The 56,480-nt window shown below is 71.8% G+C and carries 50 protein-coding genes (2 of these 50 only partly in view); 11 read left to right on the top strand and 39 right to left on the bottom strand.

All coding sequences use genetic code 11. The annotated features are described in order from the left end of the window. Window positions 1-837 carry the 5' portion of a pyridoxal-phosphate dependent enzyme gene (locus OG520_RS03345; RefSeq protein ID WP_406012108.1) on the bottom strand. Its footprint begins 231 nt before the window's first position, so the window shows 837 of its 1,068 coding nt (coding positions 1-837); its start codon is at window positions 835-837; its stop codon lies beyond the left edge, outside the window. Window positions 838-1,309: 472 nt separating this feature from the next. Between OG520_RS03345 and OG520_RS03350 the strand changes: the two genes are divergently transcribed. Together OG520_RS03350 and OG520_RS03355 are read left to right on the top strand one after the other, a co-directional pair. Next, complete coding sequence (locus OG520_RS03350) at window positions 1,310-3,343, top strand: transglycosylase domain-containing protein (protein WP_406012109.1); 2,034 nt, start codon at window positions 1,310-1,312, stop codon at window positions 3,341-3,343. Then, entirely contained in the window at window positions 3,340-4,638 is a 1,299-nt protein-coding gene (locus tag OG520_RS03355; RefSeq protein ID WP_399329988.1) for a hypothetical protein, read from the top strand. Before OG520_RS03350 ends, OG520_RS03355 begins: the two co-directional genes overlap by 4 nt. Before the next feature lie 115 nt (window positions 4,639-4,753). Here the strand turns inward: OG520_RS03355 and OG520_RS03360 are convergent, their stop codons facing one another. The 3 genes from OG520_RS03360 to OG520_RS03370 all read right to left on the bottom strand — a co-directional run bounded on the left by OG520_RS03360 (window position 4,754) and on the right by OG520_RS03370 (window position 7,527). Further along, entirely contained in the window at window positions 4,754-5,794 is a 1,041-nt protein-coding gene (locus tag OG520_RS03360) for an ABC transporter substrate-binding protein (protein WP_406012110.1), read from the bottom strand. Between the two features lie 64 nt (window positions 5,795-5,858). Beyond that, complete coding sequence (locus OG520_RS03365; protein ID WP_385337841.1) at window positions 5,859-6,722, bottom strand: ABC transporter permease; 864 nt, start codon at window positions 6,720-6,722, stop codon at window positions 5,859-5,861. Continuing rightward, window positions 6,712-7,527, bottom strand: a complete 816-nt coding sequence (locus tag OG520_RS03370) for an ABC transporter ATP-binding protein (RefSeq protein WP_406012111.1) — start codon at window positions 7,525-7,527, stop codon at window positions 6,712-6,714. The genes OG520_RS03365 and OG520_RS03370 overlap by 11 nt, the downstream gene beginning before the upstream one ends. A gap of 218 nt (window positions 7,528-7,745) precedes the next feature. Between OG520_RS03370 and OG520_RS03375 the strand changes: the two genes are divergently transcribed. From OG520_RS03375 to OG520_RS03385, 3 genes are read left to right on the top strand one after another with little or no spacing between them, the layout of a single operon-like run. Then, window positions 7,746-9,344, top strand: a complete 1,599-nt coding sequence (locus OG520_RS03375; RefSeq protein ID WP_406012112.1) for an ATP-binding protein — start codon at window positions 7,746-7,748, stop codon at window positions 9,342-9,344. Next, window positions 9,341-10,054: a response regulator gene (locus tag OG520_RS03380; protein WP_399329984.1), complete on the top strand. Its 714-nt coding sequence runs from the start codon at window positions 9,341-9,343 to the stop codon at window positions 10,052-10,054. Before OG520_RS03375 ends, OG520_RS03380 begins: the two co-directional genes overlap by 4 nt. After that, window positions 10,051-10,422: a DUF779 domain-containing protein gene (locus OG520_RS03385; protein ID WP_406012113.1), complete on the top strand. Its 372-nt coding sequence runs from the start codon at window positions 10,051-10,053 to the stop codon at window positions 10,420-10,422. Before OG520_RS03380 ends, OG520_RS03385 begins: the two co-directional genes overlap by 4 nt. Before the next feature lie 36 nt (window positions 10,423-10,458). Here the strand turns inward: OG520_RS03385 and OG520_RS03390 are convergent, their stop codons facing one another. From OG520_RS03390 to OG520_RS03450, 13 genes are all read right to left on the bottom strand, one after another. Beyond that, on the bottom strand, window positions 10,459-10,653 hold the full coding sequence (locus OG520_RS03390; RefSeq protein WP_266430626.1) for a hypothetical protein: 195 nt from the start codon (window positions 10,651-10,653) through the stop codon (window positions 10,459-10,461). 133 nt (window positions 10,654-10,786) lie between these two features. Beyond that, window positions 10,787-11,695, bottom strand: coding sequence for a phosphatidylinositol-specific phospholipase C/glycerophosphodiester phosphodiesterase family protein (locus tag OG520_RS03395; protein ID WP_399329982.1), 909 nt, complete (start codon window positions 11,693-11,695; stop codon window positions 10,787-10,789). A 135-nt stretch (window positions 11,696-11,830) separates the two neighbouring features. Then, entirely contained in the window at window positions 11,831-12,946 is a 1,116-nt protein-coding gene (locus tag OG520_RS03400; protein ID WP_406012114.1) for a ricin-type beta-trefoil lectin domain protein, read from the bottom strand. Between the two features lie 94 nt (window positions 12,947-13,040). Further along, a complete protein-coding gene (locus OG520_RS03405; RefSeq protein ID WP_399329980.1) occupies window positions 13,041-13,733 on the bottom strand; it encodes an ABC transporter ATP-binding protein in 693 nt (230 codons plus the stop codon). Then, complete coding sequence (locus OG520_RS03410; protein WP_406016413.1) at window positions 13,726-14,643, bottom strand: ABC transporter ATP-binding protein; 918 nt, start codon at window positions 14,641-14,643, stop codon at window positions 13,726-13,728. Before OG520_RS03410 ends, OG520_RS03405 begins: the two co-directional genes overlap by 8 nt. Before the next feature lie 62 nt (window positions 14,644-14,705). Then, entirely contained in the window at window positions 14,706-15,563 is an 858-nt protein-coding gene (locus OG520_RS03415; protein ID WP_406012115.1) for an ABC transporter permease, read from the bottom strand. Continuing rightward, complete coding sequence (locus OG520_RS03420) at window positions 15,556-16,521, bottom strand: ABC transporter permease (RefSeq protein ID WP_406016414.1); 966 nt, start codon at window positions 16,519-16,521, stop codon at window positions 15,556-15,558. The genes OG520_RS03415 and OG520_RS03420 overlap by 8 nt, the downstream gene beginning before the upstream one ends. 23 nt (window positions 16,522-16,544) lie before the next feature. After that, on the bottom strand, window positions 16,545-18,149 hold the full coding sequence (locus tag OG520_RS03425; protein WP_406012116.1) for an ABC transporter substrate-binding protein: 1,605 nt from the start codon (window positions 18,147-18,149) through the stop codon (window positions 16,545-16,547). A 175-nt stretch (window positions 18,150-18,324) separates the two neighbouring features. Next, window positions 18,325-19,455, bottom strand: a complete 1,131-nt coding sequence (locus OG520_RS03430; RefSeq protein ID WP_406012117.1) for an acyl-CoA dehydrogenase family protein — start codon at window positions 19,453-19,455, stop codon at window positions 18,325-18,327. Then, complete coding sequence (locus OG520_RS03435) at window positions 19,452-20,639, bottom strand: acyl-CoA dehydrogenase family protein (RefSeq protein WP_406012118.1); 1,188 nt, start codon at window positions 20,637-20,639, stop codon at window positions 19,452-19,454. The genes OG520_RS03430 and OG520_RS03435 overlap by 4 nt, the downstream gene beginning before the upstream one ends. Continuing rightward, on the bottom strand, window positions 20,636-21,604 hold the full coding sequence (locus tag OG520_RS03440) for an NADPH:quinone oxidoreductase family protein (protein WP_406012119.1): 969 nt from the start codon (window positions 21,602-21,604) through the stop codon (window positions 20,636-20,638). Before OG520_RS03440 ends, OG520_RS03435 begins: the two co-directional genes overlap by 4 nt. 181 nt (window positions 21,605-21,785) lie before the next feature. After that, on the bottom strand, window positions 21,786-24,470 hold the full coding sequence (locus OG520_RS03445) for a beta-N-acetylglucosaminidase domain-containing protein (RefSeq protein ID WP_406012120.1): 2,685 nt from the start codon (window positions 24,468-24,470) through the stop codon (window positions 21,786-21,788). 223 nt (window positions 24,471-24,693) lie between these two features. Further along, window positions 24,694-25,425, bottom strand: coding sequence for a PIG-L deacetylase family protein (locus OG520_RS03450; RefSeq protein WP_406012121.1), 732 nt, complete (start codon window positions 25,423-25,425; stop codon window positions 24,694-24,696). 164 nt (window positions 25,426-25,589) lie between these two features. On the opposite strand from OG520_RS03450, the gene OG520_RS03455 reads away from it, so the two are divergent. Both OG520_RS03455 and OG520_RS03460 read left to right on the top strand, forming a co-directional pair. Then, the gene (locus tag OG520_RS03455; protein WP_406012122.1) at window positions 25,590-26,966 is read left to right on the top strand and encodes a rhodanese-like domain-containing protein; all 1,377 of its coding nucleotides are present in this window, start codon (window positions 25,590-25,592) and stop codon (window positions 26,964-26,966) included. Next, window positions 26,963-27,724 (top strand): sulfite exporter TauE/SafE family protein, encoded by a 762-nt coding sequence (locus OG520_RS03460; protein ID WP_406012123.1) that lies wholly within the window; start codon window positions 26,963-26,965, stop codon window positions 27,722-27,724. Before OG520_RS03455 ends, OG520_RS03460 begins: the two co-directional genes overlap by 4 nt. Before the next feature lie 34 nt (window positions 27,725-27,758). Here OG520_RS03460 and OG520_RS03465 read toward each other — a convergent pair whose 3' ends face one another. Beyond that, window positions 27,759-28,037: a metal-sensitive transcriptional regulator gene (locus OG520_RS03465; RefSeq protein WP_093546175.1), complete on the bottom strand. Its 279-nt coding sequence runs from the start codon at window positions 28,035-28,037 to the stop codon at window positions 27,759-27,761. A 100-nt stretch (window positions 28,038-28,137) separates the two neighbouring features. Here OG520_RS03465 and OG520_RS03470 point away from each other — a divergent pair, with 100 nt between their 5' ends. Further along, entirely contained in the window at window positions 28,138-28,710 is a 573-nt protein-coding gene (locus tag OG520_RS03470) for a rhodanese-like domain-containing protein (RefSeq protein ID WP_406012124.1), read from the top strand. 90 nt (window positions 28,711-28,800) lie between these two features. On the opposite strand, the gene OG520_RS03475 is transcribed toward OG520_RS03470, so the two are convergent. Continuing rightward, the gene (locus OG520_RS03475; RefSeq protein WP_406012125.1) at window positions 28,801-30,096 is read right to left on the bottom strand and encodes an alpha/beta fold hydrolase; all 1,296 of its coding nucleotides are present in this window, start codon (window positions 30,094-30,096) and stop codon (window positions 28,801-28,803) included. 104 nt (window positions 30,097-30,200) lie between these two features. Between OG520_RS03475 and OG520_RS03480 the strand changes: the two genes are divergently transcribed. Next, a complete protein-coding gene (locus OG520_RS03480; protein ID WP_406012126.1) occupies window positions 30,201-31,364 on the top strand; it encodes an ABC transporter ATP-binding protein in 1,164 nt (387 codons plus the stop codon). Between the two features lie 116 nt (window positions 31,365-31,480). On the opposite strand, the gene OG520_RS03485 is transcribed toward OG520_RS03480, so the two are convergent. The 5 genes from OG520_RS03485 to OG520_RS03505 form a co-directional block, all read right to left on the bottom strand. Beyond that, a complete protein-coding gene (locus OG520_RS03485) occupies window positions 31,481-32,764 on the bottom strand; it encodes a transporter (protein ID WP_406012127.1) in 1,284 nt (427 codons plus the stop codon). Between the two features lie 4 nt (window positions 32,765-32,768). Next, complete coding sequence (locus OG520_RS03490) at window positions 32,769-33,356, bottom strand: hypothetical protein (protein ID WP_406012128.1); 588 nt, start codon at window positions 33,354-33,356, stop codon at window positions 32,769-32,771. Then, window positions 33,353-35,482, bottom strand: coding sequence for a hydantoinase/oxoprolinase family protein (locus OG520_RS03495; RefSeq protein ID WP_406012129.1), 2,130 nt, complete (start codon window positions 35,480-35,482; stop codon window positions 33,353-33,355). Before OG520_RS03495 ends, OG520_RS03490 begins: the two co-directional genes overlap by 4 nt. Before the next feature lie 100 nt (window positions 35,483-35,582). After that, window positions 35,583-37,193, bottom strand: coding sequence for an FAD-dependent oxidoreductase (locus OG520_RS03500; RefSeq protein WP_406012130.1), 1,611 nt, complete (start codon window positions 37,191-37,193; stop codon window positions 35,583-35,585). Then, on the bottom strand, window positions 37,190-38,341 hold the full coding sequence (locus OG520_RS03505; protein ID WP_406012131.1) for a LacI family DNA-binding transcriptional regulator: 1,152 nt from the start codon (window positions 38,339-38,341) through the stop codon (window positions 37,190-37,192). The genes OG520_RS03500 and OG520_RS03505 overlap by 4 nt, the downstream gene beginning before the upstream one ends. Window positions 38,342-38,490: 149 nt before the next feature. On the opposite strand from OG520_RS03505, the gene OG520_RS03510 reads away from it, so the two are divergent. Next, entirely contained in the window at window positions 38,491-39,465 is a 975-nt protein-coding gene (locus OG520_RS03510; RefSeq protein WP_399329963.1) for an acetylxylan esterase, read from the top strand. 81 nt (window positions 39,466-39,546) lie between these two features. On the opposite strand, the gene OG520_RS03515 is transcribed toward OG520_RS03510, so the two are convergent. The 4 genes from OG520_RS03515 to OG520_RS03530 all read right to left on the bottom strand — a co-directional run bounded on the left by OG520_RS03515 (window position 39,547) and on the right by OG520_RS03530 (window position 42,456). Then, the gene (locus OG520_RS03515; RefSeq protein ID WP_406012132.1) at window positions 39,547-40,497 is read right to left on the bottom strand and encodes an ABC transporter substrate-binding protein; all 951 of its coding nucleotides are present in this window, start codon (window positions 40,495-40,497) and stop codon (window positions 39,547-39,549) included. Beyond that, a complete protein-coding gene (locus tag OG520_RS03520) occupies window positions 40,494-41,171 on the bottom strand; it encodes an ABC transporter permease (RefSeq protein WP_399329961.1) in 678 nt (225 codons plus the stop codon). Before OG520_RS03520 ends, OG520_RS03515 begins: the two co-directional genes overlap by 4 nt. Next, entirely contained in the window at window positions 41,168-41,845 is a 678-nt protein-coding gene (locus OG520_RS03525) for an ABC transporter permease (protein WP_406012133.1), read from the bottom strand. Before OG520_RS03525 ends, OG520_RS03520 begins: the two co-directional genes overlap by 4 nt. 140 nt (window positions 41,846-41,985) lie before the next feature. Then, a complete protein-coding gene (locus OG520_RS03530) occupies window positions 41,986-42,456 on the bottom strand; it encodes a winged helix-turn-helix transcriptional regulator (RefSeq protein WP_406012134.1) in 471 nt (156 codons plus the stop codon). Window positions 42,457-42,573: 117 nt separating this feature from the next. On the opposite strand from OG520_RS03530, the gene OG520_RS03535 reads away from it, so the two are divergent. Then, a complete protein-coding gene (locus OG520_RS03535; RefSeq protein WP_406016415.1) occupies window positions 42,574-43,827 on the top strand; it encodes an MFS transporter in 1,254 nt (417 codons plus the stop codon). Here OG520_RS03535 and OG520_RS03540 read toward each other — a convergent pair. The 11 genes from OG520_RS03540 to OG520_RS03590 form a co-directional block, all read right to left on the bottom strand. Further along, window positions 43,761-44,207: a nitroreductase family deazaflavin-dependent oxidoreductase gene (locus OG520_RS03540; RefSeq protein ID WP_399329959.1), complete on the bottom strand. Its 447-nt coding sequence runs from the start codon at window positions 44,205-44,207 to the stop codon at window positions 43,761-43,763. The genes OG520_RS03535 and OG520_RS03540 overlap by 67 nt on opposite strands. A gap of 122 nt (window positions 44,208-44,329) precedes the next feature. Then, window positions 44,330-45,940 (bottom strand): PucR family transcriptional regulator, encoded by a 1,611-nt coding sequence (locus tag OG520_RS03545; protein WP_399329958.1) that lies wholly within the window; start codon window positions 45,938-45,940, stop codon window positions 44,330-44,332. A gap of 2 nt (window positions 45,941-45,942) precedes the next feature. Continuing rightward, window positions 45,943-46,857: a serine hydrolase gene (locus tag OG520_RS03550; RefSeq protein ID WP_406012135.1), complete on the bottom strand. Its 915-nt coding sequence runs from the start codon at window positions 46,855-46,857 to the stop codon at window positions 45,943-45,945. Then, on the bottom strand, window positions 46,854-47,960 hold the full coding sequence (menC, locus tag OG520_RS03555; protein WP_406012136.1) for an o-succinylbenzoate synthase: 1,107 nt from the start codon (window positions 47,958-47,960) through the stop codon (window positions 46,854-46,856). The genes OG520_RS03550 and menC overlap by 4 nt, the downstream gene beginning before the upstream one ends. Next, window positions 47,957-48,751, bottom strand: a complete 795-nt coding sequence (locus tag OG520_RS03560; RefSeq protein ID WP_406012137.1) for a GNAT family N-acetyltransferase — start codon at window positions 48,749-48,751, stop codon at window positions 47,957-47,959. The genes menC and OG520_RS03560 overlap by 4 nt, the downstream gene beginning before the upstream one ends. A gap of 59 nt (window positions 48,752-48,810) precedes the next feature. Continuing rightward, window positions 48,811-49,956, bottom strand: coding sequence for a M20 family metallopeptidase (locus OG520_RS03565; protein ID WP_399329954.1), 1,146 nt, complete (start codon window positions 49,954-49,956; stop codon window positions 48,811-48,813). Between the two features lies 1 nt (window position 49,957). After that, window positions 49,958-51,328, bottom strand: coding sequence for a serine hydrolase domain-containing protein (locus tag OG520_RS03570; RefSeq protein WP_406012138.1), 1,371 nt, complete (start codon window positions 51,326-51,328; stop codon window positions 49,958-49,960). 32 nt (window positions 51,329-51,360) lie between these two features. After that, the gene (locus OG520_RS03575) at window positions 51,361-53,310 is read right to left on the bottom strand and encodes a prolyl oligopeptidase family serine peptidase (RefSeq protein WP_406012139.1); all 1,950 of its coding nucleotides are present in this window, start codon (window positions 53,308-53,310) and stop codon (window positions 51,361-51,363) included. A gap of 8 nt (window positions 53,311-53,318) precedes the next feature. Beyond that, complete coding sequence (locus OG520_RS03580) at window positions 53,319-54,095, bottom strand: ABC transporter ATP-binding protein (RefSeq protein ID WP_406012140.1); 777 nt, start codon at window positions 54,093-54,095, stop codon at window positions 53,319-53,321. Continuing rightward, window positions 54,092-56,008, bottom strand: a complete 1,917-nt coding sequence (locus OG520_RS03585; RefSeq protein ID WP_406012141.1) for a dipeptide/oligopeptide/nickel ABC transporter permease/ATP-binding protein — start codon at window positions 56,006-56,008, stop codon at window positions 54,092-54,094. The genes OG520_RS03580 and OG520_RS03585 overlap by 4 nt, the downstream gene beginning before the upstream one ends. 2 nt (window positions 56,009-56,010) lie before the next feature. Beyond that, window positions 56,011-56,480: the end of an ABC transporter permease gene (locus OG520_RS03590; protein ID WP_406012142.1), read on the bottom strand. It continues 517 nt past the right edge of the window; only the last 470 of its 987 coding nucleotides appear in the window; its start codon lies beyond the right edge, outside the window; it ends in the stop codon at window positions 56,011-56,013.

Raw genomic sequence — 56,480 nt, forward strand, 5'->3', positions numbered from 1 at the left:
GAGTGCGAGCCCGACGTCCTCGGCGATGATCCGGCAGACGGCTATCGCCTCGATGTCGTCGACGTGCACCGCGCGGTCGTAGCTGTGCGGTGCCCTCAGGAAGACGGACGGCCGGCTTGCTCCGATGCCCGGGACCAGGCGTCGTCCGGCGCTGCCCGAGACGGCCAGTGAGCCGCGTACGTCCACGGCGACCGCGGCGACGTCGGGCCGGTGCTCGCGCAGGTGGGCGCCGATGCCCGCGAGGGTGCCGCCGGTGGAGACCGGTACGTACACCGCGGCGAGATCCGGTCCCGCCTGCTCGGTGAGTTCGGGACCGGTGATGCGCCGGTGGATGTCGGGCGCGGCCCAGTTCTCGTACTGGTCGGGCCAGCGGTATCCGGGGTTGTCCGCGCACAGCTCGCGCACCCGGCGCAGCCGGCTCAGCAGGTAGCCGCCCAGACCGTCGGGTTCGTCGACGACGATCACCCGGGCTCCGCTGTCGGCGAGCTTGCGGCGGGTGGCGTGCGGGGTCTTGAGGTCGACCACGGCGAGGAAGTCGCAGCCGACCGTCGGCAGCAGCCGGGCCAGGGCGAGGCCCAGGTTGCCCGAGGTGGATTCCACCACCACCGTTCCCGGGGTGAGCGGCCGTTCGTCGTGCAGCGCCCGCAGCAGTCCGACGGCGCTGCGGTCCTTCACCGATCCGGTGGGGCCGTGTTCTTCGAGCTTCAGTCCCAGACGCCGCACCCGACCACGGTGGGCGACGTCCAGGCGGAGTAAGGGAGTTGTACGGAGGGCCCGTGCCAGGACGGGTTTGACACGCGACACTGCTTCCCCCTGTGCGATGCGTCGTTTGACCATGTGTCGATGGATCGACCGGCCGGCCCAGCTGCGCGCTCTCAGACCTTAGGCAAATGGGCCCCGGTGCCACCATGTCCCTCTCGCACGGCACGGGTCGGTGTTGGCCGGAACAGCGCTTGACGCTTCCTCCTGCCTGTCCGTCGGCCGCTGCCGGACGCGGTGAAGGTGCGGAAACAGTCCGGCGCTCCGGTGGGCTCGGGCGGGCAGGGAGAAACGAATTGGCCGGTTCGATGCCGGTCCGCCCGTACTGCCCGGCGGTCGCCGGGCGGGCTCGATGACGAGGAGAGCCGACCGGCACGACCTCTCCCGACGGCCTGTTATCTTTACGTGACTTCGCAACAGAACTCTCGGTCATGCTTTGGCCTTTGCTGCGGAGAGTCGATGTGCCGGCGTGTGGCGGCGGACGCTCAATGACCACTGCACGGGCACGGTCGCGATCTGCGGCCGGCCCGGCCTGTCATGGCTGGACGGAATGACACAGCACAACATTTTCAGCAGGACGGCACGGGCCGCACGGACGGTGCTGGTCCCGGGAACGGGGCGCCGGAAACAGACGAAGCGCACCTTCGCCCGCCTGCCACGCAGACCGGACTATCCACGCGCGGGCCGGCGCGGCTGGCGAAGATGGGTGCCCTCCTGGCGGCTGGTCCTCGGCTCGGTCCTGATGTTCACCGCGACACTGGCGACCGTGGTGGGGGTCGCCTACGCCCGCACGGACATACCCGAGGACCTCAACGCCTTCGCCACCCAGCAGGACACCGTCTACTACTGGGCCGATGGCACACCGATGGCCCGGACCGGCTGGGTGAGCCGCCAGGAGATGCCCCTGTCCAAGATCCCCGACCACGTCCGATGGGCGGTACTGGCGGCGGAGAACGCCAACTTCTACTCCGACCACGGCATATCGACGCAAGGGATCACCCGCGCGCTGTGGCGCACGGTCGGCGACGGGGACACCCAGGGCGGGTCCACCATCACCCAGCAGTACGTCAAGAACGTCTACCTGACGCAGGACCAGTCCTTCTCGCGGAAGTTCACCGAGATGCTGCTGGCGGTCAAGCTGGACAGCCGCCTGAGCAAGGACAAGATCCTCCAGGAGTATCTGAACACCAGCTGGTTCGGCCGTGGCACCTACGGTCTCCAGCGTGCCTCTCAGGCCTACTACGGCAAGGAGGTCACCCAGCTCAACGCCAGCGAGGGCGCGTTCCTCGCCTCCCTGCTCAAGGGGGCCTCGCTGTACGACCCGGCTGTCAACCCCAACAACCGGAAGCGAGCCGTCGCGCGGTGGCGGTGGACGCTGGACCGCATGGTGGAGATCGGCAAACTGAGCCCGGCCGAACGGGCCACGTACACCACCTTTCCCGACCCGAAGCCCCCGCACCGGCCGAACAGCGCGGGCGGGCAGGACGGCTATCTCGTCCAGCTCGCCGAGTCGTACGCCAAGCGGGTCGGGCACATCTCCGACGCGCGATTCGACCTCGGCGGCTACCAGATCTACACGACGTTCGAGAAGCCGCGGATGACCGCCCTCACCCGGGCCGTCCGTGACGCGCGCGGCGCGCTCGACCCCGAGCAGCGCAAGGCCGACCGGTTCGTCCGCTTCGGTGCCGCATCCGTCGCCCCGGACGGCCGGATCCTCGCGGTGTACGGCGGACCGGACTACGAGCGGCAGGCGTTCAACGAATCCAACGCGGGTACCGTCCCGGCCGGTTCGGCGTTCACCCCCTTCGTCTACGCCGCCGGCCTGCAGCACGGTGTGTCGCACCAGCGCAACGGTCCGCGTTCCACTGTCGTGCCCTCGACCATGTACGACGGCGATGACGACATCCCGGTGATGACACCCGAAGGCCCCTACTGGGACCGCAGCGGGAAGATGGTCAAGGGCAACAACGACGGCGACATCTCCCACGGCCGCATCAGCCTGCACGACGCCATGGCGAAGTCCGTGAATTCGCCCTTCCTCCAACTCGGCATGGACGCGGGCCTGCAGCAGGTCCGCAGTACGGCCGAGGCGTCGGGACTGCTCCCTTCCAGCTTCGGCCCGCCCGTTCCGGCGTTCGCGATGGGCAACTCCACGCCCAGCGCCATCCGGATGGCCGACGCGTACGGAACGTTCGCGGCCCACGGCGTGCACATGGATCCGTACTCGGTCCGCAAGGTCACCCGCAACGGCGAGCCGGTCCGGCTCGACCTGCCGCGGCCGAGGCGCGCCGTACGGACCGATGTCGCCGACGAGGTCACCGCGTCGCTCAGCCGGCCGGGCGGCAGGAACGGTGTCGCGACCCCCACTCCGGTCGCCGTCAAGACCGGAACCACCGAGGACGACACCGCGCGCTGGTTCGTCGGATACGGCCCGGCAGCGTCCACCGCCGTCGTCGTCTACCGCATGGACCTGACGAAGAGCCTCGCGCCACTGCCGCTCAAGGGGCTGGCCGGTGGCCCGGCCGACGACGGAAAGCTCCCGGCCCAGATCTGGAACACATACACGGAAGCCATGACGAAGTGACAGATACCAGAGCCAAGTCCACCGTCCGCCGAATACGGGCCCGCCTCACGCCCCGCATCGTCCTGGGGCTCGCGGTATGTCTTGCGGTGTCGGGTTCCGCGGCGCTCGTCCCGCTGCTGTCCGACAACGCCTCGGACGACCGGACCCCGCAGCAGGGCACACGCACCGTCGCCGCGCCGAAGCCGACCGCCCGGGAGCACCCCAAGGGCGGAGGGAGCGCGGAGGAGGACTGGGACGGAAAGGTCAAGATCCTCGGGGACGGCTCCACGTCCTACACCGGGCCGCAGCCGGAGCAGTTGAAGGCCGAGCGGCTCAAGCCCGGTGAGCGGCCGCCCCAGTTCGTGGTGTTCTCCTGGGACGGCGCGCTGGAGGGCGACGACCACATGTTCTCGCGCTTCCGCCGTGCGGCGAAGGAGAGCAATGCCCACATGACGTTCTTCCTCACCGGCATCTACCTCCTCCCGAAGGAGAAGCGGGACCTCTACCAGCCGCCCCAGCACAAGGCCGGAGCCGCCGCGATCTCCTACCCGACGCGCGAGCACATCCGGATGACGCTGGAGCAGCTCGGCGAGGCCTGGCGGGAGGGCAACGAGATCGGGTCCCATTTCAACGGCCACTTCTGCGACAAGAAGGGCGGCGGGGACTGGAGCAAGGACGAGTGGATCAGCGAGATCGGCCAGTTCTACTCCTTCGTGCAGAACTGGAAGACGAACACCGGTTTCAAGGACCTCGATCCGCTCCCCTTCGACCCCACCCGTGAGGTCGTCGGCGGGCGTGCGCCCTGTCTGGAGGGCCAGAAGACCCTGCTGCCGGCCACCAAGCCGTTCGGCTGGCGCTACGACGCGAGCTCCCCGGGCGACTTCCAGATCTGGCCGTCCAAGAAGAACGGCGTCTGGGACCTCCCGTTGCAGATGCTGCCGTTCCCGGGCAAGGACTTCCAGGTGCTGTCCATGGACTTCAACTTCCTCTACAACCAGTCCGAGGGCGACATCGAGGGCGACCCCACGAAGTACGAAACGTGGCGCAAGGAGGCCCGGAACGCGTACGTCGCGGGCTTCGAGCGGGTCTTCCACGGCAGCCGCGCGCCGCTGTTCATCGGGAACCACTTCGAGGACTGGAACGGCGGGATCTACATGGACGCCGCCGAGGACACGATGCGCGAGGTCTGCCCCCGCAAGGAGGTCCGCTGCGTGTCCTTCCGCGAGCTGACCGACTGGCTCGACGCGCAGGACCCGAAGGTCCTCGCGCAGTGGCGGACGCTCGACCCCGCCCAGCCACCGAGCTGGAAGCAGTAGGCGGCGGAACCGGGCGGTGCGGCTCCGGCAGAACCGTTCGTCCGTGTCGACGAGCCGTTCGGTTGCCGGGAGCCGCGCCGCCCGTGTTCCGTGCGGGTGCCGTCGGCGCCCGCGGTCAGTTCGCCTTCTCGACGAACTCCGTGGTGTACGTCTTGGCGAGGTCCACCTTCGCGTCCTTCAGGTTGGGGTTGAAGGCCTTCAGGACCCGTTCGACGGTGGCGGGGCCGTCCGCGGGCATGACGCCGTCCTTGGTGAACATGGGCAGCGTGCTCTTGATGGCCTGCGCGTAGAGGGCCTTGCCGCCGCCCTGGGCGTAGTCGGCGGGCATCTTCGCGGCGATCTCGTCCGCGCTGTGCGTGGACATCCACTTCAGCGTCTTGACGAAGGCGTTGGCCAGCTTCTGGACGGTCTCCTTGTGGCTGTCGACCCACTCGGTCTGCATGTAGAGACTGGATGACGGGTAGAGCCCGCCGAGCGCCTGCTTGGAGCCCTCCGGCGTCCGCATGTCGATGAGGATCCTGCCGAGCTTCTTGTCCAGGATGGTGGCGACCGTCGGGTCGGTGGTCATACCGCCCTGGATGGCGCCCTGCTGGAGGGCGGAGATGAAGGTCTGCCCGGCTCCCACCGCGACGGGCGTGAACTCGCTGGTCTGCACGTCGCTGTTGACGGCGAGGTACTTCGTGAGGAAGTCGGTGGAGGAACCGATGCCCGTCACACCGAGCTTCTTGCCCTTGAAGTCCTTCGCCGACCTGATGTCGCCCGCCGCCTGGTCGGACACGATCTCGACCTCGCCGGGGGCGTGGGAGAACTGGACGACGGACTCGACCTGCTTGCCCTTCACCTGGAGGTCGAGGGTGTGGTCGTAGAAGCCCACGGTGCCCTGGACATCGCCGGAGACGAGTGCCGTCTCCGCCTGGACTCCGGCGGGCTCGGTCAGGAGCTGGACCGACACGCCCTCCTCCTCGAAGTAGCCGAGCCGCTCGGTCAGCATCGCGGGCAGGTAGATGACCTTGTCGAGGCCCCCGACCATGATCTTGACCTTGTCGTTCTTGCCACCGGAGGCCGAGGTGGAGTCGCCGCCGCCACAGGCGGTGAGGCTGGTCAGGGCGAGTACGCCGGCGACGGCGACGGCCGGGATCCGGGTGGATGTACGCATCTGATTCACGTCCTTGTGAAGAAACAGGTGGAGAGAGGGTCGAGGTACGGAAGGCGTCGGGGCGTCAGCGGCCGGTGTCGGCGTCGGCCGGCTTCCAGCGGAAGAGCCGCTTCTCCAGGAAGGTCAACAGCCCTTCGGCCAGCAGCGCGACGATCGCGAGGATGACCATCGCGGCGTAGACACCGGCGGCGTTGAACGTGCCCTGGGAGGCGGCGACCAGCAGTCCGAGTCCCTTGGTGGCCCCGATGTACTCACCGACGATCGCGCCGATGAGTGCGAAGCCGAAGCTCACATGCAGGCTGGTGAAGATCCACGACGTGGCGGAGGGGATGACCACCTGAAGGGTGACCTGACGGTTGCTGGCGCCCAGGATGCGGGAGTTGGCGACGAGATTGCGGTCGACCTCCCGTGCGCCCTGGAAGGCGTTGAAGAAGACGGGGAAGAACACCAGGACGACCGCGGAGGCGACCTTCGAAGCCGGGCCGAGGCCGAACCAGATGAGGAAGATCGGCGCGAGCACGATGCGGGGCAGGGCGTTGAGCACCTTGATGTACGGCCCGAGGACATCGGCGGCGAACCGGACCCGGCCCAGCGCGATCCCCAGCAGCACACCGGCGATCACACCGATGACCCAGCCGAGCAGCGCTTCGTAGAGCGTGTACCAGATCTGCTCCCAGAGGGAACCCTGGGCGGTTCCGTCGACGACCCAGGTACGGATCTGGTCCCAGATCTTCGACGGCATCGAGAAGTTGAACGGGTCGATGACGGCCGTACGGGCCAGCCATTCCCACAGCCCGATGACCGCGAGAAGCACCGCGATCCGGCTTCCCGTCACCAGGTACTTGCGGTTCCTGGCGGCCCGCGCCCTGGCCCGGGTCCGCTCGGTCCTGCCGACGGCGGCGCTCGCGGTGATGGTGTCAGGCGACATCGAGGGCACCCCTCTCGCGGGTGATGCGGACCTCTTCGCCGAGCGAGGACCAGATCTCCCGGTAGATCTCGACGAACCGGGGCTCCAGCCGCACCTGTTCGACCTTGCGGGGGCGGGGCAGGTCGATCTCGAAGACCTCCTTGACCGTGGCCGGTCCGGCGGTCATGACCACGACCTTGTCGGCGAGCGCGATGGACTCCTCCAGGTCATGGGTGACGAAGACGACGGAGGCGCCGGTGCCGGCCCACAGCTCCAGCAGCTCGTCCGACATGAGGGCCCTGGTCTGCACATCGAGCGCGGAGAAGGGCTCGTCCATGAGCAGGATCTCGGGGTCGTTGACGAACGTGGCCGCGAGGGCGACGCGCTTGCGCTGACCGCCGGACAGCTGGTGGGGGTAGCGGTCCTCGAAGGAGGAGAGGCCGACCCTGGCGAGCCACTCCTGGGCCCGCTCCTTCGCCTCGGGCTTGGGCACGCCGCGGAAGCGGGGACCCGCCATCACATTGGACAGTACGGTCCGCCACGGGAAGACCGCGTCCTGCTGGAAGACGAAGCCGACCTTGTCGCCGATCCCGCGCACCGGCTCCCCGGCCACCAGCACCTCCCCCTCGGTGGGCTCCTCCAGTCCGCTGACCAGGGTCAGCGTGGTCGACTTGCCGCATCCAGTGGGGCCCACCACGGCGACGAACTCGCCGCGCCCGATCGTGAGGTCCAGATCCCGTACGGCGGTGTGGAGCGCCCCCGACGGAGTCCGGAACGCTTTGCTCGCCCCCCGCAGCTCGATGGCGGGGCTCGTTTCGCTGTTCATGGAGCGGGACGTTAAAGGCGCCCCGATGACGCGGGCACCCTTGCGCTCACAACTCGGGGTTCTGCTCATAACGCGTGGTTCTGCTCGTTCTGCTCGCGCTCCGGCAACGAATGCGCCACGAGGACTGGTCATCGGCGACCGCGACGTTTACGTTGCGTTCACACAAGGACGAAACGGAGCATCATGTTCCTGGCCGGAGGAAGGCAGAGGGCGAGCACATGCGCATTCACTGGCCCCGCCGTGTCTTCGCCCAGGTGCTCCTCACCCAGGTGGCCATCACCACCGGAGTGATCATGCTCATCACGGGGCTCTTCCTCGCCCCGCTCAGCCACCAGCTCGACAACCAGGCGATGCACCAGGCCCTGTCCATCGCCCAGACCACCGCAGCCGAACCCGGCCTGGTGCGCGATCTGAGGAGCACCGACCCCAGCCCCGGCGGACCGGTGCAGGCCGAGGCGGAACGGATCCGGCGGGCCACCGGAGCCCTGTACATCGTCGTCATGGACACCCGCGGGGTGCGCTGGTCGCACACCGACATCACGCAGATCGGCAGACATGTCTCGACCGACCCCAGCACGGCTCTGGGCGGCCGGGAGATCATGCAGATCGACGACGGAACCCTGGGCCGGTCGGCACGTGCGAAGGTCCCGCTCCGCGACCGGCACCAGGACATCGTGGGCGCCGTGTCGGTAGGCATCGCCTACGACAGCGTCCATGACCGGCTGCTCGGGACCATTCCCGGTCTGCTGCTCTACTCCGGAGCGGCGCTCGCCGTGGGCGTACTGGCCGCCCTGGCCGTCTCACGGCGGCTCCAGCGCGGCACGCACGGACTCGCCTTCGCCGACATCTCCGCGTTGCTGGACGAGCGCGAGGCCATGCTGCACAGCATCCGCGAGGCCGTGCTCGCCCTCGACGCACGGGGCCGGATCCGATTGCTCAACGACGAGGCCCGGCGTCTGCTGGAACTGGACCAGGACGCCGTCGGACGTCCGCTGGGCGAGGTACTGCCGCCGGGCCGTACGGCCGAGGTGCTGGCGGGGCGGGTCGACGGCGCCAACCTGATCACCGTCTGCCGGGGCCGGGTGCTGATCGCCAACCGCATGCCCACCGGTGACGGCGGGGCCGTGGTCACCCTGCGCGACCGCACCGAGCTGGAACTGCTGGGCCGTGAACTGGACTCCACCCATGGCCTGCTGGACGCGCTGCGCGCCCAGGACCACGAGCACGCCAACCGGCTGCACACCCTGCTCGGGCTGCTGGAGCTGGGCAGGCACGATGCCGCGGTGGAGTTCGTCGAGGAGGTGACCAACGGGCACCGGGCTTCGGCGGAACAGGTCGCGGAGCGCGTCAACGATCCTTTGCTGTCGGCGTTGTTGGTGGGCAAGTCGGCCATCGCGGCGGAGCGGGGCGCGTCCCTGCGCATCTCGCCGGGCACCCGGCTGCCGGACGTGGTGGTGGACCCGCGTGATCTGGTGACCGTCCTCGGCAACCTCATCGACAACGCGCTGGACGTCGCCACCCTCATCGAGGTGGAGCTGCTCGCGGAGGGCGGCACGGCGGTCCTGCGGGTCAGCGACAACGGTCCCGGCGTGCCTCCCGCGATGCGCGAACAGATCTTCACCGAGGGCTGGTCCACCAAGGAGTCCCCCGCGCACCGCGGACGCGGTCTGGGCCTGGCGCTGGTGCGCCGGCTGGCCGAGCGCTACGGTGGCGCGGCCCGCGTCACGGCACGGGCCGGCGGCGGCGCGGTCTTCACCGTCGTCCTGCCCGAGGCACTCACCGTACGGCAGCTGACAGAAGTGGGAGAGTCGCGATGATCGATGTCCTGGTGGTGGACGACGACTTCCGGGTCGCCGAGATCAATGCCGCGTACGTGGCCAAGGTCCCCGGCTTCCGGGTCATCTCCCGTGCGCACACCGCCGCTCAGGCACTGTCCTTCCTGGAGCGCGACCATGTAGACCTCGTCCTCCTCGATCACTACCTGCCGGACGAGACGGGCCTGACGCTGGTGCGGCGGCTGCGCCAGCTCGGCCACCCGGCCGATGTGATCATGGTGACCGCGGCCCGCGACGTGTCGACCGTTCGGACCGCCATGCGGTACGGGGCGCTGCAGTACCTCGTCAAGCCGTTCAGCTTCAGCGGTCTGCGGTCCAAGCTGGAGAGCTACGCGGCCCTGCGCCGGACCCTCGAAGGTGTGGGCGGCGGCCGGGGCGAGGCCGGGCAGGAGCAGGTCGACCAGATCTTCGGTGCACTTCGCACCACGGAGTCCGGCCCCGCGGCCGGGCTGCCCAAGGGGCACTCCGCGCCCACCGCGGATGTCATCCGCCATGTCCTGTCGGGCGCCGAGGGCCCGCTGTCCGCGCACGAGGTCGCCACCCGGGCGGGCCTCAGCCGCTCCACCGCTCAGCGGTACCTCAAGTATCTGGAGGGCGCGGGCCGGATCAGTCTCAGCCTCAAGTACGGCGACACGGGCCGTCCCGAACACCGTTACGCGTGGGCGGACCTCCGTCCGGAGCCGCTGCGATGAGCCCGTCGGGAGCGCCGCCGGTGGAGCTCACCCCCGCCGCCGCGGAACTGCTGCGACGGCTGCGGGAGGTCCACGGACCGCTGATGTTCCACCAGTCGGGCGGCTGCTGCGACGGCAGCGCGCCCATGTGCTACCAGGACGGCGAGTTCCGTACCGGTGGCTCCGATGTGCTGCTGGCCTCGCTCGATGTCGACGGGGTGGCGGAGCGCATCCCGTTCTGGATGTCGAGGAGCCAGTTCGAGGTGTGGTCGCACACCCGGCTGATCGTCGACGTGGTGGAGGGGCGGGGCAGCGGATTCTCGCTGGAGGCGCCGGAAGGGGTGCGGTTCCTGATCCGTTCGCGGCTGGCCGACCCGGACAGGGGCTGACCCGCCGCTCACGGTCGCCCGGCAGGACGCCGGGGTTCAGGGCGTGAGGCTGCTGACGACGTTGGCCGTGGCGGCCAGGCCGTCCTGGATGGTCGGCGCCATGCTCGTACCCGCGAGGAAGAACCCGAGCATGGCGCAGACCAGCGCATGCGACATCTTCAGCCCCCCGTTGCGGAGGAAGATCACCGCGAGGATCAGCAGAAGCAGCACCAGTGAGATCGAAATGGCCATGGCCAACCTCCTCCGCCGCGCCGGAATGCGGCATTCGGCCGCCAGTGTGGCGTAGCGGAGGAGCCATCCGGCGCACTGGCGTGTCCGCCATCCGGGTGTTGACTGGCTGTCACGCTCGGGGCGGCGCGTCCGGTCAGCCGCGGGGGTGGGCGGCCCCGGTCCGGTTGTCCCGGTCGTGGGTGCGGAGGAAGCGTTCGAGCCCCGCCAGATCATCGGTGTTGAGGTGGTCGACCCCGGCCGCCAGCAGCTCCGTCCAGACCGCGTCCCGCTCCGGCCCCGGCGCGTCCGGCGTGGCCCAGAAGCGGACGCGCCGGCCGCTGCGGTGGGCCTGGGCGACGTGCGCGCGCAGTTTGTCCCGCTCGGCCGCGGGGAAGGGACCCGCGCCCAGCCAGCTGAAGTCGTCGGTCCAGCTGCTGCTGATGAGCGGGATGAACGAGGCGGTGGCCGGGGTTCCGAGGTCTTCGGGGCGGCCGTCGTAGAAGGCGTGGCGCGTCGCCTGCGCCTCCATCGGGACGCGGGCGGCGCGGTCGCCGGAGATGACAGCGGTGATGGCACCGGGCCGCACCCGGCCGTGGTGGTACGACGTCAGCATCCGCCGGTAGTGCCGGAGCTGCCGGTCGAGTTCGAGGTAGGCCGCGGCTCCGTCCGTCTTGATGTCGATCAGCAGCTGCACGGGTTCGTGGTAGCCGGGGTGGACCGTGCCGTGGTTGGCCCGGACCCTCGCCAGCAGCGGGTCGAGGTAGAGCGAGGCGAGGGTGCGGGCGGGGTCGAGGTCGGTGGCCTCGTGGGCGACCAGCAGTTCGCCGTCCACCAGGAAGATGTCGGCCTCGACACTGGTGAAGCCGTGCCCGAGCGCGTCGTGCAGGGGGCGCGTGTGCAGGTAGTCGTTGTGCGCGTGGGCCCTGCGCAGCGCGCGCGGGCGGTGGCGTCGTACGGCCGGGGCGGCCTCGGCCGCGGCGGCCGTGTGCGGGGACAGGAACGCGCCTGCGGCCGCGGTGGCGAGCGCGGTGGTGACGACACTTCGGCGGGTCGGGAACGCCATGGATTCTCCTGGGGAGCGAGTGGTGGACCGGACGGGCGGACGCGACCGAGTATGCGGTGGTGATCACCACAACGGACATACCCCGCACAAGAGTTGATCCGGTCGTCGTCCGCCCGTCGACTGCCGTTTCCCCGGTCAGGCCGGGACCGTCCAGCGTTGGTTGGCGCCACCGGTGCAGGCGTAGACGCCGAGCGGGGTGCCATTGGCGCTGCCGCCCCCGTAGGCGTCCAGGCACTGCCCGGTGGCGGGGTTCACCAGGGCCGCGCCGTCGATCCGCCACTGCTGGGCGGCCGAGCCGTCGCAGACCGCGCTCCGTACGGTGGTACCGCTCACGGCCATGCAGTGGAACTGCGCGCGGAGCGTGCCGTCGGCGGCCCGCACCCAGTTCTGGTTGTTGCCGCCGTTGCAGCTCCAGAGGTCGAGCTGCGTTCCGGTGGTGCCGCCGGGGATGTCGACGCAGGCGCCGCCGATGCCCGTGAGGGATCCGGACGACGAGTTGCCGATGCCGTCCTCGTGCACGCTGCCGCCGCCCTGGCCGCGTACCGAGGCGCCGTTGGAGCAGGTGCCGCTGACGCTGGTGGAGCCGAGTGCGGCGGTGACGGTTCCGCTGCCCGCCGTACCGCTGGGCAGGTCGAGGAGGGCCTTGGAGTACGGCGAGTCGGCGCAGGTCGCTGCGTTGTTGTTCCAGTCGAAGTACTCGACCCAGTCGACCATTCCGCCGGTGGCGACCTTCGCGCCGGTGCCGGTCTGCAGGCTGCCGAGGACGAAGGACGTGCCCGCGGTGACGTCGGTGATGGTGGCCCGGTACCAGCCGGCCGTCGTGTCGGGTGCGACGCGGAAGCGGTAGTGGTGTCCGGCCGTGAAGCGCTCACCGAGCCGGCAGGTGTAGCCGGTGCCGCCCTCGGCGAACGTCTGGCAGTAGGTGCCCGTGTCTCCCGGCCTGCCTCCGGTGGAGTCCCAGAGCGAGAAGAGGAACAGACCGCCGCCGGAGCGGTTGCGCTGCATTCCGATGTAGCCGCCGACCCCGTTGGTGAAGCCGAACTGGTGGGACCAGAAGACGTTCGCGCGGCCGGGGTCGGACTGGACGGTCGTCCCGAAGGTGACCTCGTCGAGGGCGGTCGTCCCGGCCGGGAACGTGTAGTTGCTGTATGAACCCGGGGTCTGGCCGGCCGCCGCGGACGGTCCGGCCGGCCCCAGGCAGGCGGCGACGGCGAAAATCACCACCGCAACGGTGGCGCGCGCTCCGTGCATGTCCCACTCCTTGTCCGGACGGATCGACCGACCCATCCTTTGGTCATGGACTCGTCAACAAGAGTGGGGGTGTGTCACGCCCGGGGGCATGGACTTATCCGTTCGGGCTCATGGACTCCCGCGCTGCGCCCGGTCCGGAGCACTCCCCCCAGCCGACCGTGCGGTCGCACCAGCGTTCCAGCAGCACCCGGTCGTGGCCGACGGCCAGCAGCCCGGCCCCGGACTCCCTCCGGTAGGACTCGACGACCGCCACCAGCGCGGCGGTCGTCGACGCGTCGAGCATCGCGGTCATCTCGTCGCAGATCAGCCAGCGCGGCCGCAGGACCAGCGCCCTCGCCAGGCAGGCGCGCTGCAACTGGCCGTCGCTCACCTCGTGCGGGCGCCGGCCCAGCAGTTCCGGTGTGAGCCCGACGGCCGGTGCCAGCCCGGCCACCCGGTCCGCGACCTCCGAGCGGCGGCCGGTCGCCCGCAACGGCTGGGCGATGAGTTCGCGCAGGGTGAGCCGGGGGTCGGCGGAGAGCCGGGGCTGCTGGAAGACGACGCCGACGGCGGTGCGCTGCGCACGCGGGGCACGGTGCCGCCAGCCGCGTACCGGTTCGCCGTCGAGCACGACCGTGCCCGCGTACGGGCGGTGCAGCAGGGCCGCGACCCTGGCCAGGGTGGACTTGCCGCAGCCGCTCGGGCCCAGCAGTCCGAGGGACTCCCCCGGCGCCAGGCTCAGCGAGGCCTCGCGGACGACGGGATCGCGCCGGTCGTATCCGGCGGTGACGCGGGTGAGTTCAAGCACGGACCGGCTCCTCCCCGTCCGCCCGCACACCGTGGTGGCAGGCGAGACGGCCGTCGAACGGGGGCTGTACGGAACACCGGTCGTCGGCGCGCCCGCAGCGGGCCGCGAACGCGCACCCCTCGGGAAGCGCTCCGAGCTCGGGCGGCATTCCGGGGATCGGTACGAAGGCGCGCTCCGGCAGTGCGTCGAGCAGTCCGCGCGCGTACGGGTGGCGTGGTCCGGGCTTCCCGAAGAACCGCCCGGCGTCGGCGAGTTCGACGATGCGGCCCGCGTACATCACGGCGACCCGGTCGGCGATCCGCTCGGCCGCCGCGAGATCGTGGGTGATGATCAGCAGCGCCCGGCCCTCGTCGGTGTGGCGGCGCAGTTCGTCGGCGGTCCGCTCGACCAGCTCGCGGTCGAGTCCGGTGGTGGGCTCGTCGGCGAGGAGCAGGGGTGCGTCGCCGATCAGGGCGAGCGCGGTCGCGGCCCGCTGGGCGAGACCGCCGGAGAGTTCGTGCGGATACCGGTCGAGGTGCCCGGACGGGAACGAGGCGCGTGCGGCGGCCTGTTCGGCCGCGGGGCGCAGAGCGGACCTGCGGGCGCCGGTCAGTTCGCGGAGGGTCTCCTCCAGCTGGGCGCGTACGGTGCGGACCGGGGTGAGGTGTGCGGCGGGGCTCTGCGGTACGAGTCCGACGCGGCGGCCCCGTACCGTACGGGCGAGGGTCCGTTCACCGGCGGTCAGGAGATCGGTACCGTCATCGAGCAGTGCCGAGCCCGAGGTCCGCGCATTGCCGGGAAGCAGTCCCAGCAGCGCCGAGGCCAGCACGGACTTCCCGCAGCCGCTCTCGCCGACCAGGGCCAGGCACTCCCCCGCCGCGAGGTCGAAGTGCGCGTCGGCGACGGCGGCGATGTGCCGGCCGCCCCGCATCCGGAAGCGCACGGAGAGGCCACGGACGGAGAGGACCGGCGCCTTCGGGCCCGGGGCGTTCTTCACAGCATCAGCTCCGATCGGCGGCGCGGGTTGATCCGCTCCCGCCAGGCGCCGGCGAGGCCCGCCAGCGCGAGGGTCGGTATCACCAGGAACAGGCCGGGGAAGAGCGTCGGCCACCAGTCCCCGGCGAGGAGCGAACCGCGCGCCGTCTGCACGAGATTGCCCAGGCTCGCCTGATGGGTGGGCAGCCCGAGCCCCAGGAAGGAGAGCGCGGACTCGTGCCACATGGCGTGCGGCACCATCAGCACGGCCGCCAGGCCCGCCTGCGGAAGCACGGCGGGCAGCAGATGCCGGACGACGACCCGCCCGCGCGAGGCCCCGCCGGAGATCGCCGCGTCGATGAACGGACGCGAGCGCAGCGAGAGCACTTCGGAGCGGACGATCCTGGCCGTCGAGAGCCAGTGGGTGAGCGCGACGGAGACGATCACCGGGCCGACGCCGGGCCGGAACATGGCCACGATGAAGATGCCGAGCAGCAGATGAGGTACGGACGAGAAGGTGTCCACCAGCCGCATGACGACGCGGTCCGTCCAGCCTCCGAAGGCCGCGGCCAGTGCGCCGACCGCGGTCCCGATGACGGTCGCGGTGAGCCCGGCGACGACGCCGACGAGCAGCGAGACGCGGAGTCCGTAGACGCAGCGCAGGAGCAGATCGCGCCCGACGTCGTCGGTGCCGAACGGGTGCTGCCAGGACGGTGGCCGGAGCTTGGCCGCCAGGTCGACGGCCTGCTGGTCGAGCTGGACCAGCGGCGGCACGAGCAGAACCGCGAGCAGCACCGCGGCGACGATCCCGGCGGAGCTGACCACGCGGACACGGTGGGTCGTGCGGCCGGCGGGTCCGAGGTCGGGTTCAGCCATCGAAGCCCACTCTCGGGTCGGCGAGCGCGTACAGCAGGTCGGAGAGGAGGTTGCCGAGGACGACCGCCACGGTGGCCAGCACCGTGAGCGCGGCCAGCAGCGGGAAGTCGACGGAGGTGGCGGCCTGCACGGTGGCGGCGGCGATGCCGGGCCAGCTGAAGACCGTCTCGACGAGGAGGGCGCCGGTGATGAGTTCGGGGACGCGGGAGCCGATGAGGGTGAGCATCGGCAGCATGCCGGAGCGCAGCGCGTGGCCGAGCAGTACGGTCCGCTCGCTCAGTCCGCGGGCGCGGGCGCCGCGCACCGGGTCCTCGCCGAGCGCGTCCGCGACACCCTGGCGCACGTAGAGGAAGAACCACGGCAGCTGGGAGATCCCGAGCACGGCCGCGGGGAGCACCAGATGGTCGGCGACCTGTCCGAAGGTGACGGTGTCGCTGGCCGCGTCGGTGAGACCGCCGGCCGGGAGCACGTCGAGTTCCAGGGCGAAGAACCAGATGGCGAGCAGCCCGAGCCAGAAGGCCGGGGCGGCTTCGAGCGTGTACGCGGCGGAGCTGACGCACCGGTCGAGCAGGCGGCCGGGCCTGCGGGCGGCCAGTACGCCGAGGCCCGTGCCGAGGAGCACGGCGACGGCGAAGGCGGTCGCGGCGAGCAGCACGGACCAGCCGAGGCGTTCGCCGATGACATCGGCGACCGGCTGACGCATCACGGCGGAGTCGCCGAGGTCGCCGCCGAGCGCCGAGCTCAGCCAGTTCCACCAGCGGCTCACGAGCGGCTGGTCGACACCGAGGTTGGCCCGCAACTGGTCGAGGTTGTCCTGCGACGCGGTGAGCCCGGCGGTGCCCGCGTACGCCTTGACCGGGTCGAAGGGGGAAGCGGCGACGACGGCGAAGACGCCGAACGTCACGGCGGCCAGGACGGGGACGGCGAGCAGCGCCCGCCGTCCCGCCATTCTGCCCATCGGCCCCCAGGGGAGGCGGTGGTTCACTTCTTCGGCGTCCAGTCCTCGACGTTCCACCACGGGCCGGATGCCAGTCCGTGGTCGTGCGGTTCGACCTGGGTGGTGAGGGGGCCGAAGCGGTCCTTCACGACGTAGAGGTGGTCGATGTGGGTGAGGAAGGTGTAGCCGGGGTTCTTCACCAGCTCGCGCTGGACGGTGTCGTAGGCGGCCTTGCGTTCGGCGTCGTCACCGCTCCTGCGGCCCGCTTCGAGGGCCCGGTCGACGGCCTTGTTGTCGTACCAGGCCATGTTGTTGAAGCCGTCGCCCGCCAGCGAGGACTTCAGCAGTGTGTACTGGTCGAAGTCGGGGTCGGCGGGCGATCCGCCGCCCGCGAGGACCGCGTCCTGCTTCATCCGGGGCTCGATGACCTCCCAGGTGCCGGCCTCGGTGGTGATGTCGATGCCGGCCTTCTTGGCGTCGGAGGCGTAGGCGAGCGCGTGGTCCTGGCGCAGCTTGTCGCCGGTGAGGTACCAGAGCGGGAAGGCGGCGCGCACGCCGTCCCTGGTGCGGATGCCGTCCTTGCCGGGCTTCCACCCGGCGTCGTCGAGGATCTTCTTCGCGGCGGCGAGGTCGTGGGAGCGTTCGGTGCCCTTGGTGAACCACTCGCTGTCGGTGGGGACGGGCCCGTACGCGGCCCGGCCCTCGCCGTTGAGGATGGAGTCGACCATGGCCTTCCGGTCGACGGCGACGTCGAGGGCGCGCCGGACGGCGATGTCGCCCGTGACCTCGTTGTGGGTGGGCAGGGTCACGGTGCGGTAGTCGTACGTGGTGGCGGCGTACGTGCGGGTGCCGCTGCCACGGGCGAATCCCTTGGCCAGGTTGGGCGGCAGGATCGCGCCGTCGAGCTCCCCGGAGCGCAGCCGGGTGGCGCGTATGTCGTCGTCCTTGATGATCGCCATGGTGAACTTCTTCACCTTCGGCGCGCCGCCCCAGTAGCCGGGGTTGGCCTTGAAGCCGATCTTCTCGCCCTTGGACCACTTGGTGAGCAGGTACGGTCCGGTGCCGATGGGGCGGGTGGTGAAGGCGCCGGTGTTGACGTCCTGCTTGCCCGCGATGTGTTCGGGTGCGATGGGCAGGACGGTGCGCCGGGCGAAGGGCGCGTAGGGGTACTTGAGCCTGAAGACGACGGTGTCGTCGCCGTTCGCCACGACGCTCTGCACCGCGTCGAGTTCGGTGCGGGAGGCGTTGTTGGTCTTCTTGTCGAGGATGGTCCGGTAGGTGAAGACCACGTCCTTCGCGCCGAAGGGCTCGCCGTCGCTGAACTTCACGCCCTTGCGGAGCCGGTAGGTGTACTTCAGCCCGTCGTCGCTCACCTCGGGGAGGGCGGTGGCGAGCGCGGGTCGCAGCTTCATGCCGGCGTCGAGGGCGAGCAGCCCGTCGAAGATCTTGGAGTTGCCGTCCTTGCCGTAGCCGAGCAGCGGGCTGAGGCTGTCGGGCTCGTAGGCGATGCCGACCACCGCCGAGTCCCCCGTGCCCGATCCGGAGTTGCCGTCGTCCGGGCCACCCGGTTGTGAACAGGCCACCGCGGTCAACGACAGCACGGTCGCCAGTGTCGCGGCGGCCGCTCCCCGTATCGATCGGGCCGTCATACTCTGCACATCCCTTATTGAAGATCGAATGTTATTGCGAAACTATCGCAATTAAACAACAGGTAAAGGGGTGCCCGATACCCCGCCGACCGGGGAGACGGCGGAGCGGAGGCGCGTGTGCACGCGCCTCCGCTCCCAAGTCCCGCATTCACGCGGGCCGTTCCTCTCTCCCTCGCTACGGCGCGGGCAGCTCCACGAGTTCGGCAATGGTCTCGCGGTGCCGCCCGGCCGTGCCGTACGCGATCGAGTCGGCCTTGGCGCGCTTGAGATACAGGTGCGCCGGATGCTCCCAGGTCATGCCGATCCCACCGTGCAGCTGGACGCACTCCTCCGCGGCGTGCACGGCGACCTCGGAGCAGTACGCCTGCGCGACGGCCACCGCCAACCGCGTGTCCTGGCTGCCGGTCGCGAGGGCGTCCGCGGCGTTCCGCGCGGCGGCGCGGGCCGACACGACCTCCAGCCAGAGCTGCGCCATACGGTGCTTGAGCGCCTGGAACGAGCCGACCGGCCGGTTGAACTGGTGGCGTTCACGGGTGTATCGGACCGTTTCGGTCAGGCACCACTCGGCGATTCCGAGCTGTTCGGAGGCGAGCAGTCCGGCGCCCGCCAGCAGACCCCGGCGCACGGCGGCGACCGCGGAAGCGCCGTCGGCCAGCCGGGTCCCGGCAGCCCCGGTGAGGGTGACGGTGGCGAGCGGGCGAGTCAGGTCGAGCGGTACGAGCGGCTCGACAGCGACGCCTTCGGCACCGGTCTCGACCGCGTACAGACCGTCGGTCGTCGGCACCAGCAGCACATCGGCGGTGGCGGCGTCGGCGACGCCGGTCACCGTCCCCGCCACCCGTCCGGCCACGACACCGGCCGGCTGAGCGGCGTCGGGCGCCGGAGCGGCGAACGACACGGCGAGCGCCGCGACCCTGCGGCCCGCGGCGAGGTCGCCGAGGAGCGCGGCAACCGGTCCGTCGGGCACACCCAGCGCGAGGAGCGTCTGGGTGGCGACGACCGCACTGGTCAGATAGGGCGAGGGCGTGACGCCGCGGCCCAGCTCCTCCAGCACCACCGCGGCCTCACGATGACCCGCGCCCTGCCCGCCGAACTCCTCGGGCACCAGCAGCCCCGCGGTGCCGATGTCGGCGGCGAGGGCCTTCCAGAGCCGCGGGTCGTACGGGGTGTCGGACTCGACGCGGGCGAGTACCGACGGCGCGTCGCTCCGGTCGGCGAGCAGCGAACGCACCGCTGCCCGCAGATCCTCCTCCGCCTCCGAGTACAGCAGATCGGGTTCGTGTTTCTCTTCGGTCGGTGCGGTCATCGGGCCAGGTCCTTCCAGGCGACGTCCTTGTCGTTGCGCGGCTCGGCGGGCAGGCCGAGGACGCGCTCGGCGACGATGTTGAGCAGCACCTCGCTGGTGCCGCCCTCGATGGAGTTGCCCTTGGATCGGAGGTAGCGGTAGCCGGCGTCCCGTCCGGTGAAGTCGACGAGTTCGGGCCGGCGCATGGTCCAGTCGCCGTACAACAGCCCTTCCTGGCCGAGCAGTTCGACTTCCAGTCCGCTGATCTCCTGGTTGAGCCGGGCGAAGGCGAGCTTCATTCCGGAGCCTTCGGGGCCGGGCTGTCCGGCGACGAGCTGCTGGCGCAGCCGGGTGCCGGTGAGCCTGGCCACCTCGGCCTCGACCCAGAGGGTCAGCAGGCGCCGGTGGAGGTCGTGGGTGCGCAGTTCCGGACGTTCGCGCCAGGTGCGGGCGACCGGGCCGATCATGCCGCCCTCGCGCGGGATCCGTGCCCCGCCGATGGACACCCGCTCGTTCATCAGCGTGGTCTGCGCGACCTTCCAGCCCTCGCCGACCGGGCCGAGGCGCCTGCTGTCGGGGATGCGCACGCCGGTCAGGAAGACCTCGTTGAACTCGGCCTCGCCGGTGATCTGGCGCAGCGGCCGCACCTCGACGCCGGGGTCGGTCATGTCGCAGATGAAGTAGCTGATGCCGCGGTGCTTGGGCTGGTCGGGGTCGGTACGGGCGATGAGGATAGCCCAGCGGGCCAGGTGGGCGCTGGATGTCCAGACCTTCTGCCCGTCGACCACCCAGTCCTCGCCGTCACGGACGGCGCGGGTGCCGAGGGCCGCGAGGTCGGAGCCCGCGCCCGGTTCACTGAAGAGCTGGCACCAGACCTCCTCGCCGACCCAGAGCGGCCGCAGGAAGCGCTCCTTCTGCTCGTCGGTGCCGTATCCGAGGATGGTGGGGGCGGCCATGCCGAGGCCGATCCCGATCCGGCGCGGGTCGTTGTCGGGGGCGCCCGCCGCGGCGAGTTCGGCGTCGACGACGGGTTGCAGGGAGCGCGGGGCGTCGAGGCCGCCGAGGCCGGCCGGGTAGTGCACCCAGGCCAGTCCGGCGTCGAAGCGGGCCTTGAGGAATTCGGTGCGGCCGGTGGTGACCGGGGGGTGTGCGGCGAGCAGGTCCTGGGTGCGGCGGCGGAGCTCGGCAGCGTCGGGTGCGGTCATCGGGTGGCTCCTGACGGGAGGACGACGATCCGGCCGGTGCTGGTGCCGTCGGCGACCCGCTGGACGGCGTCGGCGGCCCCGGCGAGCCCGACGCGTTCGCTGATCAGCGGCTTGACGGCGCCCTGGGCGGCGAGCCGGGTGAGCTCGTCGTGGCAGGCGCGGACGGCGGCCGGGTCCTTGGTGTTGTACAGGCCCCAGTGGAGTCCGACGATCGAGTAGTTCTTGACGAGTGCGTGGTTCAGCGCCGGGGCGGGGATGACACCGCTCGCGAAGCCGACGACGATCACCCGGCCCTCGAAGGCGACGCACTTCACGGACTTGGCGTAGGCGTCGCCGCCGACCGGGTCGTAGACCACGTCGGCGCCGCGCCCGCCGGTGGCTTCCTTGACCGCGGCGACGATGTCCTCGCTGTGGCGGTCGATGACCAGGTCGCAACCGAGCCCGGCGGCGGTCCTGGCCTTGTCGGGGCCTCCGACCACACCGATGACGGTGGCGCCGGCGGCCTTGCCGAGCTGGACGGCAGCACTGCCGACCCCGCCGGCCGCCGCGTGGACCAGGAGCGTCTCGCCCGCCCGGAGGTGTGCCCTGCGGTGCAGGCCGAACCAGCCGGTCTGGTAGCCGATGTGCAGGGCGGCGGCCTCGGCGTCGTCCAGGGTGTCCGGGGCGGGCAGCAGCGCCGCCCCGTCCGCGACGACGTATTCGGCGAATCCGCCGTTCGGCAGGGCAGGGGTGGCGAGCACCCGCCGCCCGTCCGCCGTCCTGCCGCAGATCTCCACGCCGGGGGTGAAGGGCAGCGGCGGCCGCACCTGGTACTGGCCGCGACAGAGCAGCGCGTCGGGGAAGTTGATGTTCGCCGCGAGCACCTCGATGAGCACCTGCCCGTCGCCGGGCGTGGGCCTGTCCGTCTCCTCCAGCCGCATCACCTCGCTCGGCTCACCGTTCCGGTGCACTCGCCATGCCTGCATGAGGGGCCTCCACAACACTGTCGGCATTACCACTGCTCCGGCGCATACTAAGCGGTCGCTTGCCGCTCTGGGAACAACCCGCCGCTACCGGTTTCGGCCGGACCCGGACATGGGTGCGCCCGGTCCGGACCGAAGGGAGCTTCGGTCCGGACCGGGCGCGGGACGATACCGTGCGCGGGCGTCAGCCCTGGCCGGCCACCACCACGTCGGCGATCTGCGGTGCCGCCGAACCGGCGCGCCAGGCGAGCCGCACCGCGTCGGCCGTGCGACCGGCCGTGTCCACCCGGGTGTACGGGCCGTCGAGCGCGCCGACGGTCCGCCACGTTCCGTCGGTCGCCCGCAGCTGGATGTCGGCACGGGCCGTGGAGCCGGCCGGCTGCAGAACGGTGACGGAGGGCACCGCACGTGCGGCGCCGAGCCCCAGCTCCAGCGTCTCCCCGGCCTCCGGGGCGCGAGCCGCCCGGTAGACGGTGCCCGGGTCCCCGTCGGACGCCGCGCGCAGCGAGGATCCGGCCGCGGCGGGCGGCCCTCCGGTCACCGCGCCGTCGTCCGTCGGAACGCTGAACTCCCGTACGACGAGCCAGTTGTCCTGGCCCGCGGTCGCCCGTGCCCGCACGTAGCGCGCCTTCGTCCCGGCGGGCGCGGTCGCGCCGACGTCCGGCTTTCCGGAGAAGGCGGTGAGCTGCTGCCAGCTCTGTCCGTCGGCCGAGTACTCCAGCACCCCCTGGTGGAGGTAGTCCTCGCTGCTGCCGGGCTTGGCCATCGCGAGGGTGACGGAGCCGAGGTCCCGGACCCGGCCGAGATCCACGGTGATCCCGTCGCCCGCGGCGGGCGCCCCGTCGCTCCAGAAGTAGGTGGAGTCGTCACCGTCCAGTATCCGGGCGACCGCGTTGCTCTGGTACGTGCCGAGGTTCGTCGAGACCGAGGGCCTGCCGCTCACGCCGAGGATCCGGTCGTGCTCGGCGTCGGCCGCGTCGATGAACCGGTCCAGGACGCCGTCCCCGACGAGGACCGGCACCTTGCTCCCGTCGAGCCCGGTGTAGGTGAAGGACTTCGCCGCGGTGACCTGTGCGGGCAGCTGCTGCCGCAACTCCCAGGCCTGCGCGCCCTTTCCGGCACGGGCCGCCTCGACCATGCGCAGGGCGGTACGGGCGGCGGTGGCCCAGGATCCGGTCGCGTCCAGCCAGGGGGCGGCGTCGGCGACGAAGCCGCGGTCCGGGAGGCCGGAGCGCAGCCGGCCGGGCGCCGAGCCGAGCGTGCCGAGTACCGAGGTGAGCCGGGCGGCGTCACCGGACTTCCAGTAGCGGGCGAACTCCGCCGCCAGTTCGGGAGCCTGGTCCTTGTTGAGGGCCGAGCTGTAGTTCGCGTCGGCGAAGGCCCGTAGCGCCTGCTGGGTGCGTGGGTCACCGCCCGCGTACTCCTTCAGCCCCTCGCCCCATGAGGTGCGGGGGTCGTACGCGGCGTCGTTCCAGGCGTAGTCGGCGACGGTGTACAGCGCGATCTTCGAGGCGTACGGCTGGATCATCGGGTTCGCCGTGATCCCCGCCAGCTTGCCGGGCAGGCCCTTCTCGCGCCCGCTGAACGGACCGAGCAGCAGCCGGTTCGTCGCGTAGTCGTTGACCGGGTAGTTGTCCCAGGTCAGGATCGGGTGGCCGAAGGCCGTGCGGGCGGCCTCCGCCTGTGCGACGGTCATGGTCGGCGCGACGACACCGACGCCCGTCCACTCGACCAGGACATTGGGGTCGAGCTGCTCGGACAGCGCCTTCTTGTACGGCGAGGCGGAGACGTTGTAGTACTCGGTCGGGACCATCTGGAGCGGCTGGGCGCCCGGGTGGGTGGCGATGAACTCCTTGTTGACCCGGTTGAGCAGATAGGCCTGCGCCGCGCCCGCCGCACCGCCGCCGGTCCCCCACTTCGCCTTGTCCTCGGCGCAGTTCCAGTCCGTGTAGCTGATGTCGTCGAGCGGCACGGCGAAGGTACGTACGCCGATGTCCCAGATGGTCTGGAACTTCTCGACCAGCGCCTCGGCGTCGGCGTCGGAGCTGTAACAGACGGAGAGGCCGGGCGAGAGCGCGTACGTGAACTCCACATGCCGCTGCGCGGCCCGGTCGGCGAGCTCCTTGATCCCGGCCAGTTGGTCGGCCGGGTAGGCGTCGCGCCACTTCGCACGGAGATACGCGTCGTCCTTCGGCGAGTACACGTAGATGTTCATCTTGTGCTCGCCGTAGTAGTCGAGCTGGTCGAGCCTGGCCTCGCGCGACCACGGGGTGCCGTAGAAGCCTTCGATGACGCCGCGCAGCGCGGTGCCGGGCCAGTCGCGCACCGCGAGTCCGGCGACCCGGGCGCCGGGATGCCCGGTGTGCGGCAGGATCTGACGCAGCGTCTGCGCGGCGTAGTACGTGCCCGTGGTGTCCTTGCCCGCGAGGACGATGCGATCGGCGCCGATGCCGAGCACATAGCCGTCGGCAGGCAGCGCGGACGGGCCCTCGATCTTCTGCGCGACGAGCGCGGCCGCGTCACCGACATGGACGGTGAGACCGTTCCGGGCGGGTCTGTCGCCGCGTACGACGCGCTGGGCGCCGGCCCGGCGCAGCGCGCTCTCCACGACCTGGATGGCGGACTCGTCGGAGGTTCCACCCGCCACCACGGTGACGGTCGGGCTGATGGTGATCCGGTCGGCCCGGGTCTTCACGGACTGCGGGGTCGGCGTGATGGCGGGGGCCGGCCGGTCGGCGGCGGCCTTCGCCGGGGTGGCGGTACGGGCACCGTCGGCCGCCTGGGCGGGCGGAACCGCGGTCAGCAGACCGCCGATGAGCAGGGTCGCCGCCGTACCGAGCGCGGTGAGACGGGGTGGGCGAGGCGTCACTAGTCCTCCATTGATCACTCAAGTCACCAGAGTCGCGCAACACAACAACACCGAATTCAACATCGTGGCGCTTACATGTCAATGGTCTGGACAACATCAACACGTGGACCTGGGCTTTTGCCCCCTGCAAGGGGTACCCGTGCAAGCCCGACGCCGAACATGCAGAGCCGGAATACCGAGCAGGAACGCACCGCCGGAATGCCGAGCGGGGCCCGGACCGGACTCAGCGAGCGAACAGCTCGAACGTGACGGCCGGACGACCGCCGAACCGCTCCCCCTCGACCCGCGCGTGATCCGTCAGAAAGGTGCGGCAGTACGCCTCGGGGTCCTCCTGCGTCAGTCCTTCGATGTACGTACGGTGGGCCAGCAGCGACTTCACCGAACGCTCCAGCCCGGCCGTGGCGTCGACGGCATGGGTGGGTGCGCTCGACCCGGCGACCGCGACCCACCGCACCCCGTTCCACGGCTGGAGCCCCGCCTCCGCGAGCTCCGGGAAGATCCAGCGGTTGCCCGCGTCGGCCGCGGCGTCCAGGGTGGCGCGGCCGACCGCCCGGTGGTCGGGGGTGTTCCAGGCGACGCCGCCCCAGGTGTCCCGGTGATTGAGCGTGATGACCAGCTCGGGGCGGTGCCTGCGGATGGCCGCGGCGATGTCCCGGCGCAGCGGGAGGCCGTACTCGATCACGCCGTCGCGGTGGTCGAGGAACTCCACGGTGGAGAAGCCGACGACCGCGGCACTCGCCCGCTGCTCCCGCTCGCGCAACGGCGCGCACTCCTCCGGTTCCAGCGTGTCGATGCCGGCCTCGCCACGGGTGGCGAGGAGGTAGGAGACCTCGCGACCGCCGTCGGTCCACCCCGCGACCGCCGCCGCGCAGCCGTACTCCAGGTCGTCGGGGTGCGCGACCACGGCGAGGGCGCGCCGCCAGTCCGTGGGCATGGGCGCGAGCTGCTCCGTCATGTCGGCAGGCTAGCGCCCCGCGATCGGCCGCGCCGCGCGTTCCACGGACGTCTTCTCCGGCGTATCGCACGTCTCACCCCGCGCATGAATACCCCCAGGGGTATCGATGTTAGCCTGAGGCAGAGATACCCCCCGGGGTAAAGCACCAGGGAAGGAGCCGTGTCGTGTTCTTCGTCGACACCATCGAGACAGCGGGTCTCGGCAACCGCAGTTATCTGGCGGGCGGGCAGCGGTCCGCCGTGGTCGTGGACCCGCCGCGCGACATCGACCGGGTCATCGCCGCTGCCGCCCGGCGCGGCGTGCGGATCGCCCTGGTGGTGGAGACGCATCTGCACAACGACTACGTGACGGGCGGCCTGGAGCTGGCGCGCGTCACCGGGGCGCGGTACCTGGTGCCCGCCACGGCCCGGGTCGCCTTCGCCCGTGTCCCGGTCTCGGACGGTGACGTCACCCCGGTCGACGACGGCCTCGCGCTGCGTGCGCTCGCCACCCCCGGGCACACCCCGCACCACACGTCCTACGTGCTGGCGGAGAAGGGCCGCGACGTGGCCGTCTTCACCGGCGGCTCGCTGCTGATCGGCAGTGTGGGCCGGCCCGATCTGGTGGAGCCCCGGCTCACCGCCGAACTGGCCCGCGCCCAGCACGCCTCCGCGCACCGGCTCGCCGATGAGCTCGCGGACGCCGTGCCCGTGCTGCCCACGCACGGCTTCGGCAGCTTCTGTTCGTCCTCGCAGGCCGAGGGGTCGGCCACGACCATCGGCGACGAGCGCGAGCGGAACGACGCGCTGGTCAAGGACGTGGACACCTTTGTCGCGGACCTGCTCGCCGCTCTGGACGATGTCCCCGCGTACTACGCGCACATGGGCCCGGCCAATGCCGCAGGACCGGCCCCGCTGGATCTGACCCCGCCCGACCCGGCCGATGCCGAGGAGATCGCCCGGCGGCTGGCCGCGGGCGAGTGGGTGGTGGATCTGCGCAGCAGGGTGGCGTTCGCCGAGGGGCATGTCGCCGGATCGTTCAACTTCGAGGGCGAGGGCCTGCTCGCCACGTATCTGGCCTGGCTGATCCCGTGGGGCAAGCCGGTCACCCTGCTGGCGAGCACCGCCACCGACCTGGCCGACGCACAGCGGGAACTGTCCCGCGTCGGCATGAGCCGTCCGGTCGCGGCGGCCACCGGCGGTCCCGAGGACTGGGCGGGCACGGCGACGGCGCTGCGGTCGTCGCACCGGTCCGACTTCGCGGGCCTGGCTGCGGCCCGGGAGCGGGGCGAGGACCCGGTCGTACTCGATGTGCGCAGGGACTCCGAGCACCGTACGGGTGCGGTCACGGGGGCGGTGCACATCCCCCTGCACGAGCTGCCGAAGCGGCTGGGCGAGGTGCCGCCGGGCGTCGTGTGGGTGCACTGCGCGGGCGGGACGCGAGCGGCCATCGCCGCGTCGATGCTGGACGCGGCGGGGCGCGAGGTGGTGGCCGTCGACGACGGTTTCGGCGCGGCGGCGCAGGCCGGCCTGTGTCCCACCGTCCCCGTGCCCGCCCCATGACCGCACTGGTCGTGGCGCTGGCCGCCGGTGCGGTGGTCGGCCTGGCACTCGGCGGACTGGGCGGCGGCGGAAGCGTGCTCGCCGTCCCCGCGCTGATCTACCTGCTCGGCTTCGATCCGGCCGCGGCCACCACCGCCGGACTCCTCATCGTCATCGCGACGTCCCTCACCGGGCTGGTCGCCCATGCCCGGGAGGGCCGGGTCCGCTGGCGTACGGGAGGGCTCTTCGCGGCGGCCGGAATCATTCCGGCCGCGGTGGCCGGGGCGCTGTCGGTGCGGATCCCGTCCGGGGCGCTGACCGCGGGGTTCGCCGTGCTCGCGGTGGTCGCCGCGGTACGGATGCTCCGCCCGCGGAGCGAGCCGGCGCCGCAGGCCGGGGACGGCGCGGGGGCCGCGCCCGCCGGACGGGTCGCGCGCACCGGCGCCGGGCTCGGCGCGGTGACCGGGTTCCTCGGCGTGGGCGGCGGGTTCCTCGTGGTACCCGCGCTGGTCACCGTGGTCGCCGTTCCGATGACCGCGGCGGTCGGCACCAGCCTGCTGGTCATCACGGTGAACTCCACGGCCGCGCTGGTCACCCGGCTCGCCACGCCCACCGCGCTGGACTGGGCGACGATCGCCCCGTTCACGGCGACGGCGGTGCTCGGCGCCTGGGACGGGCAGCGGCTCGCCGCGAAGGTGTCCACGGCCGCCCTGCAACGGATCTTCGGCGCGGTACTGCTGGCCGTGGCCGTGTTCATGCTCGTCGACGCCGTGACATGAACCACGGCGCCCCTCCTCGGCCGGTCCGGCAGGCTCAGGCCAGCGAGAGAAAGAGCTTCTCCAGCCGCGCCCGCATCTGGTCGCGGTCCGCGGGCTCCTGGCCGCCGTCGGCCATGCAGTGCTGCAGACCCGTCGCGATGATCGCGAAACCGGCCCGGTCCAGCGCCCGGGACACGGCCGCCATCTGTGTGATCACGTCCTCGCAGTCCCGGCCCTCCTCGATCATCCTGATGATCCCGGCGAGCTGGCCCTGTGCGCGGCGAAGGCGGTTGAGGACCGATTTCAGTTCGTCGGCCGCCATGTCGAGTTCCACAACATCCTCCTCCTGATACCCCAAGGGGTATTCTAACCCGACCGGGGAAGGGGGGACCGCTTCCCTCCCGAGCCCCGGTGAACGAAAGGAAACACTGCTCGTGACCAGCCCCGTCTCCCTCTCCCCCGCCCAGGCCGCGGCCCGCCTCACGGAGTTCACCGTGATCGATGTACGGGCTCCCGGCGAGTACGCCTCCGGACATGTTCCCGGTGCGCTGAACATCCCGCTGGACCGCCTCTCCGAGGCCGTGCCCGCGCTGAAGTCCGCCGCGGCCCGCGGCTCGCTGCTGATGGTGTGCGCCTCCGGCGTCCGCTCCACGCGGGCCTGCGACATTCTCGCCGCCGCCGACATCGACGCCGTGACGCTCTCCGGCGGCACCTCCGCCTGGGAGGGCGAGGGCCGCGATCTCGACCACCCGGCCGGATCCCGCGCGACCTGGCCGATGGAGCGTCAGGTCCGGCTCGCCGCCGGTTCGCTCGTGGTGGCCGGCCTGCTCGCCGGGGTGCGCTTCCCCGCGGCGCGCTGGATCTCCGCCGGTGTCGGCTCCGGTCTCGTGTTCTCCGCCGTGACCAACACCTGCGGCATGGCGGCGGCCCTGTCGAAGCTCCCGTACAACCGGCCCCCGCGCTCGGCCACGAGCCTGGACGCCACGCTGCACGCCCTCCAGAGCTGACATCCGTGGTTCCGTGAGCGGGAGGAGCCGGTCACGCACGCTGTGTGGCCGGCTCCTCCCCCTCACGGAGACCAGAAGGACGGAGAACGGTCAGACGTCGTCCCGGACCAGGGCGAGCAACCGGTCCAGTACCCGCGGTCCGCCCGCACGCAGCCCGTCGTGCTCGTACTCATTGGTCACCCAGGTGCGCAGGCCCCGGATCGATGCCGCCGTGCGCAGCGCGTGTTCCGTGTCGACGTACATGTCGTCGTGGTAGACGGCTGCCGCGACCGGCACCTGATTGGCCGCCAGGCGCTCGGGGTCGTACAGCGGCGGCCAGTCGGTGCGGGCGGCCAGCAGTTCGGCGGTCTCGCGCAGCGGGCGCAGCGCCGGGTCCACCTCGAAGTGCCAGGGGTGGATGCTCTCACCGGTGAAGAGCACCGGACCGTCGCCCTCGATCGCCGCGGCGGCGTCGAACTGCGGGAATTCGGCACGGACCCGCTCGGCCGCCCAGCCGGTGGGCTGCTCGCCCTGGCCGTAGATCGCCTCGTGCATCAGCGCGTACAAGGGATGCCCGGCGAACGAGGTGGCGGCCCGCATGGCCTCCTGGAAGGTGTCGGAGAGCTCGGTGCCGAGCGGCGTACGGACGAAGGCGTTCTCCAGCAGATAGTGCAGCTGGTGGCTGCCGTTGCCGCCGCCCAGCATGATGCCGAGGGACTGGAACCCCTCGGGCGTCAGACGGTGTCCGGCGCTTTCCGGGCGGTGCTCCGCCAGGTGGGCGGTGATCTCCCGGGCGCGTTCGGCGTCCTGCGGGTAGCGGGCGTAGTGGGCGGCGACCTTGTGCTCGATCCGGGGGTAGGCGGCCCGGTACACGTCGTCGGCGTGCGCGTCGAGGGAGGGCAGCCCACCGGTGATGAGGACGGCCTTGAGCCCTTCGGGAGCGGCCGACAGGTAGCGGACGGCACAGAAGCCGCCGAAGGACTGGCCGAGGACCGTCCACGGTTCGCCGCCGGTCAGCTGCGGGCGGATCAGCTCGCAGTCGCGCACGATGTTGTCCGACCGGAAGTGGGCGAGGTAGTCGGCCTGCTCGCGCGGGCCGCCGCGCAGCGGCAGGGTCTGCCGGTTGGCCGGGGTGGAGAGGCCGGTGCCGCGCTGGTCGAGCAGCAGCACCCGGAATTCCCGCACGGCCCGTCCCAGCCAGGCCTCCGCGCCGACGAAACGCCGGGCGCCGAAGCCGGGGCCGCCCTCCAGGTAGACCAGCCACGGCAGCTCCTCGTCGGTCCTGCCGCTCGCCACGGTCTCCCTGCCGAAGACTTCGATCTGCTCGCCGCCCGGATCGCCGTGGTCGAGCGGGACCGTGAAATAGCGGTCGGTGAAGACGATGCCGGGGTGCCGGTAACTGTTCACAAGGTGCTCCTGAATCAGATGTCACGGACAGTTCAGCACACGGCCGTGACACGGACAGTCGCGGCCCGTGTGCGGAACACCCGGGGGCCTCCTACCGTGCAGGCATGATCCGGTTCGAGCAGGTCGGCAAGGTGTATCCGGACGGCACCAGAGCGGTCGACGATCTCTCCTTCGAGGTCGCCGAGGGAGAGCTGGTCACCCTCGTCGGACCGTCCGGCTGCGGCAAGACCACCACGATGATGATGGTGAACCGGCTGATCGAGCCCTCGTCGGGACGGATCCTCGTCGACGGCGAGGACATCGCCGGCGTCGACCCGGTGAAACTGCGACGCCGGATCGGCTACGTCATCCAGCAGGTCGGCCTCTTCCCGCACCGCACGGTCCTCGACAACACCGCGACCGTCCCCGCGCTGGTCGGCTGGAAACGGGCGAGGGCCCGGGAGCGTGCGGCCGAGCTGCTGGATCTGGTGGGCCTCGACCCGAAGACGTACGGCTCCCGGTACCCCGCGCAGCTCTCCGGCGGACAGCGCCAACGGGTGGGTGTGGCAAGGGCGTTGGCGGCGGATCCGCCGGTACTGCTGATGGACGAGCCGTTCGGCGCGGTCGACCCGGTGGTGCGCGAGCGGCTGCAGAACGAATTCCTGAGCCTGCAGGCGACGGTCCGCAAGACGGTCCTGATGGTCACCCATGACATCGAGGAGGCAGTCCGGATGGGCGACCGGATCGCGGTGTACGGGGCGGGGCGCATCGAGCAGTTCGACACCCCGGGCGCCGTACTCGGGGCTCCCGCGACTCCGTACGTGGCGCAGTTCGTCGGCGCCGACCGGGGCCTGAAGCGGCTCTCGGTCACCACGATCGAGCCGGCGGACCTGGAGGAGCCGCCGGTCGCCGGCCTGGACGAACCGGCCCGCGCGGCGGCGGCGCGGCTGGGCGGCACGGGGGCCCGCTGGGCGGTGGTGCTGAACGGCGACGGCGATCTGCACGGCTGGGTGGCGGCGGACGCGTTGCGGATCGCCGGTGACCACGGCACGGTCGGCGAACTGGCCCGCAGGATGGATGCCTGGGTGCCGGTCGGGGCCCCGCTGAAGCAGGCGTTCAGCGAGATGCTCCAGCACGACGCGGGGTGGGTCGCGGTACTGGACGGGTCCCGGTTCCTCGGCGTGCTGACGCCGGCCAAGCTCCACGAGGCGCTGCGCCGCTCGGTCGACGCGGACGCACGGGGCGTGGGCCGGGACGAGGTGCGCTTCGACTCGGTCGCGGACGCGTAGGGAGGGACGGGCGCGGCCGAGCGCAGGAAGAGGCGGCGGCCCACCCCCGGCTCGTTCGCCGGATTCGTCTGCGGCTCGTTCATGGGTGAACTCCGTCCCGGGAGTGGGTGACCGTGTCAGAGGTAGGTGGCGGCGGTCACGCAGAAGCCGCCGAGGGCGACGGCCCAGACGTACGGCAGGGTGCGGAGCATCACCTGCTGCGGGGTGACGCCCGCGTACTGAGCGCTCCACACGGTCTGGGTGCTCGTGGGGTCGGCGACGCCGAACACCTGGTTGTACGAGGTGGCCAGGCCCAGGACCGCGGTGGCGGGGTAGATGCCGGCGGCGATCAGCACACCGGCGATGCCCGCGCCGAGGCCAAAGACGTTGAGCGGGCCGCGGTAGAGGCAGAGCGGTACGAGGACGGTGAAGACGAGGACGAACAGCACCGCGTTCTGCGGGCTGACCGCCTTGACGAGAGGTTCGAGCGCCTCGATCGCTCCGGGCAGCTTCACGGCCGCGAGCAGGATGCCGATGGCGATGAACAGGGTGATCGGCGCGGCGGCCACCTCGAAGCCGCCGTACAGGGTGCGCAGCAGCCGCTTGTTCATCTCGCTCGGCCGGGTGGTGGTGACCAGGCAGTACAGAACGCCCGCGAGCAGCGAGGGAATGATGGCCACGTCGAGGCCGAGGGCCAGGACCAGGGGCACGACCGGCGTGAGCAGCGCGTACCAGGGGGCGTCGCCGAGCCGGGCACGCCTGCTGGAACGCGGCTTCGGCGCAAGGGACTTGGCGGACCAGGCGTGCTCGACGCCGCGGCGGCGGGACTCGACGAGGACGAAGAGGACCGCGGCGGCCAGCGCGAACGGGAACAGCTTGACCATGAATCCGCGCACGGTGGGGACGGGTAGTTCGAGCGCGGTGGAGAAGAACTGCCAGACCGGGAGCTCGAACGGCATGCCCGCCGCGATGCCCATGAGGATCGTGCCGGCCGCGGTGACCTTGGGAATGCCGACGGCGATCATCGCCGGGATGCCGATGATTCCGGCGAGCATCGCGGCGGGCGCGGAGCCCGTCACCGTACCGACGAGCGTGGAGACGGCGAGGACGCCGAGGGCCACCACGACCGGACGGTCGCCGCCGAATTCGACGATCTTGCGGACGAGGGTGCCCGCGATGCCGGTCTCGTCCAGGAGCTTGCCGAGCCAGGAGCCGAGCAGGATGGCGATCATGGTGGCGGCGAGGGCGGGTGCGCCCTCCTGGAGGACCGTGTCCAGGACGCTGTTCTTGCCGGTGAGCGGGGCGCCCGCGACGAGGGCGATGACGACGGCCAGGACGACGAGCGCGAAGGCCGTGGGGAGTTTCCGGGTGAGCATCGCGGCGACACCGGCCGCCATGACGAGGAGGATGACGACGCCCATGGCGTTACTTCTCTCTTCCGTGCGGTGCGGTGGTGGGGTGCGCGTCGGCGGTGGCCAGCGCGGCGGTCAGCAGCAGCGGGCTGCGGCCGAGTCCGCAGGCGGTGCGGGCGTAGGCGTGGGCGGCGATCTCCTCGGCCCCGGCGACATGGCCGTACAGGCGTCGGCGTCCGGCGCGCAGCACGACATGGCCGAGGGCGCGTTTCAGTTCCGCCTTCGCCGGGCCGTGGTGGAGCAGTTCGTGGACGGCCTCGTGCGCGAGGGCCGCGGCGCGCACCGAGCCCGTCGGGTACCAGTGGCGCCAGCCGCGCTCGTCGACCAGGGCCTCCGCGCGGGCGAGGGTGTCGGTGTACAGCTCGACGGTCGCGGGGCGCGAGGTGTAGCGGGCCAGGAGGCCGTGTTCCAGCCCGCCGTCGCATTCGACGACGCGGGCGCGCGACGGGGCGGGGGTGAGCCGGGCCCCGAACTCCGTCGCCACGGTGGCCCAGTGGCGCAGCAGATCGCGGTCGCGTCCTTCGTGCGTGGGGGTGGCCGCCAGGAGCCGTACGCCGAACTCGACGTCGTCCGTGGCGGCGAGGTCGGCGGTCCGGCTCATGTCCGTACCTCCACGACCGCGATCACGGACTCGTCCGCGGCGCGGGTGCCGAGTTCGCTGCGGGCCAGGGCGAGCAGTGGCTGCGGGTCCAGGACGCCGGAGAGGTCGGCGATGCGGGAGCCGATGAGCAGCCGCAGGGCGGGGGCCCGGACTCCGCCGTCGCCGTACGAGGTGGCCTCGCCGACGAGCCGGGCGAGCGTCTCGGGGGCGCGGGCGACGGTGGTGGTCTCCACCAGGGCGTCGGGGGCGTGCAGCCGGACGACACCGTCGGCGTCGACGACCCGCACCGGGTGCCGGGTGGTGCGGAAGCGGCGCCGGATCTCGGTGCCGTAGACGGTGTGGGCGGGAGTGCCGGCCAGGATGCTCACGTCCGAGGGGTCGGCCTTGAGGCTGGCCGCCGCGGCCCGCAGCCGTTCGTCCCCGTCGGCGCGGTGGGCGCGGTCCTGGGTGCGGAGTTCGGTGGCGCCGGTGGCCACCGCCCGTACCGTGCTGGTCTGCGGGTCCACGGTCACTTCGACCTCCACGCCGTCGGCGGCGGCGCCCTGGGCCACGACGGCCGCCTCGGCCTCCGCGCGGACGGCGAGGATCTGTTCCTGGCCGGCGCCCGGGATGATCCGCTCGATCTGTTCACGGACCAGGGCGAGGGCGACTCCGATGGGGCTGATGACCTCGCTGTGCCGGGCGATCCGGCCCTCCTGGCCGGTGACGGACGCCAGGTGCGGGGTCACGGACGCGGCGCCTCCGCCGCCCCCGACCAGCACCGCGGTGTCCTTCTCCAGCCGGTAGTCGCGGATCATGGCGTCGGTCACGGCCCTGACCTGTTCGATGCCCGCGTCGAGGAGCCGGGTGGCGGCCGTCGCTACATCGGTGGACAGCGCGGCGGCCAGCGGGGCCAGCGCGGCCTGGGCCACGTCCTGGTCGCAGCGGGCGAAGTCGCCTTCGGGAACCCGGCCCAGCGCGTTGGCCGCGCAGGTCATCGTGAGCGCGTACCGCCCGCCGGCCGCGTCGATCACGGCGTAGTCGTCGGGGTCGCCCTCCATCGGCCGGACGGTGGCGACGCGCGCGTCGCGCAGTTCGTCGAGCGTGGCGAAGCAGGCGTACGGCAGTCCGGCGATGTGCGCGCTGCGGGGCCCGACGCCGACGACCCTGCCGCCGCCGATCCGGACCATGGACCCGCCGCCGACGCCGACGGTCCGCACATCGAGCGCGGAGAGGTACGACGCCTTGCCGAGGATGGTGGCGTGCCGGACGGCGACCTTGCCGCGGCGCACGACGCTGATGTCGGTGGAGGTGCCCCCGGTCTCCAGGAACAGGCCCTCGCTGATCCGTTCCCGCATCAGCGCGCCCGCCACTCCCGCGGCGGGGCCGGAGAGCACGGTCAGCAGCGGGCGTCGGCGCATCTCGTCGAGCGACATCACACCGCCGTCGCACCGCATCACCATCAGCGGCGCGTTCACCCCGGCCTTGGTGATGGAGGCGTCGACGAGGTCCGCGGTGGCCAGCATCCGGGGCAGGATCGCGGCGTTGACCACGGCGGTGCGGGTCCGCTTGGCGAGTCCGTACAGGGAGGTGATCTCGTGCGCGGCCGTCATCGGCAGTCCGTGCGGGCGGGCCGCTTCGAGGACCGCGCGCTCGCCCTCCGGCCGGTCGACGCCGAACGGCTCGCTGGCGACGAGCACTTGGGCACCGTCCCGGGTGACGGCGTCGACGGCGCCGCGCACCTCGTCGGCGTTCTCGGGGTCGGCCACATGGGCGTAGGAGAGCGGCAGCCGCTTGCCCGGGGCGAGTTCGAGCCTGCCGAGCGAGGCGAGCCGGCGGGTGAGCGCGGCGCCGGGTCCCGTTCCGATGCCGATCAGCCCGACGGTGGCGACATCGCCCTCCAGCAGGGCGTTGGTAGCCTGTGTCGTGCCGTGGGCCAGGAACGCCACGTCCTCGGCGGCGCGGCCGGTCTGTTCCAGCAGCCGGTCGAGTGCCTCGACGATGCCGTGGGCGACCCCGTCCTCGTGGTGGTGGCTGGTGGGAACCTTTACCTGCCCCAGCAGGTCGAGGGTCGTGGCGTCGACGGCCACGGCGTCGGTGAAGGTTCCGCCCACGTCGATACCGACGCGGATGCGGTGGGTGGTCATGGCTGGGCACCTCCTTGTGCGGGTGGGTTGATGCGCGGGCGGGCCGGGTGGGACAGGTGGAGCTGTCCCACCCGGCGTTTCACGGATTCCGGACGGGCCGTCAGTAGCCGCGTACGTCGGGCCAGTGGCGCTGGACCCCGGCGCGGTCGAGCAGCCGGGCGAACGCCTCGTACCGCTTGTCCTCGGACTGGACCTGGTGCGGTTCGACGCCCTCGGCGAGGCAGTGGGCGGCCAGGGCACCGGCGACCTCGCCGATGTTCCACTCCACCGGGTGGAGCCGGTAGCAGCCGTTGGTGATGTGGGTGGTGCCGATGTTCTTGCCCGCGGGCAGCAGATTGCGGACGCGGCGTGGCACGAGGGCGCCGAGCGGGATCTCGAACGGGACCGAGCCGATGTCGATGTAGTTGTCGCCTCCGGTGGAGGGGTGCAGATCGATGCGGTAGCTGCCGACGCCGACCGCGTCCCGGTGGCGTGTTCCGCCGTGCGGGCCGACGAGGTCGATCGCCACGTCCTGCTCGGTGACGGTGGTGACGGCCTTGATCCGGCGGGATTCGCGTACGTACGGGGCCTTGGCGAGGCCGTCGTCGGTGCCGGTGATGTCGGGGCGGATCCGCAGTCCGGGGAAGCCGGTGCCACCGTCCTGGCGCGGGGCCTCGGTCTGCAGCCAGTACAGCACCGACAGCGACAACTGCCGTGCCTCGGCGACCGCTTGTGCGGAGACCTCGTCCCCGGCGCCGACCAGCGGCTTGAGCCAGTAGTCGTTGAGCGGCCAGTTGACGAGCGTGATGTCGGAGTCGAAGGCACCGGGGCGGTGCATTCCCCGGGCGAGGATGCGGCGGAAGCCCCACAGTTCCTTGTCGCCCGCGTCCGCGCTCTGGTCGGCGCTGACGGCGAGCGGGTCGACGTCCGGGTTGGGGACGAAGGTGCGCGGTACGGATTCCAGGGAGCGCGGGTCGGGCGCCTGGAATCCGAGGAGCGGGCCGGGCCAGAAGTCGGGGCGGTAGGAGCGCCAGAAGTCGTAGTCGGCGGGGCGGTCGACGGTGTGGTTCTCGCCCTCGTGGTGGGAGAGCGCGAAACACACGGTGATGCCCTGCTGGTTGAGCGGCTGGGCCTGTTCGGGGGCGTGCGGTTCGTCGAACTCGCTCCGCGCCTCGGCTCCGATGGCGTGCTCGACACCGCCGAGTTCGAGGAGTTCACCGGTCTCGGTGGCGTCGACGACGTAGCGGGCGGTGACGGTGGTGCGGTCGCCGGTCCGGAGGTCCTCCAGCGTGACCGACCGGATGACATCGTTGTCCGCGTCGGCGGCCACGGCCCGGTGCTCGGTGAGCAGGGTGAGGCGGCCGGCCGCCCGGTGCGGTGCGAGCATCGCCTCCAGCACGGTGAGCGCGACGCGCGGTTCGTGGCAGAGCTTGCTGACGCGTCCGGCGCCCGGGTTGAGGCCGGTGAGGGCGAGGGCCTCGGAACGCATCGGGTACCACTGGCGGTAGTACGCCCGGATGCCTTCGCGCAGCCGGCGGTACGAGGCGGTGGTGCCGAACTGCTCCACCCACGGGTGCTCGTCCGGGGGGACGGCCTGGGAGGTGAGCTGGCCGCCGATCCAGTCGGTCTCCTCGGTGAGGACGACGGTGCGTCCGGCGCGGCAGGCGGCGAGCGCGGCGGCGACGCCGCCGAGTCCGGCGCCCACGACGAGGATGTCCGGTTCGGGTATCACTGGTCTCCTTGAGCTGTACGTACGGGTGGTGCGGTCGGTCGGTGGTCCTCGGTGGCGGGCGGCGGGCCCGAGGTGGCGCCGGGCCGGAAGGTGCAGGCGACCAGGGGTTCGGTGGCCTCCTCCCCCGCGACCAGCGCGGCGAGCATGCGTACGGCGGCCGCGCCGAGCCGGGTACGGGGGATGTCGAAACCGGTCGGCTCGGGCCCGTCCGCGAGGTCGGCGGGCGGGCTGCCGAGCAGCGCCAGGGAGGCGTCGCGTGGGCAGTCGATCCCGGCTTCGGCGACGGCGCGGCGCAGGGCGCGCCAGGCGGCCCCGGTGTCGGTCTCCTCGGCGACGAACGCGGTGACGCCGTCGGCGAGCCAGCTCCGCAGCCGCTCGGGGGTGAGGTCTCGTTCCGGGTCCGCGGAGCGGAAGACGCTCTCGGGGCCGCCGGCCGGGCCGACGGCCTCCAGCCCCTCGATGAAGCCCTGCTCACGGTCGGTGGAGGCGGGCGCCTCGTCGTCCTCGCGGATCAGCACCATCCTCCGGTGCCCGAGCGCGGCGAGGTGGTCGACGACCTCCCGGGCGGCGCTCACGTAGTCGGCGCCGACCCAGTGCAGGCCCTCCGGCTCGTCCCGGCGGCCGAGGTGGACGACCGGGAAGCCGTCGGCGACCAGCCGGCCCAGCTCCTGGGCCGGCGCGTGGCGGCCGAGGAACAGGCAGCCGTCGGCGAGACGGACCCGGTTCAGCGCGTCGGGTCCGGCGGCCCCCGCGCCGCCGGTGCTCGACCCCGTGAACAGCACCAGGTCGTAGCCGCGCTCCGCGGCCTCGCGCTCCACGCCCACCAGGAACGGGTAGTACGAGTGCTGCACATCGGTCGGGAACGTCGCGGTGAAGCTGAACACGCCCAGCAGGTTGTTGCGCGCCGCCGCGAGCCTGCGGGCCGCCGGGTCGGGGACGTAGCCGAGACTGCGGGCCGCCTCCAGGACCTTCTGCCGGGTCTCCTCCGAGATCGCGGGCCCCTGTCTCTTGTCCGCGAGCACCAGCGAGACCGTGGCCTGCGAGACCCCGGCGAGCCGTGCGACCTCCGCCTGCCGCGGGCGGGCCGTGCGGCCTGCCGGTGCGGGTGCGCGGCCGGGCCTGGCCCGCCTCCTGGGTTCCTCCACCATGGCTCCTCACATCGATTAATGCGTATTAGTAATGCGCATTAACGAGTACTGTGAGGGTCGGCCGGGCGTCGGTCAAGAGGCCGGGCACAACTTCTTCACCACCCCCCGTACGGTGTGATCAACCATCCCCGCGAAGAAGGCGGTCCCCCATGTCCCTGTTCGATCTGCCGCTCGACCGGCTGCGCGACTACCGCAGCGGGTCGGTGGAGCCGGAGGACTTCGACGCGTTCTGGTCGAAGACGCTCGACGAGGCCCGGTCCCACGACCTCGACGCCCGTTTCGAACTGCGCGCCGGCACGGGGCTGAGCACCGTCGACGTGTACGACGTGACCTTCGCGGGCTTCGGCGGCCACCCGGTCAAGGGCTGGTTCGTCGTCCCGGCGGGCACCACCCAGCCGCTGCCGGTGGTGGTCGAGTTCATCGGCTACGGCGGTGGGCGGGGCCTGGCGCACACCCATCTGCTCTGGGCCTCGGCCGGTTTCGCCCACTTCGTGATGGACACCCGCGGCCAGGGCAGCGGCTGGCTCGTCGGCGACACCCCGGATCCGGTGGGCAGCGCCCCCGCGTACCCCGGCTTCATGACCCGGGGCATCGAGAACCCGGAGTCGTACTACTACCGGCGGGTGTTCACCGACGCGGTGCGTGCGGTGGAGGCGGCGCGCTCGCACCCGCTGACCGACGCGGCGCGCACCGCGGCCATCGGCGAGAGCCAGGGCGGCGGCATCACGCTCGCCGTGGGCGGACTGATACCCGACCTCGTGGCCATCGCGCCGGACGTCCCGTTCCTGTGCGACTTCCCCCGCGCCCTCACGGTCACCGACCGGACCCCGTACCGCGAGGTGGGCAACTACCTCAAGACGCACCGCGGCCGGGCCGAGCGGGCGCGGGCCACGCTGTCCTACTTCGACGGGGTGCACTTCGCCGCACGCGGGCGCGCGCCGGCGCTGTTCTCGACCGCCCTGGAGGACATGACCTGCCCGCCCTCGACCGTCTTCGCCGCCTTCAACGCCTATGCCCACCAGGACAAGACCATCGAGGTGTACGACTTCAACGATCACGAGGGCGGCGGGCCGTTCCAGGAGGCCGTGCAGCTGGGCTGGCTCCCCGGAAGGCTGACGGCCTGACCTCGTGAGGCGGCGGTGGTCCGCGGCGGTATGCCGGGGCGGTATGCCGGGGCGGTATGCCGGGGCGGTATGCCGGGGCGGTCATCCGCGCGGGACGAGGTTCTTGGACTCCAGATAGGTGCGTGCCACGTCCTCGGGCAGCCGCCGCCAGCTGTCGACCTGCTCGTTGAGCCGGGCCAGGTCGGCGGTGGTCAGTACGGTGTTGAGCCTGCCCAGCGCCGTGCGTACGCCTGCGCTGCCCGCCCGGGACCGGTTGACGACGGGGACGAGGTAGTCGGCGTTCTGGAGATGCTTGTCGTCGGCGAGCAGGACGAGGCCGAAGTTGTCGAGCGTGGCGTCGGTCGTGGTGGTCAGCACCATCTGGTCCTGACCGTTCTGGACCGCCTGTTTGGCCTGGGTGGTGCCGACGCCCTTGGGGTCCACCGCGGTGATGCGGATGCCGTACGTCTTCTTCAGCCCGGGTGCGCAGTAGGGGCGCTGCACGCATTCGTCACCGGCGGCCAGACGTACGGGAAGCCGGGACCTGCCCAGGTCGCCGAGGGTCCTGAGACGGTGCGCGGACGCGTACCGGGCGGCGACCGCGAAGGCGTTCTGGTCGACGGCGCGCCCGGGGTCGAGGACGGTGAGACCACGGGGCGCGGCCAGCGCGCGCAGGGCCTTCATGGTGGCGGCGAGGTCGGGCGAACCGACCGGGGTGGCGTCGGCGCCGTTCTTCTTGGCGTTCAGCCAGTCCGCGAAGGTGGCGGCGTACTCCGGCACGACATCGATCTGGCCGCTCTCCAGCGCCGGTTCGTAGATCTCCCGGTTGGTGACGGAGATGATCTTCGTGGAGTAGCCGGCCCGGTCCAGCAGCAGCGCGTACATCTGGGCGAGCAGATCGCTCTCGGTGAAGCCCGCGGAGCCGATGGTGAGGTGCTTGCTGTCGCCCGGCGGTGCGGTGATCTCTCCCCGGTTCTCCAGGGAGGGGCCGGTGCCGCACCCGGCCGCCGGGAGCAGCACCAGCAGCACGGCCACGGCGGTTCGTGGCCTCATCCGGATCCCCCGCCGCGGAACCGGCCGGGGACAAGCAGCCGGCCCGCCTCGAAGAGCCCTTCGACGATCAGCGCGAAGACCGCGACGAGCACCGCCCCGGCGACCACCTGGGCGGTGGAGGCGAGATTGAAGCCCGCCGTGATGATGCGGCCCAGTCCCCCGCCGCCCGCCAGCGCCGCGAGGGTGGCGGTCGCGACGAGCTGGACGGCGGCGATCCGTACGCCGGTGAGAATCAGCGGGAGGGCGAGCGGCACCTCGACGCCCAGCATCAGTTGTCTGCCCGTCATGCCCATTCCCCTGGCCGCGCGCACGACATCGCGGTCGACCTCCCGCATGCCGACATAGGCGTTGGTGAGCAGCGGAGGTACGGCGAAGAGCACGAGAGCGATGACGGTCGGCCACTCGCCGTGCCCGCCGATCGGGGTGAGGAGCAGCAGCACCAGCACGGCGAAGGTGGGCACGGCCCGGCCGATGTTGGAGATGTTGACGGCGAGTGCGCCGCCCTTGCCGAGATGGCCGAGGACCACGGCGACCGGCAGCGCGATCAGGCAGCTGATCAGCAGGCAGACGACGGTGAGGAACAGATGCTGGCCCAGCCGGTTCCAGATGCCGCCGTCACCGGACCAGTGCGCGGAGGTGGTGAGCCAGGACCAGGCGTCGGCGAGGGTGTTCACGACTGCCTCCGGGTCCACGGGGTCAGCAGTCGCTGTGCGAGCAGGAGCAGCAGGTCGGCGGCGACGGCGATGACGACGCAGAGGACGGAGGCGGTGAGCACCTGGGCCTTGAAGTAGGTGTTCATCCCGGAGTAGATGAGGTTTCCGAGTCCGCCGTAGCCGACGATCGCGCCGACCGTGACCAGGGAGACCGCGGAGACGGTCGCGATCCGCAGTCCGGCCATGGCCGCGGGCAGCGCGAGGGGCAGCTCCACGGCGAGCAGCAGCCGCAGGGGTCCGTACCCCATGCCGCGCGCGGCCTGCCGGGTCTCCTCGGGCACCGCGCGCAGTCCGGCGAGGATGTTCCGTACGAGGAGGGTGAGCGAGTACAGCACGAGCCCGGCGACGACGAGCGAGGCGGAGAGTCCGTACACCGGCAGCAGCAGCGAGAACATGGCGAGCGACGGAACGGTGTAGAGAATCGTCGTCACGCCGAGCACGGGTCCCGCCGCCCAGCGCCGGTGCCGTGCCGCGAGGGCGAGCGGGACGGCGATGACCAGTCCGATGAGCACGGCGGCCACGGTGAGCTGAAGGTGCTGCACGACGGCGTCCCAGAGAATCTCGCGACGGCTGGAGAGGTAGGCCCCGCAGAGCCACTCATTGCGCGCGAGGCAGTCGTCCGGGGGCGCGGTCACCCGTCCATTGGAGCGTGCGGGGCCGCGCGGGCGCGCTTCCTGATCGACCGTCCGGGGGTGGTGCGGGTGCGTATGCACCTCACGTGCCGGGGGGCGCGGCCGGGAAGGGCGCGGCGGGCCGGCATGGGTGGCGGGCCGCGCTATGCGGGCGCCGACGCTCCGGGCCGCTCGACCTTTCGCACCGTGATGTCGTCCGGTCCGAGCAGGCGCCCGTCGGCCGCGCGGACCTCCAGCGCCCGGGGCGTTCGGCCGTGGCGCAGGTCGACCATCTCCGAATGCGGTTCGCCGGGGTCGAAGAAATGGCCCTCGCCCCACTGCCTCAGCGCCACGATGACCGGGAAGAGGTCCCTGCCCTTGGCCGTCAGCACGTATTCGTGGCGGGCCCCGCCGCCGGCCGCCGGAACCATGTCGAGAATCCCGCCCCCGACCAGCTCGCGCAAGCGCGCCGCCAGGATGTTCTTCGCGACCCCCAGACTGCGCTGGAACTCCCCGAAGCGGCGGCTGCCGTCGAACGCGTCACGGACGATCAGGAGCGACCACCAGTCGCCGATCGCGTCGACCGAGCGGGCCACCGGGCAGTCGCTGTCGTCGAGGCGCGTCCGCTTGACCATTTCGTTCCCCTTCACGCCATCGGTTGCAACATGCTACCAGCTGACGCTAACGTCCGCCTGGTAGCAACTTGCAACCGAATTGATCGAGGGGCACCCGTGACCGACAGCGAGAGAACGATCAGGACCGCGGACACCAGCGGGGGGACACCGGCACCCGCCCTGTCCGGACGCACCACTCTGCTCTTCGCGGTCGCCTCCGGAGTGGCGGTGGCCAATGTCTACTTCGCGCAACCCCTGCTGGTCACCCTGAGTCAGGACTTCCGGATCAGTGCGGCAGCCATCGGCGTCGTCGTGACCCTCACCCAGATCGGCTACGGCCTCGGGCTGTTCCTGCTGGTGCCCCTGGGCGATCTGGTCGACCGGCGAACCCTCGTCGTGACCCAGCTGGCGCTGCTCGCGGCAGCGCTCGTCGCCACCGGTACGGCGGCCACCGCGCCGGTCCTGCTGACCGCCCTGGCCGCTGTGGGCTTTCTCGCCGTGGTGACCCAGACGCTCGTGGCCTTCGCGGCGTCGCTGTCCGCCCCGGACCGACGTGGCCGCGCGGTCGGCCTGGTCACCAGCGGAATCGTCATCGGGATCCTGCTCGCCCGCACGGTCTCCGGCGCGCTGGCCGACCTCGCGGGCTGGCGCTCGGTCTATCTCTCCTCGGCCGCACTGACCCTCGTGCTCACCCTGGCCCTGTACCGCGTGCTGCCCCGCCGGTCGGCACCACCGGCCTCCATGCGGTATCTACGACTGCTGCGTTCGACGCTCACGCTGTTCGCCGAGGAACGCGTACTGCGGGTCCGCGCCCTGCTCGCCCTGCTCGTCTTCGCCGCTTTCAGCACCCTGTGGAGCTGCGTCGCGCTCCCGCTGAGCGAACCCCCGCTGTCGCTGTCGCACACCGCGATAGGGGCGTTCGGGCTCGCGGGAGCCGCGGGCGCGCTCGCGGCCGCGCCGGCCGGACGCCTGCACGACCGGGGTCTCGCCGGGTGGACGACCGGCACCGCACTGGTCCTGCTCACCGTGTCGTGGCTCCCGCTCGCCCTCACCCGGCAGTCGCTGTGGGCGCTGGCGATCGGCGCGGTCGTCCTCGACCTGGCCGTGCAGGCCGTCCATGTCACCAACCAGAGCCTGATCTACGCGGTCCGTCCCGACGCCGGAAGCCGTCTGATCGGCGGCTACATGGTCTTCTACTCGGTCGGCAGCGCCACGGGCGCCCTCGCCTCGACGGCCGTCCACGCGATGGCCGGGTGGGGCGCGGTGTGCCTCCTCGGCGCCGCGATCAGCGCGCTCGCGCTCCTCGTGTGGGTGGTGGACAGCCGTCAGTGCGCTTCGGCCGCCGGTTCGAGGACGAAGACCGGAATCTGCCGGTCGGTCTTGCGCTGGTAGTCGGCGTAGTCGGGAAACGCCTCGACCGCCCGCTGCCACCACAGGCCCTTCTCGTCGCCCGTGGCCTCACGGGCGTTCATGTCCTGGCGGACCGGGCCGTCCTGGAGTTCCACCCGGGGGTCGGCCACGATGTTGTGGTACCAGACGGGGTGCTTGGGGGCGCCGCCCTGCGAGGCGACGACGGCATAGGCGCCGTCGTGCTCGACCCGCATCAACGGGGTCTTGCGGATCTTTCCACTCCTGGCCCCGCGGGTGGTGAGGATGATGACGGGCAGGCCCCGCATCGTGGTTCCCTCGGTGCCGCCGGAGCTCTCGAACAGCTCGACCTGATCGCGGACCCACTGCGCGGGGCTCGGCTCGTACTCTCCCTGGAGAGGCATGACATCTGTCCCATCGTCGACGTTCGGACGCGCAGGCACTTCCGACGCGCAGGCGCGTGGACCTGCGGACATCGGTGTGTCCCGTCCGTTGCGAAAACTCTTGCACCATTCCGCCCGGACGGCTACGGGTGTCCCTCAGGAGTGCGGCGCCTCAGCCGCAGTTGCAGCATCGCTTCGAATCGTGCCTCCGGGTCGCCGAGATCGATGCCCGCGACCACAGCCAGCCGCTTGAGCCGGTAGCGGAAGGTATTGGGGTGGATGTGTACGGCGGCAGCGGCGGCGGGCACATCGCCGAAGGTGCTCAGCCAGGCGTCCAGGGTCTCCGTGAGGGCCGTGTTGTACCGGGCGTCGTAGGCGAGCAGCCGTATGACGGGGCCGTCCGGCAGATCGTCCTCGGCGGCCATCCGGTCCGTCAGCTCCTCCAGCAGCGAGGCGGCGTAGACGTCCGACAGCCGCGCCGCCCTGCGCTGCGTACGACCGGAGCCGAGGACCCGCAGCGCACGGTCCGCGTCGGCCCGCGAGCGGCGCAGCTCCACCGGGCGGGCGGCGAGCCGGCCGATTCCGATGACGGCGGGCACCCGGTCCCCTATCCGGCCGAGGAACGCCTCGGCCACCCGCAGCCCCTGCTCGTCCGAACTCGTGGGCAGGACCGCGTAGGTGACTCCGCCGAGTGTGGCGGCGGCGGTACGGGGGTGGATCGCGGCCAGGTGCAGGGTGAGCGCCTCCGCCACCCGATGGCCCGCGGCCACCCGGTCGGGCGCGTACTGCTCGCCGGTCACCGCGAGTGCCAGCACGCAGGCGGGCTGCGCGGACAGGCCGAGCCGCACGGCGGCCTGCGGTGCGTGCGTACCGCCCTCCAGGACGGTGGCGAGCAGATCCGCGCGCAGCCGTCGTTCGGCGTCCTCTCCCGTGCGGCGGCGCAGCAGATGCAGGGCGGCCACCTTCGCCGCCTCCTGGAGCGCCTGTGCGCGGTCCGCGCTCAGCGGTCCGTCGACCACGACCCAGATCGATCCCAGGATCTCGCCGCCCGCGCGGACGGCGATGGCGACCCGGGGCTTGTCCGAGATGCCGGCCACATAGACGGGTTCCTCCTTCCGGTAGAGGGCCTGGAAGGCGCCGCGTTCCTCCAGGGCGCGCAGTTTCTCGGCGGGCACCTGACGGTCGAGGATGGTCGCGATCCTGGCGTCGTCGCCCTCGTCCTGCCGGCTGGAGAAGGCCAGCACCCGTCCGCCGCGGTCCTCCACGGTGACCGGGCCGTCCAGCAGCCCGGCCGTCGCGTTGGCCAGGGCGAACAGGTCACCGGCGAGCGGCTCGGTGCCGTCCGCCTCGTCGGGGCCGCCCACCGTGCCGAGTTCGTCGACCGCGAGCAGCGACCGCAGCAGCGCGGCCACCTGGGCCCAGGAGGCGCCGGGTGTCAGGCCGAGTACGGTCAGGCCGGTGCGGGCGGCCGCCTCGGACACGGGTCCGTCCACCGGGACCGGCGAGCGGACCACCACGGCCGCCGCGCCGAGCCCGGCGGCCGTGTCGACCAGGGCGGCGACCGGCCCGGCGCCGTACACACCGACGCCGAGCACCACCGCCCCGGGCAGCCTCGCCGGTTCGTCCAGGGGGTCCTGGATCAGCACACCGCTGACGGTGCGGGCCGGATCGGCTTCCCCTGCCACCACTTCGATCAACGTCGACCCGAGATCGTTGAGGATCCGGCCGAGCACGGCCCGTGGCTGCTCCGTCATCCTCACAAGGTAGTTGATCGGAGTTCGTCGACGGCGAGTGCTGCCACCTGCCCGATCACCCGGTCCGCCCGGGAATTGTGCAGGTCCGGCCTGTCGGACCGGGTGAAGACGGCCACTGCCCAGCGCCCGCCGTCGCGGTCCTCGATCACCCCGGCCTCGTTGCGCCAGCCCGGCAGCGTCCCGGTCTTGCCGGCGATGCGGTAGCTGTCGTCGAAGCCGGACCACAGTCGGTGCGGCCATATCTGCTGGGACATCACGGCCCGTACCTCGGCGCAGGCTTCGGCGGGGCCGGCCTCGTCGCGCCAGATCCGGACCAGCAGTTCCGCGATGTCGCGGGCCGTACCCCGGGTGGTGCGTTCCGGCACGCACACCGACAGCTCCAGCAGCTTCTCCGGCCCCTGCGCAGCAAGTGCCGCCATCCTCGTGTGCGCCTCGACCTCGGTGGTCACGCCGAGGTCGGCGAAGAGCGAGCCGGTCAGCTCCAGACAGCCACCGATCAAGTGGGTCCGACGCAGGCCCAGTTCGGCGAGCAGCCCGTTGACGGTGTCCAGACCGACCCGGGCCAGCACCACATCGGTGGCTGCGTTGTCGCTCATCGTCAGCATCATGTGGACCAGGTCGCGCAGGCTCATCTCGACCGGGTCGGCGCAGCCGGAGGTGCCGATGCCGCCGTCGCGATAGCGCGGGTCCACCGAGTGGCGCTCGGTCCTCGCCAGCCGTCCTGCGGCGGCCTCGCGCGCGTAGGCGAGTGCGATCGGGATCTTGAACACGGAGGCGAGGCAGACCGGTTCGTCCGCCGCGACGCCGATCGTGCGGTCGCCGTCGATCTCTCGGGCGAAGAAGTGTCCCTGGACCTCGGCGTCGTCGAACGCCGTCCGGATCCTGGTCTCGACGGTGCCCGACACGGTTGCGGTCATCGGCTGATCCATTCGGTCGATTCGGTCACTGCGGCCAACTGCTCGGGGATCGGGGAGAGTCCGAGCCCGGGTGCGCGGGGCACGTCGAGATGGCCGTCCTTCAGCACGAACGGTTCGGTGATGTCGGTCCGGTAGTACCGGTCGGAGGCGGAGGTGTCGCCGGGCAGGGTGAAACCGGGCAGTGCGGCGAGGGCGACATTCGCGGCCCGGCCGAGGCCGGTCTCCAGCATTCCGCCGCACCAGACCGGGACGCTGTGCGCGGCGCACACGTCGTGGATCCGCCGGGCCTCCAGGTAGCCGCCGACCCGCCCCGGCTTGATGTTGACGACCGAGCAGGCGCCCATGGCAATCGCGTCGGCCGCCGAGCGGGCGGAGACGATGGACTCGTCCAGACAGATGGGGGTGCGCACCCGCTCGGCCAGCGCCGCGTGTCCCCGGATGTCCTCCTCGTCCAGGGGCTGTTCGATCAGCAGCAGCCCGTACGGGTCGAGCCGGGCCAGCTGTGCGGCGTCGGCGAGGGTGTACGCGGTGTTGGCGTCGACCTGGAGCAGTACGTCGTCGCCGAAGCGCTCCCGGACCGCGCGCACGGGTTCCACGTCCCAGCCGGGTTCGATCTTCAGCTTGATCCGCAGGTAGCCCTCGGCGAGATAGCCGTCGACGGCGTCGAGCAGTGCGGGGATCGAGTCCATGATGCCGACCGACACCCCGGCCGGCACCCGCTCGGCCGTCGCCCCCAGCCACTGCCCCATCGACAGTTCATGGGCGCGCAGCCAGGCGTCCAGCACCGCGGTCTCCAGTGCGGCCTTGGCCATTCTGTGCCCCTTGAACGCGGCCAGTGCCGGAGCCACCGCCCAGGGGTCGAGCGCCGGCAGAGCGCAAAGCGCGGGCACGAGATGGCTGCGCAGCACGTCCGCCGCGGCCTCGGTGTACTCGGAGGAGTACAGCGGATCGGCCATGGTGACGCATTCGCCGTAGCCCTCGTGGTCCTCGGTCTCGACCCTGACCAGCAGGATCTCCCGGGTGGCCATCGTGGCGAACGAGGTCCGGAACGGTGCGACGAGCGGCATCGCGATCCGGCGCAGTTCCACACCGACGAGTTTCATGCCTGATTCTCCTGATGTCTGTCGATCACGTACCAGCCGTCCCGGGTGAATCCCGTGACGGTGTGCCCCTCGGCCATCAGGCCGCCGAGTACCTCGCGCAGCGCGTACCGCCATTCGCGGGCCAGGGGCGGGTCGGTCCGGCGCAGTTCCTCGGCCTCGGCGGGGATCCGGACCAGAACGGTGTCGCCGTCCCGGCGCCCGACGGCGGGGCCGCCGTCGGGCTTGGCGTCCAGACCGACCACGGCGTGCGCACCGGCGTCGTCGACCGTGACGACGTGAGGTGTGCCCGCGGCGGCTGCGACGGCGTGTTGGCCGGTCAGCTCCCAGCGGACCATCAGCCGGTCCGTCTCGGTCCCGGCATTGACCTCGTCCTGCATCGCGCCGTAGAAGTCGGCCAGGTACTCGCTCGGCGCCGCCCCCAGTTTGGCCAGGTTGAAGTAGGCGTTGCGGCTGATCAGCGGGTCGAAGGTCCAGGTGACCGCGGTGATGCCACGGGCCAGGGCCCACGCCCGCTGATGAAGTTTGACGGCGAAGCCGACATTGCGGCCCCGGACGCTGTCGTCCACCCCGGCGATGTGCGAGTGCAGTCCGGCGGTGGCCAGGAAGCCCAGGCAGAATCCGACCATCCGGCCGTCCTGGTGGACACCGACGACATAGCTGCCGGAGTGCGCGAAGACCCGCAACAGCTCCGGGGTGATGAGCGGCTTGCCGGGATCGGGCCGCCAGACCCGGTCCAGCACCTGGCAGGCCGCCAGCATCTCGTCCAGCCCGTGCAGCTCCGTGACGGTCACGCCGGCACGGTGCGCGGCCAGATCCGCAGCGGCTGCCGCGGCAGCCGCCTCCGTACCGTTCACGTGGTCACCCGGCCGGGCACGGACAGCGGCTCGCGTACGAGCGAGGCCACCAGAGAGGCCACCAGTGCCGCGCGGCGAGGCAGTTCGGCGACGACCACATGCTCGTCGTCCGCGTGCGCCCCGCCGCCAACGGCCCCGAGGCCGTCGAGCGTGGGCGTGCCCGCTCCGGCAGTGAGGTTGCCGTCGGATCCGCCGCCGACCGCGACGCCGCGCAGTGGGCCGAAGCCCAGCTCCGCATAGCGGTTTCGGGCGAGTTCGAACAGCTCCGCCGACGCGCTCGCCTGCAACGGCGCCCGGTCCGGGCCGCCGGAGAGCTTGAGCGAGGCGCCCGCGAGCACCGGTGCGAGACCCTGCATAGCACGGTCCACCCGGTCCTGTTCGGCGGCCGTCTCCACCCGTACGTCGACCAGCAGCCGGGCCGCATCGGGCACCGTGTTGCGGGTGGTGCCGGAGGAGGCCACGGTCGGCGTCACCGTGGTACCGGTCGCCGGATCGGCAAGTGCGGACAACGCGAGTACCTGGTGGGCCAGTTCGGTGGTCGTGTTGACCCCGCGCTGGGGTTCGAGTCCGGCGTGCGCCGCGCGTCCGGTGATGTTCAGCTCGTAGCCGGACACACCCTTGCGCGCGGTTTTCAGTGCGCCGCCCTCGCTCGCCTCCAGGACGAGTACGGCCCGGGTCCGGCGGGCCTCGGCCTCGATCAGGGTGCGCGAGGTCGGGGAGCCGATCTCCTCGTCGCCCGTGAGCAGGACCGACACCCCGTCCAGGTCGTCGAGCACCGACAGCGCGTGGAACAGCTGCACCACGCCGGCCTTCATGTCGAAGCAGCCGGGTCCTGTCAGCCGTCCCCCGGCCACCTCGAAGGGATGCCCGGCCAACGAGCCCACCGGCCACACCGTGTCGAAGTGGCCGAGCAGCAGAACCCGTTCGCCGGAGCCGAAGCGCCAGCGCAGAGCGGGCGTCCCCGATCCGTCGAGCCACTGGGGCGCCGCGCCGGTCAGCCGGGTGCCGAGCCCGGAGACGACCCGGGCACATTCGGCGACGGCGGCCGGATCCTCGCTGGGCGACTCGGTGTGGACCAGCTCCTCGATGTCGGCCAGCAGGCCCGGCAGCCCCGCCTCCAGGGCGGTGGCGATTGCGGTCACGTCAGCCCGCCTTGGAGGTGGCGCGGCCACCGTGGTGAATGTAGGGCGTGCCGTCGGCAAGTGTGTAGAACACGACGGGGACCCAGAGCTTTGTCCCCGGCCGCTGCACCACGAACAGCCCCGGCTCGACCGGGTGCAGCTCGTACTCCTGCTCCGTGTCGGGGGTCACTTCGGCCAGCGGTCCGGTGATCCGGTTGAGCATCACCAGGCCGCCGTCCCGCTCCACGATCTCGATCCGGCTGGAGAGCCGCTGGTACACGCCGACGTAGTCGGCGGGGTCCACCGCCACCGGCTCCGTCGCCGGCTGGATGCCGGTGCGCATCGCCACGCCGGCCAACTCCTGGACGATCTCCGCGAACACGTCCCGGTAGAGGCTCATGGTGTCGCCGCCATTGGTGAGCAGGCAGATCGCCAGGTCGGCCTCAGGCAGCACCCGCAGGAACGCGCTCTGCCCGATCGTGCCGCCGTCGTGTCCGTACACCCGCTGTCCGTCCCAGGTGTCGAGGAACCAGCCCAGCCCCCAGGCGTTTCCCAGGATGTACGGGTCGGGGAGCTCGACCTGCGGGGTCTGCATGGCGGTGACGCCCTCGGCCGAGAGGATCTTGGTGCCTTCCTCGGTGACGCCGTTGTCGAGATGCAGCCGGGCGAACTGCAGTACCTCGCGCGGCGTCGAGCAGATCAGTCCGGCCGGTCCGGCCGAACGCATCAGCCCCCACAGCGGGGCCTGCACCGGCGGATCCCCGAGATGTCCGATGGCGGCGCGGAAGCGCAGCGCCTCCTCGGGCAGGGTCACGGTGTGCGTCAGGCCGAGCGGACGGAACAGGCGCTCCCGCATCAGCTCGTCCCACTGGACGCCGGTGACGACTTCCAGCACCCTGCCGAGCAGGGTGAAGCCCGCGTTGCAGTACGACATGGTGGCGCCGAGGGGGTGGTTGAGAGTGCCCTCGCCCAGCTGCGCGGCGAACTTCTCCAGGCAGTCATCGCCCCGGCCGGTGTCGGTGAAGAGGTCGCCGTCGATGCCGCTGGTGTGGTCCAGGAGATGTCGGAGCGTCACGCCACGAGTCAGCTCCTCGTTCGCGAGCCGCAGTTCGGGGAGTACGGAGACGATGGGCGCGTCGAGTTCGAGGAGGCCCTCGTCGACCAGGGCCATGGCCACCGTGGTGGTCCACACCTTGGAGATCGAGCCGATCTGGAAGAGGGTGTCGGTGGTCGCCTCGATCCTGGCGTCGGTGTTGGCCAGGCCTACGGCGGTCTCGGCGATCAGCTCGCCGCGGTGCAGGATGCCGAGGCTCGCGCCGGGGACGCAGTGGCGGGCGGTCAGCTCGGTGAGGCGGGCGGACCAGCGGGCGGACAGGTCGGTGGTGTCGGTCATGTTCGTCTCCAATTCAGTTTCGTACAGCGGATTCAGCGGATCGAGGTGTTGGTGTGCGTGGTGACCCAGTCGATCAGGCGACGGGAGTAGTCCTCCCGGTGCGAGGGCCGGCCGTCCAGGAGGAACAGATGGGAGCTGCCGGGGTACACGACCAGCCGGGCCGGCACGTCCCGGGTGCGCAGCGCGTGGAACCACTGCTCGGCCTGGCCCACCGGGCAGGTGCTGTCCGCGCCGCCGTGCAGGATCAGGGTGGGTGCGCGTACCGCGTCGGCGTGGCTGATCGGCGAGAGTTCCGTCAGCCGTTCCGGGTCGCCGATCTCGTAGTCGGCGATCAGGTGTCCTTCCTCGGAGGTGCCGGCCATGCTCTTCAGGTCGACCAGGACGCCGCCCGGCACGACGGCGGCGAAGAGGTCGCTGCGGGTGGAGAGCCAGCAGGTCAGATAGCCGCCGTAGCTGTAGCCGGTGAGCGCGATCCGTTCCGGGTCGACGAGTCCCTCGTCGACGAGGGCGGCGACCGGTTGCAGGACGTCCTGTTCGTCGGTCTCGCCCCAGGCGCCCACGGCGGCCGTGTAGAACGCCTCGCCGTAGCCGTCGCTGGCGCGGACGTTCAGCGTCAGGATCGTCCAGCCCCGCGAAGCCAGTTCCTGGTGGTAGAGGTGGACCGGATCGGAGTGCGGGGCCCAGGCGTTGTGCGGGCCGCCGTGCACGTCCACCAGCAGCGGGCCGCCCGGGGGCGTGTCCGCGGCACGGGTGATCATGCCGTGCACGACTGTGCCGTCCGCGATGGTGAACTCGCGTTCGGTGACCGGGTGGAGGGCGATCCCGGGCAGCGACCGGGCCATGTGGTCGGTGAGCCGCGCGGGCTGCGGCCCGGCCGACGGCAGGCCCGGTTCCCCGGACGCCCAGGCGTCCAGGTCGAGCAGCACGACCTCGGCGAAGCGCGTCGCGTCGGAGACCACGACCGCCGCACGGCCGGCCTTGGTGACGACCGAGCATCCGCTGACCCCGGTGCCGGCGGGCAGCGGGGACGCGCTGATCCCGGCCGCGTCCAGCCGGAACAGGCGGGTGGCGCCCCGGTCGCGTGCGCAGAAGACGATGTCGTCGCCGTGGAACTGCGGCAGCGCGCCCGGGTATCCGGGGCCGCCGCCCATGACGTTGCGGTCCAGGGCGGCGCTGAGGGACACCGGAGCGGATCCGTCCAGCGGCTGGCGCAGCAGTTCCGAGTGGCCGACGCCGAACGTGGTCCGGCCGACGACGAGCAGCGCGGACCCGTCGGGGTACCAGCTCACCGGACCGACGAGACCGTTCACGGGCCCGACCCGGCGGGGCTCGGACGCGTTCTCCCCGACCCCCACGACATGGGCCGCCGAGGGGCCGAACACGGCCGCGTCCGAGGTGGTCTGCGCCGGATAGGCGAGCTGGGTGCCGTCGGGCGACCAGCTCGGCGGGCCGACGTGCCGGTCGCTCTTCGTGAGCTGTGCGACCTCGCCCGAGTCCACCTCCACCACGAACAGCTGCGTACGCAGCGACCCGATCAGGCCCGCCCCGTCCACCTTCCAGCCGAGGGCGTCGATGACCACCGGTGCGCTGTCCGCGCGATACGTCTCGGCGGCGGCGAAGGCGATGCGTGATCCGTCCGGGCTCCAGACCGGTGTGCCCGCCCCGGCCGGGCACCGGGCGGGCGTGGTGAGTGCCACGGCCTCTCCCCCGTCGGCGGACAGCAGATGGAGCTGCCCCGCGCGCAGGAAGGCCAGCCGCGCCCCGTCCGGGGACCAGCGCGGCGCGGTGTCCGCCGGGCCGTGGGTGAGGCGCCGGGCCGGGCCGCCCCCGCCGCGTACCTCCCAGATCGAGCGGATCACACGGTCGTTGTCGGCGTCCTGGGTGGTCAGGGTGTAGGCGACGCGTTCGCCGTCGGGGGACAGCGCGGGATCGCCCGGGATCTCGAACCGGTACAAGTCGTCGATCGTCAGTGGTCGGGGCATGACGCCTCCTAGGCGAGGGCAAGGGTGGGTACGCAGGAGATCAGGTTGCGGGTGCTCGGGTGCTCCGGGCGCTCCAGCACCCGGTCGGTGGGACCGCATTCGACGAGGTGTCCGCCGTCCATCACGGCGACCTGGTCGCAGAGGTAGCGGACGACCGCGAGGTTGTGGGAGATGAAGAGCATCGCGAAGCCCAGTTCGCGCTGGAGACGGCGGAGCAGATTGAGCACCGCGCCCTGGACGGACACGTCCAGGGCCGAGGTGATCTCGTCCGCGATCAGCACGGCGGGCCAGGCGGCCAGGGCCCTGGCCAGGGCCACCCGTTGGCGCTGGCCGCCGGAGAGGGCGTCCGGGGTGAGCGCGGCACGGGCGGGGTCGATACCGACCAGTTCGAGGAAGCGTGCCACCTCGGCATCGCGTGCGGCGCGGCGTTCCCGGGCCGGTGCCCTGCGCCCGGTCGCCTCGCCCGGTCCGGTCCCGCCGGACAGCGCTTCGGCCACGGACGCGCCGACGGTCATGCGCGGATCGAGCGAGGCGTACGGGTTCTGGAACACCAGCTGCACCGGGCTGCGCCCGCGCCGGCGCGCGGCATCGCTCCCGTCGACCAGTACGCGTCCCGACTGCGTCGGCGCCAGTCCCACCACGGCCTTGCCTAGGGTCGATTTTCCCGACCCCGACCCGCCCACCAGTCCGGTCACCGTTCCCTCCGGCACCAGCAGGTCGACGTTGTCCACGGCGGTGAAGCGGCCGTAGCGCACCGTGATCCCGCGCAGTTCGAGTGAGCTCATGACGTCGCCTCCGCTGCGTATGACGTGGCCACGACGGGCCCACCCCCGGCCGCCGTCCCGACCGGGTACCAGCAGGCGACCTGTCGGCCCGGCCCGAAGGCGGCGAGTCCGGGGGCGGCTTCGTGGCAGCGTTCCCGGGCGCGTTCGCAGCGCGGTGCGAACGGGCATCCCTCGCCGGTCTCCCCCGGTTCCGGCGGCCGGCCGGGGATGGTCGCCAATTCCGTCCCGGGGTCCGTGGCCATGGTCGGGACCGCGCCCACCAGGGCCCGGGTGTACGGGTGGGCGGCGCCTTCGAGCAGTTCGCCGACCGGAAGGTCCTCGACGATCAGGCCCGCGTACATCACCAGGACGCGTTCGCAGACCTGGGCGACGACGGCGAGGTCGTGGGAGATCAGCAGCAGCGCGGCGCCGGAGTCCTCGCGCACCTCTGCGAGCAGGTCGAGCACCTGCTGCTGGACCGCCACGTCGAGCGCCGTGGTGGGCTCGTCGGCGATGATCAGTTTCGGCTTCCCCATCAGTCCCATCGCGATGACGGCCCGCTGCCGCATCCCGCCGGAGTACTCGTGCGGCCGCTGCCGGGCACGGCGTTCCGGCGTGGGGATGCGGACGGCGGCGAGCCGGTCGACGGCGCGTGCCGCGGCCTGTGCGCGGCCGGCTCCCAGGTGCACCTCGGCCACCTCGGCGAGCTGGCGGCCCACGCGCAGGGCGGGGTTCAGCGAGGCCATCGGGTCCTGGAAGACCATGGCCAGTTCGGTGCCGAGCCGTGGGTCCGCCCGCAGATCGTCCCCGTCGAAGCGGAGGGTGCCGGCCGAGACCCTGCCCGGGTGCGGGACGAGATCCGCGAGTGCCAGCGCGCTCAGGCTCTTGCCGGAGCCCGATTCGCCGACCAGGCCGACCGCCTCGCCCGTGCCGATGTCCAGCGAGATCCCGCGTACGGCCTGCCGCCCGCCCGGGAACGTCACCCGCAGATCGCGGGCCCGGACCAGGGCCCCGGCGTCGCCGTCGGCGGCCGGTTCGTCCGGTGTCGTCGGCCGCTGCTGCGGCGCCGGCTCCGGTTTCTGTGGCGCGCGTCGGCCACCGGCCTGCGCGAGCACCTCGCCGACCAGGCCGAACATCAGCCCCGTCAGGACGACGGCCGCGCCGGGTGCCAGGGCCGCCGCCGGGTTCACGAAGATGCGGTTCAGCTGTTCGTTGAGCAGCCGCCCCCAGTCGTACTGCGGCGGCTGTACGCCGAGCCCGAGGAACGAGAGGCCGGAGAAGGCGACCAGGATGCCGCCTGTCGCCTGGGTGGCGAACAGCACCGACGGTTCGGCGATGTTGGGCAGCAGATGACGTACCACCAGCTTGAACCGGCCGACGCCGAGGATCCGGGCCGCCGCGACGTAGTCGGAACCCGCGATCGAGGCCGTCAGGTTCTGTACCAGCCGCGCCATGGGCGGGACCATGGCCAGCCCCACGGCGAACACCGCGCCGGTGCTGCCCACCCCGAAGATCGTGGCGAGGAAGAGCAGGAACAGCAGTCCCGGAAAGGCCACCAGCACTCCGACGGTCGCGGTGATCAGCCGGCCCAGGCGCCGGCCCACGACCGCCGGGGCGACGCCCAGCAGCAGCCCGCCGCCGATACCGATCACGGCGGCGAGCAGGGTGAGTCGCAGGGTCAGCCGGGTCGCCACCACGACGCGGGCGGCGATGTCCCGGCCGAGCTGGTCCGTGCCCAGCAGATGGGCGGCGCTGCTGCCCTGGTTGATCGCGTCCGTGTCGACCTGCGCGGCCCGGTCGCCGAGCAGCACGGGGCCGAATACGGCGACCAGTGCGACCAGCAGGCAGGCGGTGAGCGCGGTGACGCCGATCGGTGTCCGGAGGGAGCGGCCGAGCCGGTGCCGCAGCGAGCTGTCATGGTCCTGATGAGGCATCGTCAACTCCCGCGGACGGTGGACTGGGGGTCGGCGACGGCCACGGCCACGTCGACGGCGAAGGTGATCAGCAGTGCGGCGGCCCCGTAGACCAGCACGACGCCCTGGACCAGCGGATAGTCCTTCTCGGTGATCGCCTGGACGATCGTGGTGCCCAGGCCGGGCCAGGCGAAGACGTTCTCGACCAGCACGGTGCCGGCGAGCAGCGAGCTGAACAGCAGGCCGCCCAGGGTGAGCGAGGAGGTCAGCAGATTGGGCAGCGCGTGCCGCAGATAGCGCAGCCGGGCCGGGAGCCGCTTCGCCTGTGCGGTCCGCATGTAGTCCTCGCCGAGCACCCGCAGGGTCTCCACCCGGACGATGCGTGACAGCGTCGCCGCCGGTACGACGGTCAGGGCGAGCACTGGTAGTACGTAGGAGTCCAGGCCGCCCCGCGAGGCGACCGGGAAGAGCGGCCACGCCACGGCGAACGCCG

Source organism: Streptomyces sp. NBC_00984 (assembly GCF_045162475.1).
In the GTDB taxonomy this organism is placed as follows: Bacteria; Actinomycetota; Actinomycetes; order Streptomycetales; family Streptomycetaceae; genus Streptomyces.

What these genes read in the sequence shown, in the direction of transcription:
- OG520_RS03350 (WP_406012109.1), top strand. Translation starts at nt 1,310, where the DNA reads ATGACACAGCACAACATTTTCAGCAGGACGGCACGGGCCGCACGGACG.
- OG520_RS03360 (WP_406012110.1), bottom strand. Translation starts at nt 5,794, where the DNA reads ATGCGTACATCCACCCGGATCCCGGCCGTCGCCGTCGCCGGCGTACTC.
- OG520_RS03365 (WP_385337841.1), bottom strand. Translation starts at nt 6,722, where the DNA reads ATGTCGCCTGACACCATCACCGCGAGCGCCGCCGTCGGCAGGACCGAG.
- OG520_RS03370 (WP_406012111.1), bottom strand. Translation starts at nt 7,527, where the DNA reads ATGAACAGCGAAACGAGCCCCGCCATCGAGCTGCGGGGGGCGAGCAAA.
- OG520_RS03375 (WP_406012112.1), top strand. Translation starts at nt 7,746, where the DNA reads ATGCGCATTCACTGGCCCCGCCGTGTCTTCGCCCAGGTGCTCCTCACC.
- OG520_RS03380 (WP_399329984.1), top strand. Translation starts at nt 9,341, where the DNA reads ATGATCGATGTCCTGGTGGTGGACGACGACTTCCGGGTCGCCGAGATC.
- OG520_RS03385 (WP_406012113.1), top strand. Translation starts at nt 10,051, where the DNA reads ATGAGCCCGTCGGGAGCGCCGCCGGTGGAGCTCACCCCCGCCGCCGCG.
- OG520_RS03390 (WP_266430626.1), bottom strand. Translation starts at nt 10,653, where the DNA reads ATGGCCATTTCGATCTCACTGGTGCTGCTTCTGCTGATCCTCGCGGTG.
- OG520_RS03395 (WP_399329982.1), bottom strand. Translation starts at nt 11,695, where the DNA reads ATGGCGTTCCCGACCCGCCGAAGTGTCGTCACCACCGCGCTCGCCACC.
- OG520_RS03400 (WP_406012114.1), bottom strand. Translation starts at nt 12,946, where the DNA reads ATGCACGGAGCGCGCGCCACCGTTGCGGTGGTGATTTTCGCCGTCGCC.
- OG520_RS03410 (WP_406016413.1), bottom strand. Translation starts at nt 14,643, where the DNA reads ATGCGGGGCGGCCGGCACATCGCCGCCGTCGCCGACGCGCACTTCGAC.
- OG520_RS03415 (WP_406012115.1), bottom strand. Translation starts at nt 15,563, where the DNA reads ATGGCTGAACCCGACCTCGGACCCGCCGGCCGCACGACCCACCGTGTC.
- OG520_RS03420 (WP_406016414.1), bottom strand. Translation starts at nt 16,521, where the DNA reads ATGGGCAGAATGGCGGGACGGCGGGCGCTGCTCGCCGTCCCCGTCCTG.
- OG520_RS03425 (WP_406012116.1), bottom strand. Translation starts at nt 18,149, where the DNA reads ATGACGGCCCGATCGATACGGGGAGCGGCCGCCGCGACACTGGCGACC.
- OG520_RS03430 (WP_406012117.1), bottom strand. Translation starts at nt 19,455, where the DNA reads ATGACCGCACCGACCGAAGAGAAACACGAACCCGATCTGCTGTACTCG.
- OG520_RS03435 (WP_406012118.1), bottom strand. Translation starts at nt 20,639, where the DNA reads ATGACCGCACCCGACGCTGCCGAGCTCCGCCGCCGCACCCAGGACCTG.
- OG520_RS03440 (WP_406012119.1), bottom strand. Translation starts at nt 21,604, where the DNA reads ATGCAGGCATGGCGAGTGCACCGGAACGGTGAGCCGAGCGAGGTGATG.
- OG520_RS03450 (WP_406012121.1), bottom strand. Translation starts at nt 25,425, where the DNA reads ATGACGGAGCAGCTCGCGCCCATGCCCACGGACTGGCGGCGCGCCCTC.
- OG520_RS03460 (WP_406012123.1), top strand. Translation starts at nt 26,963, where the DNA reads ATGACCGCACTGGTCGTGGCGCTGGCCGCCGGTGCGGTGGTCGGCCTG.
- OG520_RS03480 (WP_406012126.1), top strand. Translation starts at nt 30,201, where the DNA reads ATGATCCGGTTCGAGCAGGTCGGCAAGGTGTATCCGGACGGCACCAGA.
- OG520_RS03485 (WP_406012127.1), bottom strand. Translation starts at nt 32,764, where the DNA reads ATGGGCGTCGTCATCCTCCTCGTCATGGCGGCCGGTGTCGCCGCGATG.
- OG520_RS03490 (WP_406012128.1), bottom strand. Translation starts at nt 33,356, where the DNA reads ATGAGCCGGACCGCCGACCTCGCCGCCACGGACGACGTCGAGTTCGGC.
- OG520_RS03495 (WP_406012129.1), bottom strand. Translation starts at nt 35,482, where the DNA reads ATGACCACCCACCGCATCCGCGTCGGTATCGACGTGGGCGGAACCTTC.
- OG520_RS03505 (WP_406012131.1), bottom strand. Translation starts at nt 38,341, where the DNA reads ATGGTGGAGGAACCCAGGAGGCGGGCCAGGCCCGGCCGCGCACCCGCA.
- OG520_RS03510 (WP_399329963.1), top strand. Translation starts at nt 38,491, where the DNA reads ATGTCCCTGTTCGATCTGCCGCTCGACCGGCTGCGCGACTACCGCAGC.
- OG520_RS03515 (WP_406012132.1), bottom strand. Translation starts at nt 40,497, where the DNA reads ATGAGGCCACGAACCGCCGTGGCCGTGCTGCTGGTGCTGCTCCCGGCG.
- OG520_RS03530 (WP_406012134.1), bottom strand. Translation starts at nt 42,456, where the DNA reads ATGGTCAAGCGGACGCGCCTCGACGACAGCGACTGCCCGGTGGCCCGC.
- OG520_RS03540 (WP_399329959.1), bottom strand. Translation starts at nt 44,207, where the DNA reads ATGCCTCTCCAGGGAGAGTACGAGCCGAGCCCCGCGCAGTGGGTCCGC.
- OG520_RS03545 (WP_399329958.1), bottom strand. Translation starts at nt 45,940, where the DNA reads ATGACGGAGCAGCCACGGGCCGTGCTCGGCCGGATCCTCAACGATCTC.
- OG520_RS03550 (WP_406012135.1), bottom strand. Translation starts at nt 46,857, where the DNA reads ATGACCGCAACCGTGTCGGGCACCGTCGAGACCAGGATCCGGACGGCG.
- menC (WP_406012136.1), bottom strand. Translation starts at nt 47,960, where the DNA reads ATGAAACTCGTCGGTGTGGAACTGCGCCGGATCGCGATGCCGCTCGTC.
- OG520_RS03570 (WP_406012138.1), bottom strand. Translation starts at nt 51,328, where the DNA reads ATGACCGACACCACCGACCTGTCCGCCCGCTGGTCCGCCCGCCTCACC.
- OG520_RS03575 (WP_406012139.1), bottom strand. Translation starts at nt 53,310, where the DNA reads ATGCCCCGACCACTGACGATCGACGACTTGTACCGGTTCGAGATCCCG.
- OG520_RS03580 (WP_406012140.1), bottom strand. Translation starts at nt 54,095, where the DNA reads ATGAGCTCACTCGAACTGCGCGGGATCACGGTGCGCTACGGCCGCTTC.
- OG520_RS03585 (WP_406012141.1), bottom strand. Translation starts at nt 56,008, where the DNA reads ATGCCTCATCAGGACCATGACAGCTCGCTGCGGCACCGGCTCGGCCGC.